At 53.4% G+C, this 57,135-nt stretch carries 55 protein-coding genes (2 of these 55 running past the window's edge); 35 read left to right on the plus strand and 20 right to left on the minus strand.

The genetic code is table 11. The features are described 5' to 3' along the window. On the plus strand, positions 1-1,229 hold the 3' portion of the coding sequence (locus tag EDM60_RS10155; RefSeq protein WP_122963877.1) for a hypothetical protein. It extends 193 nt beyond the left edge of the window; the window shows 1,229 of its 1,422 coding nt (coding positions 194-1,422); its start codon lies off the left edge, out of view; it ends in the stop codon at positions 1,227-1,229. A gap of 61 nt (positions 1,230-1,290) precedes the next feature. Here the strand turns inward: EDM60_RS10155 and EDM60_RS10160 are convergent, their stop codons facing one another. Further along, positions 1,291-1,977 carry a class I SAM-dependent methyltransferase gene (locus EDM60_RS10160; protein WP_122963878.1) on the minus strand — a complete coding sequence of 229 codons (687 nt, stop codon included), beginning with the start codon at positions 1,975-1,977 and terminating at the stop codon, positions 1,291-1,293. 219 nt (positions 1,978-2,196) lie between these two features. On the opposite strand from EDM60_RS10160, the gene hppD reads away from it, so the two are divergent. From hppD to EDM60_RS29410, 4 genes are all read left to right on the plus strand, one after another. Beyond that, positions 2,197-3,288, plus strand: coding sequence for a 4-hydroxyphenylpyruvate dioxygenase (gene hppD / locus EDM60_RS10165; protein ID WP_122963879.1), 1,092 nt, complete (start codon positions 2,197-2,199; stop codon positions 3,286-3,288). 202 nt (positions 3,289-3,490) lie between these two features. After that, positions 3,491-5,218 carry a sensor histidine kinase gene (locus EDM60_RS10170; RefSeq protein ID WP_122963880.1) on the plus strand — a complete coding sequence of 576 codons (1,728 nt, stop codon included), beginning with the start codon at positions 3,491-3,493 and terminating at the stop codon, positions 5,216-5,218. Beyond that, the gene (locus tag EDM60_RS10175) at positions 5,193-5,975 is read left to right on the plus strand and encodes a LytR/AlgR family response regulator transcription factor (protein WP_122963881.1); all 783 of its coding nucleotides are present in this window, start codon (positions 5,193-5,195) and stop codon (positions 5,973-5,975) included. Before EDM60_RS10170 ends, EDM60_RS10175 begins: the two co-directional genes overlap by 26 nt. A 54-nt stretch (positions 5,976-6,029) precedes the next feature. Further along, on the plus strand, positions 6,030-6,164 hold the full coding sequence (locus tag EDM60_RS29410) for a hypothetical protein (protein ID WP_267901853.1): 135 nt from the start codon (positions 6,030-6,032) through the stop codon (positions 6,162-6,164). An 87-nt stretch (positions 6,165-6,251) separates the two neighbouring features. Here the strand turns inward: EDM60_RS29410 and EDM60_RS10180 are convergent, their stop codons facing one another. From EDM60_RS10180 to EDM60_RS10185, 3 genes are all read right to left on the minus strand, one after another. Continuing rightward, positions 6,252-6,737 (minus strand): LPXTG cell wall anchor domain-containing protein, encoded by a 486-nt coding sequence (locus EDM60_RS10180; protein WP_122963882.1) that lies wholly within the window; start codon positions 6,735-6,737, stop codon positions 6,252-6,254. 153 nt (positions 6,738-6,890) lie between these two features. Continuing rightward, positions 6,891-7,013, minus strand: coding sequence for a hypothetical protein (locus tag EDM60_RS29415; protein WP_255679119.1), 123 nt, complete (start codon positions 7,011-7,013; stop codon positions 6,891-6,893). Positions 7,014-7,041: 28 nt separating this feature from the next. Further along, positions 7,042-7,410 (minus strand): hypothetical protein, encoded by a 369-nt coding sequence (locus EDM60_RS10185; RefSeq protein WP_141254201.1) that lies wholly within the window; start codon positions 7,408-7,410, stop codon positions 7,042-7,044. A gap of 231 nt (positions 7,411-7,641) precedes the next feature. Here EDM60_RS10185 and EDM60_RS10190 point away from each other — a divergent pair, with 231 nt between their 5' ends. From EDM60_RS10190 to EDM60_RS10205, 4 genes are all read left to right on the plus strand, one after another. Next, positions 7,642-9,732, plus strand: a complete 2,091-nt coding sequence (locus EDM60_RS10190) for a carbon starvation CstA family protein (RefSeq protein WP_122963884.1) — start codon at positions 7,642-7,644, stop codon at positions 9,730-9,732. After that, the gene (locus EDM60_RS10195; RefSeq protein ID WP_063227988.1) at positions 9,729-9,941 is read left to right on the plus strand and encodes a CstA-like transporter-associated (seleno)protein; all 213 of its coding nucleotides are present in this window, start codon (positions 9,729-9,731) and stop codon (positions 9,939-9,941) included. Before EDM60_RS10190 ends, EDM60_RS10195 begins: the two co-directional genes overlap by 4 nt. A gap of 175 nt (positions 9,942-10,116) precedes the next feature. Continuing rightward, on the plus strand, positions 10,117-10,935 hold the full coding sequence (locus tag EDM60_RS10200; protein ID WP_122963885.1) for an inositol monophosphatase family protein: 819 nt from the start codon (positions 10,117-10,119) through the stop codon (positions 10,933-10,935). A 188-nt stretch (positions 10,936-11,123) separates the two neighbouring features. Then, positions 11,124-12,224 carry a glycoside hydrolase family 15 protein gene (locus tag EDM60_RS10205; protein ID WP_233454147.1) on the plus strand — a complete coding sequence of 367 codons (1,101 nt, stop codon included), beginning with the start codon at positions 11,124-11,126 and terminating at the stop codon, positions 12,222-12,224. A 50-nt stretch (positions 12,225-12,274) separates the two neighbouring features. Here the strand turns inward: EDM60_RS10205 and EDM60_RS10210 are convergent, their stop codons facing one another. Together EDM60_RS10210 and EDM60_RS10215 are read right to left on the minus strand one after the other, a co-directional pair. Further along, the gene (locus EDM60_RS10210) at positions 12,275-13,390 is read right to left on the minus strand and encodes an S-layer homology domain-containing protein (protein ID WP_122963886.1); all 1,116 of its coding nucleotides are present in this window, start codon (positions 13,388-13,390) and stop codon (positions 12,275-12,277) included. Between the two features lie 86 nt (positions 13,391-13,476). After that, a complete protein-coding gene (locus EDM60_RS10215) occupies positions 13,477-14,385 on the minus strand; it encodes a DMT family transporter (protein WP_122963887.1) in 909 nt (302 codons plus the stop codon). A gap of 153 nt (positions 14,386-14,538) precedes the next feature. Between EDM60_RS10215 and EDM60_RS10220 the strand changes: the two genes are divergently transcribed. After that, positions 14,539-15,987, plus strand: coding sequence for an aminotransferase-like domain-containing protein (locus EDM60_RS10220; protein ID WP_233454148.1), 1,449 nt, complete (start codon positions 14,539-14,541; stop codon positions 15,985-15,987). A 714-nt stretch (positions 15,988-16,701) separates the two neighbouring features. On the opposite strand, the gene EDM60_RS10225 is transcribed toward EDM60_RS10220, so the two are convergent. Then, positions 16,702-17,604, minus strand: a complete 903-nt coding sequence (locus EDM60_RS10225; protein WP_229049725.1) for a LysR family transcriptional regulator — start codon at positions 17,602-17,604, stop codon at positions 16,702-16,704. Between the two features lie 134 nt (positions 17,605-17,738). Here EDM60_RS10225 and EDM60_RS10230 point away from each other — a divergent pair, with 134 nt between their 5' ends. From EDM60_RS10230 to EDM60_RS10240, 3 genes are all read left to right on the plus strand, one after another. Then, positions 17,739-18,530, plus strand: coding sequence for a SagB/ThcOx family dehydrogenase (locus tag EDM60_RS10230; protein ID WP_122963890.1), 792 nt, complete (start codon positions 17,739-17,741; stop codon positions 18,528-18,530). 178 nt (positions 18,531-18,708) lie between these two features. Further along, complete coding sequence (locus EDM60_RS10235; RefSeq protein ID WP_122963891.1) at positions 18,709-19,230, plus strand: SMI1/KNR4 family protein; 522 nt, start codon at positions 18,709-18,711, stop codon at positions 19,228-19,230. Between the two features lie 246 nt (positions 19,231-19,476). After that, on the plus strand, positions 19,477-20,019 hold the full coding sequence (locus EDM60_RS10240; protein ID WP_122963892.1) for a nitroreductase family protein: 543 nt from the start codon (positions 19,477-19,479) through the stop codon (positions 20,017-20,019). An 83-nt stretch (positions 20,020-20,102) separates the two neighbouring features. Here EDM60_RS10240 and EDM60_RS10245 read toward each other — a convergent pair whose 3' ends face one another. After that, positions 20,103-21,530, minus strand: coding sequence for a pyridoxal phosphate-dependent decarboxylase family protein (locus tag EDM60_RS10245; protein ID WP_233454149.1), 1,428 nt, complete (start codon positions 21,528-21,530; stop codon positions 20,103-20,105). 91 nt (positions 21,531-21,621) lie between these two features. Here EDM60_RS10245 and EDM60_RS10250 point away from each other — a divergent pair, with 91 nt between their 5' ends. Continuing rightward, positions 21,622-23,088, plus strand: coding sequence for an aminotransferase-like domain-containing protein (locus tag EDM60_RS10250; protein ID WP_122963893.1), 1,467 nt, complete (start codon positions 21,622-21,624; stop codon positions 23,086-23,088). A 36-nt stretch (positions 23,089-23,124) separates the two neighbouring features. Here the strand turns inward: EDM60_RS10250 and EDM60_RS10255 are convergent, their stop codons facing one another. From EDM60_RS10255 to EDM60_RS10275, 5 genes are all read right to left on the minus strand, one after another. Next, positions 23,125-23,496, minus strand: coding sequence for a YybH family protein (locus tag EDM60_RS10255; RefSeq protein ID WP_122963894.1), 372 nt, complete (start codon positions 23,494-23,496; stop codon positions 23,125-23,127). A 576-nt stretch (positions 23,497-24,072) separates the two neighbouring features. Beyond that, the gene (locus tag EDM60_RS10260; protein ID WP_122963895.1) at positions 24,073-24,810 is read right to left on the minus strand and encodes an amino acid ABC transporter ATP-binding protein; all 738 of its coding nucleotides are present in this window, start codon (positions 24,808-24,810) and stop codon (positions 24,073-24,075) included. A 17-nt stretch (positions 24,811-24,827) separates the two neighbouring features. Beyond that, complete coding sequence (locus EDM60_RS10265; RefSeq protein ID WP_122963896.1) at positions 24,828-25,523, minus strand: amino acid ABC transporter permease; 696 nt, start codon at positions 25,521-25,523, stop codon at positions 24,828-24,830. Next, positions 25,510-26,346 carry an amino acid ABC transporter substrate-binding protein gene (locus tag EDM60_RS10270; RefSeq protein ID WP_122963897.1) on the minus strand — a complete coding sequence of 279 codons (837 nt, stop codon included), beginning with the start codon at positions 26,344-26,346 and terminating at the stop codon, positions 25,510-25,512. Before EDM60_RS10270 ends, EDM60_RS10265 begins: the two co-directional genes overlap by 14 nt. Positions 26,347-26,424: 78 nt before the next feature. Further along, positions 26,425-27,243 carry an amino acid ABC transporter substrate-binding protein gene (locus EDM60_RS10275; protein WP_122963898.1) on the minus strand — a complete coding sequence of 273 codons (819 nt, stop codon included), beginning with the start codon at positions 27,241-27,243 and terminating at the stop codon, positions 26,425-26,427. 322 nt (positions 27,244-27,565) lie between these two features. Here EDM60_RS10275 and EDM60_RS10280 point away from each other — a divergent pair, with 322 nt between their 5' ends. The 4 genes from EDM60_RS10280 (at position 27,566) to abc-f (ending at position 32,260) form a co-directional block, all read left to right on the plus strand. After that, entirely contained in the window at positions 27,566-27,967 is a 402-nt protein-coding gene (locus EDM60_RS10280; protein WP_122963899.1) for a hypothetical protein, read from the plus strand. Between the two features lie 15 nt (positions 27,968-27,982). Continuing rightward, positions 27,983-28,921 carry an AEC family transporter gene (locus tag EDM60_RS10285; protein ID WP_122963900.1) on the plus strand — a complete coding sequence of 313 codons (939 nt, stop codon included), beginning with the start codon at positions 27,983-27,985 and terminating at the stop codon, positions 28,919-28,921. Positions 28,922-29,070: 149 nt separating this feature from the next. After that, a complete protein-coding gene (locus EDM60_RS10290) occupies positions 29,071-29,862 on the plus strand; it encodes a stalk domain-containing protein (protein ID WP_122963901.1) in 792 nt (263 codons plus the stop codon). 457 nt (positions 29,863-30,319) lie between these two features. Next, positions 30,320-32,260, plus strand: coding sequence for a ribosomal protection-like ABC-F family protein (abc-f, locus tag EDM60_RS10295; protein ID WP_122963902.1), 1,941 nt, complete (start codon positions 30,320-30,322; stop codon positions 32,258-32,260). Positions 32,261-32,464: 204 nt separating this feature from the next. On the opposite strand, the gene EDM60_RS10300 is transcribed toward abc-f, so the two are convergent. Then, positions 32,465-33,640 carry an MFS transporter gene (locus EDM60_RS10300; RefSeq protein ID WP_122963903.1) on the minus strand — a complete coding sequence of 392 codons (1,176 nt, stop codon included), beginning with the start codon at positions 33,638-33,640 and terminating at the stop codon, positions 32,465-32,467. A 186-nt stretch (positions 33,641-33,826) separates the two neighbouring features. Here EDM60_RS10300 and EDM60_RS10305 point away from each other — a divergent pair, with 186 nt between their 5' ends. From EDM60_RS10305 to EDM60_RS10315, 3 genes are all read left to right on the plus strand, one after another. After that, positions 33,827-34,225, plus strand: coding sequence for a hypothetical protein (locus EDM60_RS10305; RefSeq protein WP_122963904.1), 399 nt, complete (start codon positions 33,827-33,829; stop codon positions 34,223-34,225). Further along, positions 34,222-34,428 (plus strand): YqgQ family protein, encoded by a 207-nt coding sequence (locus EDM60_RS10310; RefSeq protein ID WP_063228008.1) that lies wholly within the window; start codon positions 34,222-34,224, stop codon positions 34,426-34,428. Before EDM60_RS10305 ends, EDM60_RS10310 begins: the two co-directional genes overlap by 4 nt. 226 nt (positions 34,429-34,654) lie before the next feature. Then, a complete protein-coding gene (locus EDM60_RS10315) occupies positions 34,655-35,263 on the plus strand; it encodes a DedA family protein (protein WP_122964068.1) in 609 nt (202 codons plus the stop codon). 33 nt (positions 35,264-35,296) lie between these two features. Here the strand turns inward: EDM60_RS10315 and EDM60_RS10320 are convergent, their stop codons facing one another. After that, complete coding sequence (locus EDM60_RS10320) at positions 35,297-35,755, minus strand: NUDIX hydrolase (protein ID WP_122963905.1); 459 nt, start codon at positions 35,753-35,755, stop codon at positions 35,297-35,299. 15 nt (positions 35,756-35,770) lie between these two features. After that, positions 35,771-35,926, minus strand: a complete 156-nt coding sequence (locus EDM60_RS28535; protein ID WP_167470275.1) for a hypothetical protein — start codon at positions 35,924-35,926, stop codon at positions 35,771-35,773. A gap of 129 nt (positions 35,927-36,055) precedes the next feature. Here EDM60_RS28535 and tkt point away from each other — a divergent pair, with 129 nt between their 5' ends. The 3 genes from tkt to EDM60_RS10335 all read left to right on the plus strand — a co-directional run bounded on the left by tkt (position 36,056) and on the right by EDM60_RS10335 (position 41,264). Next, complete coding sequence (gene tkt, locus EDM60_RS10325) at positions 36,056-38,062, plus strand: transketolase (RefSeq protein WP_122963906.1); 2,007 nt, start codon at positions 36,056-36,058, stop codon at positions 38,060-38,062. A 169-nt stretch (positions 38,063-38,231) separates the two neighbouring features. Continuing rightward, complete coding sequence (locus EDM60_RS10330) at positions 38,232-40,817, plus strand: transglycosylase domain-containing protein (protein ID WP_122963907.1); 2,586 nt, start codon at positions 38,232-38,234, stop codon at positions 40,815-40,817. Between the two features lie 96 nt (positions 40,818-40,913). After that, entirely contained in the window at positions 40,914-41,264 is a 351-nt protein-coding gene (locus EDM60_RS10335) for a hypothetical protein (protein WP_122963908.1), read from the plus strand. Between the two features lie 142 nt (positions 41,265-41,406). On the opposite strand, the gene EDM60_RS10340 is transcribed toward EDM60_RS10335, so the two are convergent. After that, complete coding sequence (locus EDM60_RS10340) at positions 41,407-42,831, minus strand: L,D-transpeptidase family protein (protein ID WP_122963909.1); 1,425 nt, start codon at positions 42,829-42,831, stop codon at positions 41,407-41,409. A 67-nt stretch (positions 42,832-42,898) separates the two neighbouring features. Here EDM60_RS10340 and EDM60_RS10345 point away from each other — a divergent pair, with 67 nt between their 5' ends. From EDM60_RS10345 to EDM60_RS10365, 5 genes are all read left to right on the plus strand, one after another. Further along, entirely contained in the window at positions 42,899-43,600 is a 702-nt protein-coding gene (locus EDM60_RS10345; RefSeq protein WP_122963910.1) for an AAA family ATPase, read from the plus strand. Between the two features lie 108 nt (positions 43,601-43,708). Continuing rightward, entirely contained in the window at positions 43,709-44,257 is a 549-nt protein-coding gene (locus EDM60_RS10350; RefSeq protein ID WP_122963911.1) for an RNA polymerase sigma factor SigX, read from the plus strand. Further along, complete coding sequence (locus EDM60_RS10355; protein WP_122963912.1) at positions 44,254-45,432, plus strand: anti-sigma factor family protein; 1,179 nt, start codon at positions 44,254-44,256, stop codon at positions 45,430-45,432. The genes EDM60_RS10350 and EDM60_RS10355 overlap by 4 nt, the downstream gene beginning before the upstream one ends. Before the next feature lie 109 nt (positions 45,433-45,541). Continuing rightward, positions 45,542-46,504 carry an ABC transporter ATP-binding protein gene (locus EDM60_RS10360; RefSeq protein ID WP_122963913.1) on the plus strand — a complete coding sequence of 321 codons (963 nt, stop codon included), beginning with the start codon at positions 45,542-45,544 and terminating at the stop codon, positions 46,502-46,504. Continuing rightward, on the plus strand, positions 46,476-47,342 hold the full coding sequence (locus tag EDM60_RS10365) for an ABC transporter permease (RefSeq protein ID WP_063228018.1): 867 nt from the start codon (positions 46,476-46,478) through the stop codon (positions 47,340-47,342). The genes EDM60_RS10360 and EDM60_RS10365 overlap by 29 nt, the downstream gene beginning before the upstream one ends. 126 nt (positions 47,343-47,468) lie before the next feature. Here the strand turns inward: EDM60_RS10365 and EDM60_RS10370 are convergent, their stop codons facing one another. Beyond that, positions 47,469-47,690: a hypothetical protein gene (locus EDM60_RS10370; RefSeq protein ID WP_122963914.1), complete on the minus strand. Its 222-nt coding sequence runs from the start codon at positions 47,688-47,690 to the stop codon at positions 47,469-47,471. Between the two features lie 227 nt (positions 47,691-47,917). On the opposite strand from EDM60_RS10370, the gene EDM60_RS10375 reads away from it, so the two are divergent. The 3 genes from EDM60_RS10375 to EDM60_RS10385 all read left to right on the plus strand — a co-directional run bounded on the left by EDM60_RS10375 (position 47,918) and on the right by EDM60_RS10385 (position 51,676). Further along, on the plus strand, positions 47,918-49,228 hold the full coding sequence (locus tag EDM60_RS10375; protein WP_122963915.1) for a CitMHS family transporter: 1,311 nt from the start codon (positions 47,918-47,920) through the stop codon (positions 49,226-49,228). A 103-nt stretch (positions 49,229-49,331) separates the two neighbouring features. Next, positions 49,332-50,918: an ATP-binding protein gene (locus EDM60_RS10380; RefSeq protein WP_122963916.1), complete on the plus strand. Its 1,587-nt coding sequence runs from the start codon at positions 49,332-49,334 to the stop codon at positions 50,916-50,918. 38 nt (positions 50,919-50,956) lie between these two features. Next, positions 50,957-51,676, plus strand: a complete 720-nt coding sequence (locus tag EDM60_RS10385; protein WP_122964069.1) for a response regulator — start codon at positions 50,957-50,959, stop codon at positions 51,674-51,676. Positions 51,677-51,697: 21 nt separating this feature from the next. On the opposite strand, the gene EDM60_RS10390 is transcribed toward EDM60_RS10385, so the two are convergent. Both EDM60_RS10390 and trmB read right to left on the minus strand, forming a co-directional pair. Further along, the gene (locus EDM60_RS10390; RefSeq protein WP_122963917.1) at positions 51,698-53,179 is read right to left on the minus strand and encodes a sensor domain-containing diguanylate cyclase; all 1,482 of its coding nucleotides are present in this window, start codon (positions 53,177-53,179) and stop codon (positions 51,698-51,700) included. Positions 53,180-53,294: 115 nt separating this feature from the next. After that, on the minus strand, positions 53,295-53,939 hold the full coding sequence (gene trmB, locus EDM60_RS10395; protein WP_122963918.1) for a tRNA (guanosine(46)-N7)-methyltransferase TrmB: 645 nt from the start codon (positions 53,937-53,939) through the stop codon (positions 53,295-53,297). Positions 53,940-54,392: 453 nt separating this feature from the next. Here trmB and EDM60_RS10400 point away from each other — a divergent pair, with 453 nt between their 5' ends. From EDM60_RS10400 to EDM60_RS10410, 3 genes are all read left to right on the plus strand, one after another. After that, positions 54,393-54,893, plus strand: a complete 501-nt coding sequence (locus EDM60_RS10400; protein ID WP_122963919.1) for a C40 family peptidase — start codon at positions 54,393-54,395, stop codon at positions 54,891-54,893. Positions 54,894-55,289: 396 nt separating this feature from the next. Then, complete coding sequence (locus tag EDM60_RS10405; RefSeq protein WP_371736944.1) at positions 55,290-56,735, plus strand: polysaccharide deacetylase family protein; 1,446 nt, start codon at positions 55,290-55,292, stop codon at positions 56,733-56,735. 115 nt (positions 56,736-56,850) lie between these two features. Continuing rightward, positions 56,851-57,135 carry the 5' portion of a polysaccharide deacetylase family protein gene (locus tag EDM60_RS10410; protein WP_122963921.1) on the plus strand. 1,173 nt of this gene lie beyond the right edge of the window, so only the first 285 of its 1,458 coding nucleotides appear in the window; its start codon is at positions 56,851-56,853; the stop codon falls past the right edge of the window.

Below are 57,135 nucleotides of genomic sequence, written 5' to 3' on the forward strand. Positions count from 1 at the left end.
TCACAGGCAAGCAAGATAAGCAGCCGCACGTGATTACCGTTCCGATCCAGGGCAACAGCCAGAACATGCTGTTTCGCTATCGAGCCTACACGGAGGATAAACAGCCATATTGGCAATCCGTTTCGCTCGATCAGGTAAAAGAGCTGCCATTGGCTGCCGGATTCGTGGAAACAGAAGGGCGGTATATTTGGCTGGGAATGCCGACAGTATATGCCCACTTAGGCCAAGGCACGATCCAGGAACATATCGAGCTGGCCCTGCCAGTTGAAGTCAAACAGAAGGCAAAAGGGGTCGAGCTGGAAATCAAGCTGCCGATCAGGGCGGGGTATACAAGCGAGATGTGGGCGCTTGACTCCAGGGAACCGCTCGTGCCGTGGGGCGAGAAACATTATGACAAAATTTGGCTCGCACTCGATGTTTCGCAAAATGCGAAATGGTTGCAGGACGGCTATTACTATAAAAGTCCGTCCACCTATGTACCGACTTCGGATACTTCTTATTGGCGGATTCCAGAAAATTATGTATTGCGCTCCTTTTTGTACACGGGCGGTGCCAGAGCGGGAGAAAACATGGCATACGTCATGTTGAAGGCGAGCATGTTGCAGCAGGAGCCGGAGGGAGATTGGAAGACGCTGCCTCTTTCCCAATGGCTGAGCGACGATTACGGGATTCCCGAAGGCTTTTTTGACACGCGGTTTAACACAGGGGCAGCCGAATTGATGCTGCGGGGCTGCCAGAAATACAACGAAGAACAATTTTGCCAGGCGGCGCAAAAATATAGCGCGTATTTCCATAAATACGCGGCTGAACATCATTATTCCGCAGCAGGTGTAACGGAAGGCTGGCTCGTGGCCGATTATGCCCATCCGGCCAAGCCTGGCATTCAGACGCATGTGTCGCTCAACCATCAGCTGGCGGAAATCAATTACTTGTACAGCAGCTACCAGCAATTCGGCAATCCGACAGACAAAGATTTGGCTGATGTTATGCTGACAGGGGTCATTAACCTGGGAAGCAAATGGATTCTTCCCAACGGCGACTTGCACTATGCCTACTTCCCGAACGGAACTTTCGGAAGGCGGGACTATCCGACTTTGACTTACAACGACTTGGTAGAAACCCAGCGCTTGTATCAACAGCTTCACGGCATGGAGGAACCAACCATCGCTCAGCTGATCGCGAGCAAGCAAGTATGGATGCAAAAAAACAACATCGCGTATTCCCAGTAAGACACGGCAAAAAGGCTGTAGGAGAGGTTAGCTCCCGCAGCCTTTTGCTATGGAATCCTGCCTATTGCTTCTGAAGGGCAAACAAAGTCAGAAAACTGACAGCTTCTCGCAGCTCCACGCTCAAGCGCCCGGCGATATCCGGGGTAATGCCTTCCTTGTACACAGGCTCCTCCGCAAGCAGCACAAAGCCGTTTTCAGCCGCAAGCTGCTTGGCTTCCCACGGCATCATCGTATTTTGAATCGTATTTTCTTCATACAGCCGCCGATAGCTATGGGCGCGCGGGCCTGCTGTCGGGCCTAAAATACCGAGGATGAGAATCCCGCCTGGAGCGAGGACGCGATACAGCTCCAGCAAAGCTTGCAAGGGAGCGGGCGCAAATTCGACGACATTGATGGACATGACTGCTGCAAACGTGCCGTCTGCAAAGGGAAGCTTGCTGATATCTGCTGTCTGGAAGCGGACATTTTCCGGGAAAGCGGTTTGCCTGCTTTGGGCGAGACGAATCATTTCCCCGGCAATGTCGACCCCTTGGACCTGATATCCGTACTCGGCCAGCTTGCAGCTTGCGTAGCCATCTCCGCAGCCTGCATCCAGAATCGGCCCTTGTTCTGCCGACACATGGCGCTGTAAAAACGGGAGAATCGTGCTGCGGCTTCCTTTTTCCCACATCTGCTCGCTTCTTTTGTGCCAGTCGGCGGCAAACTCATCCCACTGCCTGGCAGCTTCTTTGCTCCATTGACCTGACAACTCTTCCACCTCCTAATGAAAGTGTGAACTGGCTTTATTGTACCAAGCGGGCGCTCAATTGCGTACTTTAATTGGTGAAAGCGTTTGAGCGTTTTCGCGTTGTTCCGTGTTCTTGCACGAGGAAGCGCTTCCAATGTAATCTCAATATAACGACAAAATAATCCCAATAAACCAAAAAGTAATAATTATTGAAAAAGAAGGAAAGCGGAGGGGTAGGCAATGAGCAATACCGATTTTTTCCCGATTCAGGACTGGGACTATTTGGAATTTTATGTAGGGAACGCTAAGCAGGCCATGCATTATTTTATAAAAGCGTTCGGCTTTGAAGCAGTAGCGTACGCCGGACTGGAAACAGGCTCGCGCGAAAAAGTTTCCTATGTACTCAAGCAAAAGCACATGACTTTTGTCATCAGTGGCGCTCTGACGCCTGACAGCCCCATCGCCGATTTTGCGAAAAAGCATGGAGACGGCGTCAAAGACGTTGCCCTCCGGGTGGACGACTGTGAGCAAGCCTACCGCGAAGCCGTCTCGCGCGGTGCGATCCCGATCATGGAGCCAACCGAGTACACCGATGAATTTGGTACGGTGAAAAAAGCGGTAATCGGAACTTACGGCGAAAACGTGCACTCTTTTATTGAACGGAAAAATTACAACGGTCCATTCCTGCCTGGTTATGTCGCTTATCAGGCTCCGGTCACAGGAGAAAGCACCGGGCTGATCGGAATCGACCACATCGTCGGAAACGTGGAAGTGATGGACGAGTGGGTTGGCTACTATCAGCGGGTCATGGGATTCACCGCTGTGCAAAATTTCAGCGAGGACGACATTTCCACCGAGTATTCGGCTTTGATGTCCAAAGTGATGCAAAGCGGTACGGGACGAATCAAGTTCCCGATCAACGAACCGGCAGAAGGACGCCGCAAATCGCAAATCCAGGAATTTCTTGAGTTCTACCAAGGACCAGGCGTACAGCACATTGCCGTGTTGACCAACGATATCATCGAAACCGTCTCCAAGCTGCGCGATAACGGCGTAGACTTCCTCACCGTGCCAGACACGTACTACGAGGATTTGAAGGAGCGTGTAGGCGAGATCGACGAAGATATCGAGGCGCTGAAAAAACTGGGCGTCCTGGTGGACAGAGACGATGAAGGCTACCTGCTGCAACTGTTCAGCAAGCCAATCGTCGACCGCCCGACTTTGTTTATCGAAGTGATTCAGCGCAAAGGAGCGCGCGGCTTCGGCAACGGCAACTTCAAGGCGCTGTTCGAGGCATTGGAGCGCGAGCAAGAGCGCAGGGGCAACCTGTAATACGTTCCATCGCCCAAGAAAAGCCATCTGTTGTGCACAAAAGCACGATGGATGGCTTTGTTTGTGTCTCGTTCTTTTATTCTGCTTAATCAGCCTACTCTGACAATTGTCTTGACCGCATCTTTGCCCGCTGTAGATAATGGAGCAAAGGCGGACGAGCCGGGGGTGGCCCCGCCCTGACGCAAGCGAAGAGGGTGAGCAGATGGATGTATTTTTGATGATTCCACTGGCGGAGCGTACAGCAGTTCTGATCGTAGTCGCTTTGTTGTTTACGCGCGTGCGGGCTTTCCGCAGCATTTTGAACCAGCAGGCGACCTGGCGGGAAAAAGCCGTGATGGTCGTGATTTTTTCCGCGATCTCGATTCTCGGGACGTACAACGGGATCTGGTATCAGGACGCGATCGCCAATTCCCGCGTGATCGGCACGGTGGTAGCCGGACTGCTGGCAGGGCCAGGGGTAGGGCTGATGACAGGGCTGGTTGCCGGCATTCACCGCTACTCGCTGGGAGGCTTTACGGATTTGGCCTGCACGATTTCGACGATCAGCGAAGGCGTAATGGCCGGATGGATTTATCAGTTTCGGCGCAACCGCAATCAGGAGATCGGCTGGACAACGGCGCTCGTCGTCGGGTTTTTGGCGGAGTGGATGCAGATGGGCATCATTTTGCTCGTCGCCAAGCCGTACGGGGATGCGCTTGCCCTCGTGCAGTCGATCAGTGTTCCGATGTCTGTGGTCAACTCGTTCGGCATCGCCATTTTGATCATCATTATTGACCTGGCGAAAAAAGAAGAAGACCGGATCGGGGCGCTTCAAGCGCAAAGAACGATGCGGGTAGCGGACAAGACGCTTTCCTATTTGCGGGAAGGATTGACCTACGAATCCGCGCGAAAAGTAGCAGAGGAAATTTTGCGCACGACGAGAGTGGCCGCTGTCGCGATCACCGATACACGCTGCGTGCTTGCCCATGTAGGGGCAGGCTCATCGCATCATGTGGTGGGAGAAGGCATCACGACGAAGGCGACCAAGGAAGTGCTGGAAAGAAAAATGCTGATGATCGCCCGGACAAAAGAAGAGATCGGCTGCAAGGAGTCGAACTGTTCGCTGCGCTATGCGATTATCGTCCCGTTGATGCGCAGACAGGAGGTTGCGGGCGTGCTCAAGCTGTACCAGGATCGCTCTCGCATGCTGTCGGCAGTCGATTTGGAGCTAGTGCGCGGACTGGGCAACCTGATTTCTACCCAGCTGGAGCTGGCCGAGCTGGAAAAGCAGTCGCGGCTGCTGGCAGACGCCGAGATCAAAGCGCTGCACGCGCAAATCAACCCGCACTTTTTGTTCAATGCGCTCAACACGATTGTCTCGTTTATCCGCTTCCGGCCCGAGCAGGCTCGCGAGCTGCTGATCCATCTCGGCGAGTATTTTCGCCGCAACCTGCACGATTCTAGCGGCTATGTCAGCCTTGCGGGGGAGCTGGAGCATATTGAAGCGTACTTGGCGATTGAACGGGCGCGCTTTGGCGAAAAGCTGCACGTCGAATACGACATCGAGGACGGGGTGGAACGCTATACAGTGCCCGGACTGATTTTGCAGCCGCTGGTGGAAAATGCGGTCAAGCACGGGCTGCTGCCCAAGCGCGAGGGCGGCACCGTTCAAATCCGGGCGCGAAAAATTCAGCCGGATACGCTCGAACTGACGGTGGCGGATGACGGAGTAGGGATGGATACCGACCCGTTTTTACAGGCGAAGACGCCAAACAGGGAGCGGCGGCGTCTGTCGGGAATCGGTTTGGCGAATGTGAAAAGCCGGCTTGCCTCCATATACGGCGAGCCATACGGAATCGTCATCCAGAGCAGTGCAGGGAGCGGGACGACGTGTACGATACAATTGCCAATAGGAGTGAGTAGTAGTGCTAAAAGTGTTCATCGTGGATGACGAGGCACCTGCGCGAGAAGAGTTGCGCTATTTGCTGGAGCAATTTTTTGAGGTGTCGGTGATTGGCGAGGCTGCCAGCGGCGAGGAAGCGATCGAGTCAGTCATGCAGCTGGAACCGGATGCCGTCTTTTTGGACATTCACTTGCAGGATCGCGATGGCGTCGACGTAGGACAGGAGCTGTTGGAGTCGATGGTGAGGCCGCCCGTGATCATTTTTGCCAGTGCGTACGAGATTCATGCCGTTCGCGCGTTTGAAACAGAAGCGGTCGATTACATCGTCAAGCCGTTCAGCGAGGCGAGATTGGAAAAGACGGTGAACCGCGTCCGGAAAATGCTGCGGACGATGGAAGCGCCTGCCGAGGCGGTCCGCTTTTCCGAGGAGCAATTGCAAAGCCTGCTGCAAACCGTGCTGGCTGATCAGCAGCCCCGCCGTGTTCCCGTCGAGAAGAACGGGAAAATCATGCTGATCGATCCGAACGAGATCGTCTTTGCCACACTGGAAGGCAGGTATGCGAGCATTTACACCCATTGCGAGCAATACGCCACCAGCTTTACTTTGCAAGAATTGGAGAGCAGGCTGTCGCGCCAGCAGTTTTTTCGGACGCATCGGGCGTTCATCGTCAATTTGGCCAAGACGGCGGAGCTGGTTCCGTGGTTCAAAGGCTCGATTCATCTGGTCATGCAGGACAGCCGCAAAACAGAGGTGCCCGTCAGCCGCAATGTCGTGAAGGAGTTGAAGAAGCGGTTGGGGTTTTGACGCGGCGAGCAGAGGGCGTAGCGATTATGCGCCATACAATCGGGTGAGCGCATGATGAGTGCGGCTATCTACCTGTCGCCCAAGTACGTGCCAACAAAGCATTCCATCGCAAGACGCGAGGAACTGGCGTCAATCGTCCGTATACTGCTCAAGTCGGCTGGCGCCTGGACTGTCGTTCGGGCGAAGTGACAGCCGGAGCTTGCAAAAAAAGCCCCCTCTCCCGCACGGAAAAACGTGTCGGGCAGAAGGGGCTTTTTGGCAAGCGGAAATGCTTGTTTAGAACGGTTGTTGATCCTGCTTCTTTTTCGTCAGCAGGAAGCCGCCGACGAGAATCAGCAAAAGTCCGATAGTTCCTCCGATTTGCGTCGACAGGAAGTTGGCCATCAAAAACACGATCGCAACAATCGTCAGGATGGCGATGGGAATGAGCAGCGCTGCCCTGCGGCCGCCAAACACGTACAGCTCGAACAGTCCCAGCGCCGGCCCGAGCAAGAAGAAAGGCCACGTATGGCTCATGTCTCCGTCCGCAAACACCGCGCTGAAAAAGAACAGCGGGGCATAGACGAGCAAAATGCCGCCGGGAACGAGCAGCCCGGCACGATGAGGCTTGGGGTCCATGAAGAAAAACAGATGAAAGCCGATAGCAGGGATGAGCAGAAAGGCAGGCCACAGCTTGTCAATGGCCAGGGGGATGCCGAGGTAGGTCGTCAGTACAAAAATGGCGCCGATTCCAATCAGCAAATAGCCTCCGATTTGTCGCATGAACGTGTTCTCCTTTTGGGTGGGAATGGCAATTATGTCTAAGTGTAACACGATTGGCGGGAGCGTGGATCGGCCTTGCGACGGAGGGTGTCTCAGACTGCAGCAGCCTCTTTCGCCGGAGATTGCGAGAGAGGCTGCCAGTTCTGAATCGATTTATCCGATATAATACTTCAACGCAAACAGACCGATCACGACAAAAATCAGGCTGACGGCAAAAATCTTGATGCTCTTGACCGTGCCCTGAATCATTTCCATTTCTTTTTTGCTATATTTCATAGTTAGACGACGCTCCTTTTCCGGATAGTTACATGGTCCGAAAAAGAGCGTTGTCCAAAAAACGCGACCCGAATTTGAGCGGCATCAGCTTGAGCCAGTGCAGTCTTTTTTGCACGAGGAACAGCAACAGTTCGAGCAGGAAAACTAGCAAAAACAGAACCGTCGCTGGCGGTTCAACCAGGATCGCCCGAGAGAGTCTGAGGTCGCAGGAAGCGATCGGTGCAGGCGGACGGTAGCCAGCCCAATGAAAAATCCCCTGATGGGCGGGGGTATATGTAGCAGAGTCATCTGCGGATGTCCATTCCGTTGTCAGCGAGCCCGTGGGCAACAGGCACACGCAGGCAAGCAAAAGAGCTGCCAGCCATGTGCGGACCAGAGCGGAAGAATGCGCCAGCATGGGGTACCTCCGTTTTTGCATCATCCAATTCCTTACGTTTACGAACGAGGCGGGAAAAGGTTTCGGATTGGGAAAGAAAATGTATGCGTTTTCGCTCAAACGGATATGTTGCATCTCGTGCATGGTTTTGTACGGTTCAGCCATTTTTTGTTCTGTGAGGAAACCCCTTCGTGATACCTTGTACCAAGGTGAATTGCCTGAATTTTGGATAAATGGAAAGGGGCGACTCGAATGAAAAAATGGCTTCTCTCTCTCCTGATTTGGGGCGGGATTGCCGCTTTGGGTGCGGTTGGCTTCGGGATTATCGCGCTCAGCCGTGGAGAATCAGTCAATTCCTTCTGGTTGCTGACCGCTGCATTTTGTACGTATGCGGTTGCTTATCGCTTTTACAGCCGATTTATTGCGCGAAAAATCATGGGGCTGGATGACAAGCGGGCGACACCTGCCGAGGTGAACAACGACGGCAAAGATTTTGTGCCGACGAACAAGTGGATCTTGTTTGGGCACCACTTCGCCGCGATTGCCGGAGCCGGGCCGCTGGTAGGTCCGACTTTGGCGGCACAGATGGGGTATTTGCCAGGGACGATCTGGATCATTGTCGGGGTCGTCATCGGCGGGGCAGTACAAGACTTTGTCATTTTATTCGGTTCCATGCGTCGCAACGGGAAAACGTTGGGGCAGATTGCCAAGGAGGAGATCGGTCCGGTCGGCGGCGTCCTCGCCTTGGTAGGAATTATTGCAATTATGGTCATTTTGATTGCCGTTTTGGCGATGGTTGTTGTAAACGCTCTCGCGGAATCTCCGTGGGCTACTTTCACGATTTTCATGACATTGCCTATCGCGATTTTGATGGGCCTGTACATGCGCTACATTCGCCCCGGACGAGTCATGGAAGGCTCGCTCATCGGTTTGGCGCTGCTGTTTTTCTCCCTCTGGCTGGGCCAGCTTGTCGCTGCATCGCCAACGTGGGGGCCAGCTTTTACGTTCAGCAAAGTCCAGCTCGCCTGGATGATCATCATTTACGGCTTTATCGCTTCCGTCTTGCCAGTCTGGCTGCTGTTGGCGCCGCGTGATTACCTCAGCTCGTTTTTGAAGGTCGGCACCATCGCTGTGCTCGCGGTAGGCATCGTGTTGACGCTGCCGCCGCTGCACATGCCAGCTCTCACCAAGTTTATTGATGGAACGGGCCCGGTTTTTGCAGGCAATCTGTTCCCGTTCTTGTTCATTACGATTGCGTGCGGGGCGGTGTCCGGGTTCCACGCCTTGGTCTCATCCGGTACGACACCGAAGATGATCGCCAAAGAATCGCATGCTCCGCTGATTGGCTACGGCGGCATGCTGATGGAATCCGGCGTGGCGATCATGGCGATGATTGCCGCGTGCGTCTTGACTCCCGGCGTTTACTTCGCCATCAACTCGCCTGCTGCCGTCATCGGCGTCGATGCTGCGGCCGCCGCGCAGACGATTACAGGCTGGGGCTTTACCGTGTCGCCCGATCATTTGACGACGCTTGCCAACGACATTCAGGAAAAAACCATTTTGTCCCGGACAGGCGGAGCACCGTCTCTGGCTATCGGCATGGCGACGATCTTCTCCGGCATTTTGGGCGGAAAAGCACTGATGGCGTTTTGGTACCACTTCGCGATTTTGTTTGAAGCGGTGTTCATTTTGACGACGATTGATGCGGGAACCCGGGTGGGCCGCTTCATGGTTCAGGATATGCTCGGCAACGTGATCCCGAAAATGAAGCAAGTCAACTGGCTGCCGGGGAACCTGATCGGCTCGGCGATCATTACATTCGGCTGGGGTTACTTCCTGCTCCAGGGCGTCATGGACCCGCTCGGTGGCATCTACACGCTGTGGCCGCTGTTCGGTATCGCCAACCAGATGCTCGCCGCGATCGCCTTTACAGTCGGCACGACGCTGATTTTCAAAATGGGCAAGGCCGCTTATTCGTGGGTCACGCTTGTGCCTATGGCGTGGTTGACGACTGCTACCTTGACCGCAGGCTGGCAAAAGCTGTTCCATGCCGATCCGAAAATCGGCTTTCTCGCTCACGCAGACGCTTTCCAGAAGGCGTTGGATTCCGGAACGCTGCCAAACGGGGTAAAGACGATCGAGGCCGCGCAAAAAATGATCATGAACGACCATATCGACGCAGCGGTGTGCGCGATTTTCATGGTCATCACCGCGGGGATTATTCTCGATGGAGCGCGGGTGTGGATCAACATCCTGCGCGGCAAGAAGTATCCGCTGCACGAGTCGCCGTACATCGAGTCCAAAGGCGTTGTGATTGACGGCAAAGGACATCATGTCGCATGAGGCGAAAGTGGAGGGAGATGCGCAAGGCATTGCGGCGGGTCAGCTCTGCGATCAAAACGATTTTCGGCATGCCGGACTACGACCGCTACCTCAAGCATTGGTACGAGACACACGGCGCGCCGGGCATTTTCCCGATGACCGAGCGAGAATACTACATGTACGCCCTGCAAGAGCGCTTTGAAAAAGGCGGGGTAACGCGCTGCTGCTAGTTTGCAACGTCTGTAACAAAAGGTGCCCCTGTCATCAGCAGATGGCGGGTGGGCACCTTTTGTACGCGGTGAACAAGACGCAAATTCAAGTGTGAGCGCAGATTTTGCGTGTGGTGTATCAACAGGTAAAGTATGGTACACTAAAAAGAAAGTCAAGTTTTAGGTGGCGATATGCGTGCAAGCATCAACTCTGGCGGCGCTAAAAGAGCTGGCTCTGCAATGCGCCCGTTCAGCGGGTGAGCTGAGTCTGAAGCGAATGAAAGAGCCTTTTACCGTCGAATATAAGACGTCTGCCTCCGATCTTGTCACAGCAGTAGATAAAGAAGTGGAGAAGCATGTCATCAGCATGATTTTGAAACGCTTTCCCGATCACGGGATTTTGGGGGAAGAGAGCACTTTTGCGCAAGACCCCGCACAGTTCGAGACACTTTGGGTCATCGATCCCATTGATGGAACGACCAATTACGTGCACCAGCAAATCAATTTTTCCGTTTCCATTGCCGTTTATCATAAGGGAGAGGGCCTGGTTGGAGTGGTTTACGATCCTTCCCGCGACGAGCTGTTTTACGCGGTGAAGGGCGAAGGGGCGTACTTGAACGACCGTCCGCTTCATTTGGACCGCATCGTCAGTCTGGAAGAGGCGCTTTTGTGCACGAGCGTGTTCTGGAACAAGCGCGCCGAACAGATGGGCATTGACTTGATCGTCAAAAAGCTCGCGGGAAAAGTGCGCGGGATGCGCCTGCTCGGCAGCGCGGCCCTGGAGATGGCTTACGTGGCGGCAGGCAGGCTGGACGGCTATGTGAGCCTTTCGCTCAATGCCTGGGATTTTGGCGCGGGGCGAATCCTGGTGGAAGAGGCAGGAGGCCGGGTCACGACCATGACGGGCACGCCGCTTCCTTACAACGAAAAAAGCAGCGTAATGGCCTGCAACCCGACTTTTTACGAAGAATTGCAGCAATACCTGCATGTGGCGGAAAATACGCAAACCGATTAGGGGAGCAACACATCGGACAAAACCCACTGGACACAGGCTGCCAGTGGGTTTTGTCTAGGCGAGCGCCGCAAAAGGTGCCTTTCGCGGGGCTTGATGCATATGCTACAAAAAAGCGAGCAGAGCACAAGAGAGCACAAATCGTCAGGCTTTCCATGGAGAAGGCTTGTCTCATAAAAGGGGGAAAGAGTGTGGCTGCCAAAACCTTGATGGCTGACAGTGTACGGTTGATCTTGCAGCACCAGGCGGCGAGTGGAGCGTATCTCGCGTCACCTGGCTTTCTCCACTATCAATACGCCTGGCTGCGCGACGGGACGTTCACGGCGTATGCGATGAATCGCGCAGGGCAACATGACAGCGCTTCCCGCTTTTATGAATGGTGCGGAGATGTCATCGTCAGGCATGAACAAAAGGCCAGAGCAGCCATTTTGGCCGTACAGTCAGGCAAGTGGGATGGCAAAGCAGGCAACGAGCTGTTTTTGCACACGCGCTACACCGTGGATGGCAAAGAAGTGGCGGGCGAGTGGGGCAGCTTTCAACTCGATGGCTATGGGACATGGCTGTGGGGGGTGTCCGAGCATGTCCGGATGAGCGGGGAGCAAGCGATCATCGACAGGCTCGCCCCGGCGATTGAGCTGACTTTGGACTACTTGTCTGCCTGCTGGCTACTGCCCAATTTCGACTGCTGGGAGGAATGGGGCGAACGGATTCACCCTGTCACGCTCGCAGCCGTTTTTGCCGGAGTCAAAGCGATGGAGCGGCATCTGCTCGAGCGCGCATCCGAGCTTGCGCTTTTGGCGGACCGGATTCGTCAGTACGTGCTTGAGCATGGGACGGCAAACGGAAAATTCCTCAAATCTGTCGGCAATCACGCGGTAGACGCCAGTCTTTTGTGGTTGGCATTGCCGTACGGCCTGGTCGAGGTGACAGACCCGCTCATGGTGAAAACGGTAGAGGCGATCGAGCAAGAGTTGCTGTTCGGCTGCGGCGTGCATCGGTATGCGGCGGATACGTACTACGGAGGAGGACAGTGGCCGCTTTTGTCTGCCTGGCTTGGCTGGTACTATGTGCGTGCAGGCAAAACGGACAGGGCACAAGAGATTTTGGACTGGATTGTCGCCAAGCAAGCAGCGGCGGGACTGCCTGAACAGGTGCAGGAGCATTTGCTGGCGCCTGAGCAGTATGCGGCATGGATAGAGAGGGCTGGTCAGCCTGCGGTTCCCCTGTTGTGGTCGCACGCGATGTTTCTCGTTCTTGCTGCTGAGCTTGGCCTGCTTGAGTCTGGAACGTAAAACGCGGCACTCCTGGGCGGGAGGCCGCGTTTTGTTTGCGGAGGCTTGCTTTATTCTTTTTGCCAGGCAATCGACAGCGAGTTGTGTTGTCTGTACGTGATGACAAAGCGCACCTTGTTGTGAGAAAGCACCTTGTCCTCCGGGCCTTGCTTCATCTCGCTGATGGTAGCCGGAAGCTGGGGAGGAGGCTCGATTCCGAACTGGCGGAGCACATCCATGGCGATTTGCACCGCAGTCTGGTTTTGGATGTCGTTAATGTCAATTTTGGTCAGCCCGGCCAGACGCTGGTCTTGTTCGTTTTTGAAGCCGTGGAAATCGGGGCCCAATTCGGAAGTATCGTCAAAATGAACATAGAGGACGGCCTGCGTGTCGTCTCCATCCTGTTCGGTTGGCGTGATTTCGCGTTGAATGGTTCGGAACATGCTGTTTACTCCCGGCTGGTATCGTTCCACAAAATAGCCCGGGTATTGAAAAAGCACCGTGTACAGTTTCTCTTCTTTTGGATCGGCGAATTGCTGGCCAGAGAGCGTCGGCAATTTTTGCGGATCGCTAGGTTGTTGGGGACGAACCTTTAATTGTTTCAAGCCATTGCTTTTGAGCTTCTCCAAAAAGGCGACGGCTTCTGCCCGTGTCAAATAGCTTTGGCCTTGGTAAGACTGGATGCTGGCCTGCCCCGCTGCTTTTCCGCTGGCATAGCCTTTGGCAAGCAGGTAGTGAACGGCAAAATCGCCATGATAGTTCTCGCCATCGGCACCCGCGATGATTTCGGCTACCTCGTATCGGGTAATCGGTCGATCCCGGTACAAATACTTGTTGCGCTCGAAGCGGGACAAGTATTGTTGCTGCAAAGTTGAGTAAGGGTAGTGATAAGGCGCCAAAGCGTCATAAATGGGATCGGCCCAGTGTAGGGCTTGCTTTTGGCTTGGCGGAATCTGGATGCGATAAGTCCGGGCCAGCATGGTGAAAAAAGCGGCGACGGTAACGTGCTCCTCCGGGGCAAAGCGATTTCCCGGATAGCCTTGCACAATGCCTTGCTCGACGGCGCGTGCAATCGTATCTTTGGCCCAGTGTTGTTCAGGCACGTCGGTGAAAGTTGCCGCCCTGGCAGGCAAAACGGACAGCGTGGCAAACAAGACAGCCATGATTGCCAGCAAATAAGGTTTCATTTTTCAGTCACTTCCTTTGCTGTTTGCAAGCGTTAGTGGAAAAGGCGACAAGCCCGTTCATTTATACGCACTTGACTGGTAGAAAGTTACAATGGAGCATCCGCTTTTATTTGCTGTTGAGGAAGCTTTTTGTTCACGGCAAGCAGCACGCCTGCAAGTGTCACAACACCGCCCGCGATGGACAGCCAGGAAGGAACCTCGCCCAACCAGCCCCAGGCGATCAAAAAGGACAGGGCAGGCGTCAAGTAAAGGGAGCTGGTCGCTTCCTTCGTGCCGACAGCCGAAGTGACGTAAGCCAGAGCCAAATAGGCGACGACGCTCGGAAAGATGCCCAAGTACAGGACACTTTGCGTGACAGCCCACGGGGCGGACAAAATAGCGCTCCCAAGCCCCGGCAAAAAAACGAGCATGAACAGCGTGCCTGCCCAGAGCGTATAGGCAGTAAACGCGAAGACGCCGTATTTTTCTACATAGTTTCGCTGAAAGGCAAAGTAGATGCTCTCACTCACTGCTGCCAACAAAATCAAGAATATTCCGTTATTAAAAGACAAGGAGCTGTCGGTTCCTAGCGAACAAACAACGACTCCCGTGAAAGCGATCAGCGCCCCAATCCAGCCTCGCACCCCACAGCGTTCCCGGAAGAACAGAAAGGCAAACAGGGCAGAAAAAATCGGGGTAGTCGTCACAAACAGGCTGGCAACTCCGGCGCTGACCGTCAACTCGCCGATATTGAGTGCCGTATGGTAAACGGAAAAGCCAAGCCCTCCGAGCAGAAAGAGAGCGGGAATGTCTTTTTTCGCGGGAAGCGGCAGGCGAAGGAAAGGAGCAAGCACCAGCAAAAACGCAGAACCGATCAAAAACCGCAGCAACGACAGATGCTCCGGCGAATACCCTTGCAATCCGACGCGAATGCCTGCAAAAGCAGATGCCCACAGCACCAGGCTGACGCCGTGAGCGGCCAACACTCGTCCTTTGGAATTGGAATAAGCCGACACGTGTACAACATCCCCTCGCTATAAAATGAACCCAACCAGTTGAGTTGCTTTTTCCATGGTAATCAAGAAGTGGTAAAATAGCTGCAACCACTCGGGCAACAAAAAAACCAACCACTTTTGCTCAAAAAGAAAAAGGCGAGGGGAGCGGGACAAGTGAGCAGCGAAGGGCCAAACGGCGCCAAGGCAACGCCAAAATACAAGCAGATTATCGCTTACATCAAAAGCAAAATCTCGTCAGGGGAATGGCCCATCGGCAGCAAAATTCCCAGCCAGCGCGTCCTGGCAGCTACTTTTGGGGTCAATCGCAGCACGGTCATCACGGCGCTGGAGGAGCTTGCTGCGGACGGCTTGATCGAGGGCAGGCTGGGGATGGGAACGGTGGTCGTCAACAATACGTGGACACTGCTCGCCACGACGCCTCCGCCGGATTGGGATCAGTACGTCAAGGCGGGCTTGCACAAGCCGAGCCAGACCGCTGTGCATCAGATCAACGAGGATGAATTTAACAGCGAACTGATTCAACTCAGCAAAGGGGAGCTGTCGCCGGAGATTTTCCCACTGGAAGGGATGAAGCAGGTGATGGAGCGGGTGACGCAGCGGCTGTCACGCTTTGGCTACGAGGAGCCGAGAGGGTATTTGCCGCTGCGCGAAGCGGTGAGCGAATACGTGAAAAGGTTGGGCATCCAGGCGTCCGCCTCGTCTATTTTGATCGTCTCGGGAGCTTTGCAGGCGCTCCAGTTAATATCTGTCGGGTTGTTGCATCGCGGCTCGACGGTCTATCTGGAGCAGCCTTCCTATTTGAACTCTTTGCACGTGTTTCAATCGGCGGGCATGAAGCTGTCCGGTCTGCGGATGGATCAGGAAGGGCTTGTCCCGGACGGGCTTGCACCGGGGAACAGGCAAGGGAGCGGGGCGATTCTCTACACGAATCCGTGCTTTCACAACCCGACAGGCATCCTGATGACAGAACGCCGCCGCCGCGAGTTGCTGCGGGTGTGCGAGCAAGAACGGTTGCCAGTCATCGAGGATGATATATACCGCGAGCTGTGGACGACAGAACCGCCACCACCGCCGCTCAAGGCCAGAGATCGCCACGGACACGTCCTGTACCTCGGCAGCCTGTCCAAGTCGCTGACGCCTGGTTTGCGCATTGGCTGGGTAGTTGGCCCGGAGCCTGTCATTGCCAGGCTCGCCGATCTGAAAATGCAGACAGATTACGGGGCAAGCTCGCTGTCGCAGCGGGTGGCAGCGGAGTGGCTGGCAAGCGGCATGTACGAGCAGCAGATGAACGAGGTTCGCTGGCAGCTGCTCATGCGCCAGGAGGCAGCCGTCCACGCGCTGAACATGTACATGAACGGGCTGGCAAGCTGGGAAGTGCCCGCGGGCGGCTTTTTTATCTGGCTGAAAATCAATGGCAAGCTGTCCATGACGGAGCTGTTTACCGCGGCGCAGCGCCAAGGGTTGCTGATTAATCCGGGCTATATATACGGCGAGACGCAAGGAGGGTACGTGCGCCTGTCCCATGCCTACGCTTCGGTGGCAGAGCTGCACACCGGGATCGAGCGTCTCGGCAAGATTGTCGCTGCGCTTTTGCAGAAATAAAGGAGGGCGAGCGGGGCGGGGGAGTAGAGTAGCTCCTGTTCCGGTAACGGCGGCAACGGGTTCGCTCGCTTGGCTTGGTGACAACGGGCTGTGTCTCGTTGGCAGGTTTGTGGTCAGGCCGAAGCGGCTTCATTGCCTGTATCACGGCTGCCAACTGGTTCGCCCGCCTGCCAGCGGCTGTAATGTCCCGCCAGCAGGTTTGTGGTCAAGGAGAAGCGGCTTCATTGCTTGTATAACGGCTGCCAACTGGTTCGCCAGCCTGCCAGCGGCTGTAATGTCTTGCCAGCAGGTTTGTGGTCAGGCCGAAGCGGCTTCATTGCTTGTAACAGCGGCGCTGGTTTGCTCGCCTGCCAGTGGCTATAATGTCGCGCCAGCAGCTTTTTGTTCAGGGAGAAAAGGTTCCATTGCTTGTCATTAATCTGCTAACCTGCCCACGTCACTAAACCTCCACAACAGCTTTTCGATCAGGGAAAAGCGGCTCCATTGCTTGTAACGCTGGCAATTAATTCGCAAGCCTGCCCACGTTCCCATGCCTCGCCAGCAGCTTTGCGGTCAGGCAGTAACAGCTCGATTGCCTGTAACGTCGGCAATCAATTTTGCTGTCGCAAGCCTGCCCACGCCTCTAAGCCCCGCCAGCAGCTTTGCAGTCAAACAGAAGCCGCTCTTGTTCCTGTAATGGCGGCACCAGATTCGCCGCCCCCTGACGACAACGAACTAAACCTCCCCAACAGCTTTGCGATCAGGCAAAAACGGCTCCATTGCCTGCACGTACTTTTGACTGTGCACGGCAAATTCGGCGGTCAAGGGGGAGATCGTCTGCCAGTCGCGCACCGCGAGAACGACCTCGCGCCGGATCGGCGGGTCGAGCGGAATGGCGACGACCTTGGGCAGAACAGCGGGCATATACAGCTCCGGCATGATCGTGACGCCGATGTACTCCTGAACCATGGTCAAAATCGTGTACACTTCCCGGACTTCAAACGTAATCGCGGGCGTAATCGCGTTTTCCTGCAACATCTTTTTGATACACCCGTCTTTTGGCATGATAAAACAGCGATCGGCAATCTCGTCGAAGCGCAAAGTCGCCCGATCTTTCAGCGGATGCGTATCAGGCAAAATCACCATCATTTCGTCCAACAGCAGCGGCATCGTTTGCAGCTCGCGGCCCGGAATCGCGGTAAAAGCGATGTCCACCACCGAGCTGCTCATCCATTTGTCGATCTCGTCGCTGTCGCCTTCGAGCAGCATGATCTCCACCGCCGGGAACCGTTTGCGAAAGCTCCCGAGAAGTCCCGGCAAAAAGCGCGAAGCGACGCTCGGAATCGAGGCGATGCGCAAAGTACCGGACGCAAGCCCCCTCGCCAGATTGGCCTCTTCCGTCATGCAAGCGGTAATCGTCAAAATGTCGCGGGCATGCTGCAGCATCCGTTCGCCGATGCTCGTCGGAGTGATGCCGCTGCGACTGCGCAGAAACAGGCAGACGCCGAGTTCTTTTTCCAACGCCTGAATCATTTGCGACACAGCCGATTGCGTAAAACCGATTTCTTCCGCAGCGCGAGTAAAGCTGCCTGCCTTAGCTGCGGCGACCAGTACCTGAAGCTGAGTGAGCGTCATCATGGCTCATTCCTTTTCCATTAGTAAAATCTTATGGAATGTATTATAAAGCATTGTTTTACTGATAGAAAACCTCCCCGTATAGTAAAAGACGTAGCAAGACCAACAACGATTTGAAAAACGGGGAGGATTTTGGCATGCATCCTGAATGGCAACGAATTGCGAATGAATTTATCCAGGCTACATCGTATCGGCTGGGTGATCTGGAAAAGGGCTGGGCCGCCCGCTACGACTTTTCCAAACGGCCGCCGACCTATTTACAGTATGAAGAGGCGTTTGTGCGCATTCCTTTGGGCGAGCCCGACTTTCCAAGCTCCGGTGATTCGGCTGATTTGTGGGAGCTTCTGCAAAATCGCCGCTCCAAACGCAACTTTTTGCCCCAGCCGCTCAGCCTGAACGAGCTGAACTTGCTGCTCTGGGGCACGCAAGGCATCACGGCAGACATGGGAGACTACCAGCTGCGCACGACTCCTTCGGCAGGCGCTTTGTATCTGATCGAGACGTTTTTGCTGATCAACCATGTCGAAGGTTTGGAAAAAGGCTTGTATCATCTCGACGTGAAAAATTGGTGCCTGGAAGGCTTGAAAAAACAAGACGTGTCTGAAGTAGCCTATCAGCTTACAGAGGAGCAGGAGATGACGCGGCGCGCAGCCGTCAATTTTGTCTGGACGGCCAAAGTGGATCGGGTGCGGCATAAATACAACGAACGGGCTTACCGCTACATTTGGTGGGACTCCGGCCACACCGCGCAGAACCTGCATCTGGCAGCAAACGCTTTGGGACTTGGGGTCAGCACGGTCGGCCACTGGATGGATCACGACATGAACGAATTTTTGGGAATCGATGGCACGGAGCATTTGTCCGTATTGATGGCGTCCGTCGGCAAAATCGCCGGAGGGCATTGGCTGGAGGAGCGGCGGCCGAAGTGATGGCGGAAAGCGGGATGGCTGAGGAGGCCATCCTTTTTTATTTACCGGGGAAACAAAAGAGAAAGACTGATTGAAGATAGATTCCGAATTATGGTATGTTTGATAAAAGATTGAATTTGGAAAAACATTTCTTGTTAGTCTATTTTTTTATATTGCTGAAGTTTTGGAGGCTATGAAAATGAACAAGTGGAACCATGTGATCTTTGAAAATTGCAGTGAAAAAATCACAATGGATGATATAAAAAAAGTTGAAGCTGCGCTAGGAGTAACTTTCCCCAAGGATTTTACAGAATGCATGCTGGAAAATAATGATGGTTCCCCAGTTCCTTGCGCGTTTGATTATGGCGAAGTGGAAGGGAAAGTGTTTCATACATTTTATAGCTTGAGTGATGCAGTTGGTCATTACTATATACTTGATGCATATAATGCCACCAAGAATTACTTGCCAGAAGGGGTCATTCCGATTGGTTACGATGCTGGCGGTGGTGATATCTGCTTTGACTATACGAATGGAACGCTTTCTGACCCGGTGGTCGTGTACGCTGACCATGAATTTTTGATCTCTGAATCAGATTTAGATGAATCGGATCTGCAAGAGAAAACATTAAATGAATGGCAAAGACAAGCGATCAGCCCACTGGCAGCGAGCTTCAGTGAATTTTTAGCTAAACTCTATAACTATACGATGAAGAATAGTTAACAGGCTGTGTAAGTTTCTTTATTTGCTCGCATACGTCAAACAGATAGAAAAAGCTTCATCCCAGACGCGAAACAAGAGGTGGTCAGGGTGAAGCTTTTTTCTCCTGCCCTACCAACCTTGCTTCCCGAAAAGCAAAGTGCAGCCAACATGCTTTTCCCCTTGCTTTTCTCCCAGCCAAACGATAACATATGATACTGATAACCATTATCAGGATATAATTATGTCCGTCCAAAGAAGGTGAACGATGTGTCCATTGCCAAAGTCATTCGCGAGCGCCGCTCGATTAAAAAGGCTTATAAACCGGATGCCGTACCCGAACAACTCGTACTGGAACTGTTGAATGATGCTGTATACGCACCGAATCACGGTTTGCGCGAGCCATGGCGCTTCTTGTTTGTGCCGACGGAGAACAAGGCCGCTTTTGTAGAGAAACTGATTACAGCCTATCCGGCCGAATCGCACGAGGCGCGCAGAGAAATGTACAACCAGCCGGCTGCTTACCTGATCGTCATTATGAAGGAAGACCCGCGCCAAAAACAGTGGGAGGAAGATTTCAGCGCCGTTTGCGCGTTGATTCAAAACTTTCAGCTGTTGGCCTGGGAGCGCGATTTGGGCGTTGTCTGGAAAACGAACGCGCACAACTGGGACCCGAAGGCTCACCAGCTGCTGGGCGTTGCGCCAGGCGAGAAAATCGTCGGCTTTTTGCACCTGGGCTTTTTCGACCAGGAAGACGTGCCGGAAGCTCGTCCGCGGACGAGAGCAGAAGAAAAGTTTACAAGATTTGAATAGCAGCAGCTATCTTCCTGTTCAGCAAAAGACGTGCAAAGCGAGGCCCACACAGGGTCTCGCTTTTTTGCATGCTGACGAAGCAGTCACCCTTCCCGCGAATATTCGGCAAAACTATCGCACAACGCTTGCCAGATCACGTCTACATCTTGGCCGACTGTTCGCCAGTTGCTGAAGGCGGCTCGAATTGCCGGGCTTCCTTGATAGTTCGTCGGGGTCATGAACACACGCCCATCCCGACTGAGCTGGCCGAGAAACCGAGTGATGTCATTCATAGTCAGTGATTCTTCCGCACGCGTTTTCCTTTTCAGCGAAAAGCACACGACATTCAGCCTGACGGGCGCGAGCAGTTCGAAGCTGTCGCTGCCCGCGATTTTTTCGCCCAACAGCCGGGCTACCTCGGCGTTTGACTCCACGATTTCTTTGTACCCAGCGCGTCCGTAAGCCTGCAAGCTGAACCAGGCGGGGAGGGCGCGGAAACGCCGGGAGTTTTCTGGAGTGAGATGAGCAAATTCGGGTTGGGCGATTGCGCTGCCCAAATACGCGGCGTTATTTTGGAAAACGTCTACCTGGAGCGACTTGTGCCGCGTGAACTGCATGGCGGAGTCGTACGGGACATTGAGCCATTTGTGCGCGTCGATGGTGATGGAGTCAGCGTGCTCCAAGCCGTTTACGAGGTGGCTGAAGCGAGGGGAGCATGCCGCGAACCCGCCAAAAGCAGCGTCGACATGCAGCCAGAAAGCATAGTCGCTTTTCAGCCGGGCGATGGCCGCAAGATCGTCGTAGTCGACCGTGTTGACGGTTCCGGCATTGGCTACGACCACGCACGGCTCGTTGCGATGTTCCTCCAAAAAAGCGCGCAGCGCAGCGATGTCGATTGCTTCCCGGTTCGGCTGGCACGGGATCAAGTGCATGCTTTTTCTGCCGATGCCGAGCATGGAGAGAGATTTATAGATGCTGGAATGCGGAGCGCCACTGGCGATTTTGAGCGGAGGCAACTGGTACAGGCCATCGTTTGCCACGTCCACCCCTTGCTTGCGGGCAGCCCACTGTCTGGCTTGGGCCAGACCAACGAAATTCGCCATCGTCGCGCCGCTGACAAATGCGCCGCTGAAATCGTCCGGGAGCAGGAACAGCTCTCTGAGCATGGCGATCGTCTCCAGCTCCACGTAACCTGCGATCGAATCGGAAATCCCGGACAGATTCTGGTCGTAGACGCTGACGAGCCAGTCGCCCGCGATGGAAGCCGGGGTCGCCCCGCCTGTGACGAATCCGAGGTAACGCGGCCCGGCACTTGCGCTCAACTTTTTCGCATACAGCTGCTGAAACCGTTCCAATGCCTGCAAGCCCCCGCGGCCATCTGACGGCAACGACTCCACCGCTTCCGTTTTCGCTTGCGCAGCGACTGGCCGCTCTTCCAGTCCGGCAAAAAACTGGAGCGATTCCTGCACCACCCGATTCAAAAGGGCCGCCAAATCCTGCTGATCTGCTTGCATTTTGCTGACCATTGCCATCCACTCCCTCATCTTTTCTTCCAGTAAAGCAAACCGTTGTTATAACAGTACAGCTTGTGGTAAAACAGTTGGTAAGAAAGAGGGGGAACGGATGCATATTTCATTGGACAAAACCGGGAAAGAATCGTTGACCGTCCAAATCGCCCAAGCCGTGATCGAACGGATCAGCTCTGGGATGTACGAGGCGGGCGAGCTGTTGCCGTCTGTGCGCAAGCTGGCAAAAGAAATCGGGGTCAGCGTGTTGACGGTCATTCGCGCCTATAAAATCGTCGAGGAAAAAGGCTATGCCGTGACGCTGCATGGCAAGGGAACATACGTCAGGCGGCTGGAAAAAGCGGCTCCACCCGCTGCCAGTCACGACTACGAGTGGCAAGAGTCGTATTACGATTACGTGGGAAGGTCGATTTTCGGGCAGCAGACGCCGCGCGGGAGCCGTCTGCTTTTTCCTTTTCACTCTGCGACCTTGTCAAAAGAAGAGCACCTTCCGCTCGAAGCGCTGCAAAAGGCAACCGCTTTGGCAGCGCGTGATCCGCATACTTTTGCCGAATATTCCTCTCCACTCGGCGATCTGCCGCTGCGCGAGCATTTGGCGCATGCTTTTCAGCAAAGAGGCATACGCGTTACGGAAAGCGAGCTGATGGTGACGACGGGCTGCCAGCAAGGGATTGACCTCGTGGCTCGCACCTTCGCAGGGCCGGGCGACATCGTCATGGTGGAATCTCCGACGTACCCTGCTGCTTTGGATGCGTTTCGCTCGCGCGGGGCGACGATTTTGCCGATTCCTTGCGACAGCAGCGGAATCCGCATCGATCTGCTGACACGGATGTTCGACCAGCGCCCGCCCAAGCTGATCTACGTGATTCCGACCGGGCAAAATCCAACCGGAAAAATCATGAGCGAGCAGACGCGGAGAAGTTTGCTTGCGCTGGCTGAAAGTTTTCACTGCCTGATCGTCGAGGATGATCCGTGGTCAGAGCTGCATTACACGGCAACCATACCGCCAAGCATTTGCAGCATGGATCAAAACGGGCATGTCATCTATTTGAAAGGCTACAGCAAAGTGATTGCGCCTGGCTTGCGCATCGGCTGTCTGGTTGCCAGAGGGTCTGTCTTTTTGCGGCTGGCCAATGTCAAAGCGATCGCCGATTTGGCGACGCCGCTGTTCAATCAGCGCAGCTTCTATCATTTGTTGCAAAACGTCTCAGACGAGCGTTACTTCGAGTCGGTTCGCGCCAAGATGAAGCGAAAAAAAGAGCGGGTGGACAAGCTTTTGCGGCAGCATGGCGGAGCTGCGCTGACATGGGAAGCGCCGCAGGCTGGCCCTAATTTTTGGCTGCAAACGAGTGCGAATACAGAGGCGCTGTCGCTTCTCGCCAAGCCGCACGGTCTGTCTTTTTTGCCGGGGGCAGCCTGTTTTACCGATTTGTCAGGAGGCGGGCACATCCGGATCGGCTTCGGCTCGGTCCCGGACGACAAGCTGGAGGAAGGCATTGCGCTTTTGTGCAGACTGATCGAAAAACAAGGAAAGGAACTGTACGAACCGGATGTGTTGTCATAAACCATCCTGCTCCTGGCAGTTCCTCTCTCCGGTCTTTTATTTAGGCTGATTGCTCAGATGCTCGTGAATCAGCTTCCAGTCGCCGTCTGCCGTCTTCGTAAACACGTTGGTGGCGCGGCCGCTTCCGGTGACGAACTGGCCGTTGTAGTAGCCCTCGTACTGGTACGTGTACAGACAGGTCGCACAATGCTGGTCTACCGCGATCCATTGCACATCGACAGCGGAATACACTTCTTCCTTGATCACATTCCAGGCATTCTCGAAGTAACGGCCGATTTCTTCAAGCGATGTGCAGGTCTTGTCCGAGAACCAGTAGACGGCATGTGGGTGCAAGACCTTTTCGACCTGGGAAAAGTCGTGTGTGTTCGTAGCAGCGATGTACTGTTCAAGCGCTTTTTGATAACCCATGGCGAAAATGACCTCCACAACAAAATTCAGGGAATTGTTCAACTATTATGTATTGTAGCGGATTTGGGAAAGGGGCACCAGCCCGCGAAAAAGCCACGAAAAAAAGCCCGCCCGATCTAGAAGGGGGCTATTCGGGCGGTAATGGAGGACGTAATGTCCATCGTAGGGTCTGACAATACCATCATAGATCGGACATGTTAAGGGAGAGTAGAGCCAGCATGAAGCATTTGTTAATTTTAGGCGAAAAGCGGGCGAGAAGGGCAAGCACCCGTTTTTTTTATTTTGCGAGTCAACTAGACAGGCATCCATGCGGACAGAGTTAGGTTGTCATAAGCTGAAAGGAAGCGCTGGCTTCTTTGCGAGTTTACGAGGCCAGTTTTGCTTGATGACGTGAGAAGAGAGGAGAGAAAAGCCATGGGATGCAGGCGCGGTGGTGGTTTCGGCTTCGGAGGTGGCGGGTTTTTTTGGATCATCCTCATCATTCTTCTGGTCACTTCTTTCTGGGATGACTAAGCACGGATAGACGTTAGCAAAAAAGACTCTGCCCGCTTTACTGCGCTGGCAGAGTCTTTTGCTTTACGCTTTCAGGTGCTGCAAAAACTGGCGAGTGCGCTCCTCGCGCGGCTGGGCGAACAGCTTGGCAGGAGTGTCGCGCTCCACGATTACGCCCTGATCCATGAAAATGACTTCGTCCGCCACCTCGCGGGCAAATCCCATCTCATGCGTGACGACGACCATCGTCATGCCTTCCTGGGCCAGCTCCTTCATGACCTTCAATACTTCGCCGACCAGCTCGGGATCGAGGGCGGAAGTCGGCTCGTCGAACAGCATGACTTGCGGGTCCATCGCCAGGGCGCGGGCGATTCCCACGCGCTGCTGCTGGCCGCCGGAGAGCTGCGCCGGGTAATGATCCAGCTTGTCTCCGAGACCTACTTTGGACAACAGCTTGGCTGCTTTCGCCCGCGCGCTGTCCTTGTCTGCCTTTTTGACAGTCACGGGGCCTTCCATGACGTTTTCCAGCGCGGTCATATGCGGGAATAGATTGTAGCTTTGAAACACCATGCCTGTCTGTTTGCGCAGTCGGGGGATGCTTGAACGATCAACCTTTTGCGAAAAGTCGAGCTTGACTTCGCCGATCTGCACGCTGCCGCTGGTCGGTACTTCCAGTGCGTTCAGGCAGCGCAGCAGCGTCGTTTTCCCGGAGCCGGAAGGGCCGATGATGACGACGACCTTGCCTTTTTCCACCGTCAGCGAAATTCCTTTTAACACTTGCAAGTTGTGAAACTGTTTATGCAAATCCGTGATGGTAATCATCTGCGTTCACCTGCTTTTTAGACGTAGCGGTCCAGCTTGTTTTCGATCCGGTCTTGAATAAAGGAAAGGACAAAGCAAATCATCCAGTAGATGAGCGCGGCTTCCGAGTAGACAAGCAACGGCTCATAGGTCGAGGCGACGATTTCCTGTGCTTTGCGAAACATCTCGGGAACGAGAATGGCCGCGGCGAGCGACGTATCCTTGACCAGACTGATAAACGAGTTGGACAGAGGGGGAACCGAAACGCGCGCTGCCTGCGGCAACACGACCCGGCGCAACGCTTGCCAGTACGTCATCCCGAGAGAGTAGGCGGCTTCCCACTGTCCTTTGTGAATGGACAGAATCGCGGCGCGCACGACCTCGGAGGAATAGGCGCCGACGCTGAGCGAGAAGCCGATGACGGCCGAAGGAAACGGATCGATCATGATTCCTACGCTCGGCAAACCGAAGAAAATGATGAAAAGCTGCACCAACAGCGGCGTTCCACGGATGAGCGATACATAAAAACGGGCAAGGCCAACCAGCGGCTTGATGCCGGACAGGCGGGCCAATGCGGTCAAAACAGCGAGAATCAGGCCAAAGAAAAAGGAAACGATGGCAAGCGTCAAAGAATAGAGCAAGGCTCCTTTCAGCAGAGGCAGAAAGGAGCTTTGCGCGATATCGATCCATCGGTTCAGGCGTTCCGGGTTGTCAAAGAAGTTACTTAGAAACATCTGCACCAAACCATTTCTCGGAAATTTTTGCGAGCGTACCGTCTTTCGTCATGTCATCCAGCGCTTTGTTGAACGCTTCAACCAGCTCTGCGCTGCCTTTGCGGAAGAGGAACCCGTTTGTCGCTACATTCGGATCTTTGGCGACGATTTTGATTGGCGTATCAGGCTTTTGCTTCAGGAAGTCCAGCAAGGAAAGACCGTCGTTGATCGTAATGTCGACGCGCTTGGAAGTCAAAAGGTCGATCGCCTGGTTGAAGCCCTCTACTCCGACGATTTCCGCTCCGTTTTTCTTCGCGATGTCGGTGAGGTTGCTCGTCAGCGTTTGCGCTGCTTTCAAGCCTTTAATATCTTCAAAGCCTTTTACCGTCGTGTTGTCCTTGTGAGTGACGAGCACTGCTGTCGATACGGTATACGGATTGGAGAAGTCGTATTTTTCCTGGCGGTCAGGGCGGATTCCGACCTGATTCGCTACGACATCAAAGCGCTTGGAATCCAGTCCCGCGAACATGGCGTCCCACTGTGTCTCCTGGAACACTGGCTCAACGCCAAGGCGCTTGGCGACTTCGGTTACGACTTCGACGTCATATCCGGTCAGCTTGCCGGATTGATCGTGAAAGGTGAAGGGGGAGTACGTGCCCTCGGTACCAATCAAAATTTTTCCGTCCGCTTTGACTTTTTCCAGCAAGTTTTGCTCTTTTTTCTCTTCGCTGGCAGCTGGAGCAGGCGAAGCGTTGTTTTGTGGCGCCTGAGAGGAAGAGGAGCCGCAACCGGCCAAGGCGACCAGCAAAGCAGAAGTGAGAACGGAAAACAATAGTTTTTTCATAAATGAAACCCCCACTAAACCGATATGATTTTTGTTAGGAACATACTAAAAGGGACAGACAATTTTGTCAATGAATGTTTACTTCGTGATATCTTCGCTGAACCATTTTTCCGAAATCGCCTTCAACGTGCCGTCTTTTTTCATCTCATCCAGCACCTTGTCAATCTCGGCGACCAGTTCTGTGCTGCCTTTGCGGAACAGGAAGGCGGTTGGCTGGCCTTTGTCGTTTTTAGTGACGATTTGGATTGGCGTATCCGGTTTTTGCTTCAAAAAGTCGAGCACGGACAAGTTGTCGTTGATAGCGACATCGACGCGTTTTTGCGCGATCAGGTCAATCGCCTGGTTGAAGTTGTCGACAGCGACGATCTCTGCCCCGTTCGAGCGGGCGAGGTCTGCGTAGTTGCTGGTCATGGACTGCCCGGCTTTCAAGCCTTTGATGTCTGCAAAACTTTTTAGCGTCGTATTGTCTTTGTGCGCGACGAGAACAGCGCGCGAGATCGTGTACGGCTGGGAAAAATCGTATTTTTCCTGACGGTCAGGGCGTATCCCTACCTGGTTGGCAACCACGTCAAAGCGCTTGGAATCCAGACCCGCAAACATGGCGTCCCATTGCGTTTCCTGGAAAACAGGCTCTACACCGAGCCGTTTGGCAACCTCGCTTACGACCTCCACGTCGTATCCGGTCAGTTTGCCGGACTGATCGTGGTATGTAAACGGCGAGTAAGTGCCTTCTGTCCCGATGACGAGCTTTTTCTCCGCTTTTACTTTTTCCAGCAAGCTTTGCGAAGCAGCTGGCGGTGTAGCGCTATCGGTTTGGGAAGGGGCGCCAGAGCTGCTGCAACCAACGATTCCTACCAACAGACAAGAGAGCAAAGTAGAGAAAACGACTTTTTTCATGATGATTAAATCCCCTTTATGCTGATCGAATTTCATGGATTCATAGTAGTAGCCTCATCGGTCTTTGTCAATCATAAAAATATTTATTCCGATTTGTTTACTATGAATTTCTTGGTCTGCAAACGGTTCCTTTCTCAGGATTCTCCAATTGCCCTATCGCTATGTGCAGGAGCGTCAGAGGGCTTGCAAGTAGTGGTTGAGGTTGTGGGGGCAGATAGCGTACAATAAGTACGACCTTGGGCGTTTGCCCATTTTTTCGGACGAAACATCTTGATGCTTTGGGACAAAGACAACCATGAATGGATAAAAGGAGTCAATCAGCATGTTAAACGACTGGCGTATGTATACGGATGGCAGTGGAACGGAGCAGAAGCATGTAGCCTGGCACGAAGTATTGAAGGAAATCGCGCAGTTGAATGGCGAGAATCGCACGCTGGTGCATGCCGCATACGGTGACCACGTGGATTTGGTGGTGGCTGGCGGCAACAACGGCAAAGTGCTTGTCCAGTGGAAAGAGCACGAGCCAGGCGAGCAGCATTTTGTGCTGACGAATGGCGAGCAGAACGCGGTGATGGCATCGCTCGTGATTGAAGGCAGCGAAGCGGTGTTCCCGCTCTCCTGGTGCGTTCCGCTCGAACAAGCTGTTCCGCTTTGCGGGGATGTTTTGCGGACATGCGATAAAGGCGAGCCGGCAAATTTGCAATGGCTCCCGATCGAAATGTAAGCGGGGGACGGTGCGATGGAATTTCAGACGTTGCAGCAATCCGTACTCATCATGGCCGTCATCATCGGCATTGGTAGCCTGATCGGTTACCGACAGCCGTTGACGGCCGATTCGCGGCAGCTCGTCATTACGATCATTATCAACGTGGCGATGCCGTGCATCATTTTGGACGGGATTTTTCAAACCCAGATCGATAACCAGCTTTTGGTGCAAATTTTTGCAATATTCGTCATTTCGATTGTGTTGAACTGTTTGGGCATCCTGCTCGGCTGGGCAGGAGCGAGGACATTGCCGTTGCCTGCCAAAAAGCGCAGGGAAATCGCGATCTTGTCTGGCCTCGGCAACACGGGCTTTATCGGTCTGCCGCTGTGCGCAGCGCTGTTCGGGCCAAAAGGTGCGCTCCTGGCTGCCATTTTTGACGCTGGCGTCGACGTCGTGCTGTGGACAGTCGGGGTCATGATGCTCCAGGAAAAAGGCTCGTTTTCGCTCAAAGGGCTGAAAACGCTGATCAACATCCCGATGATTGCCATCGTGTTCGGGCTTGGTTCCGCGCTGATCGGCTTTGCCCCGCCTGAGCCAGTCAAGCACCTGTTTGGCACGCTGGCCAAACTGGCTTCGCCGCTCGCCATGATGTATATCGGGATGTTGCTCCCGCTGTTTTTGCGCAGCAAGCCGCAAGTATCATTGCCGCTGCTTGGCATGCCGCTTGCTTTCAAGCTGTTTGTCTTTCCGCTTTTGACGGCGCTGCTGCTCTCCGTGTTTTCGCTGGACAGCGATATCGTCAGTGTGACATTGGTACAGGTGGCCATGCCGACTTTGACGCTCGCCTCGATTTTGTTTGGACGCTACAAGGCAGATGAGGAAATGGGCGCGATGACGACCGTCTTTTCGACGTTGCTGGCGCTTTTGACGATTCCGGCTGTTGTGCTGATGAGCAACTGGCTGTTGCACTAATTTGTTTTTTCCATGGACAACCGGTCTGCTTTCTGGTCAGGCCGGTTGTTCTTTTTGTGGCAAGAGCACTGAAACGAATAAGACCTGAGGTAAGTCTAACAAGATAGAAGATAGAATGAATCCCGGCAAAAAGGAATGGAGGAACGAAGATGAACAAAAAAGCATGGCTGATTGCAGCCCTCAGCCTCCAGCTTGTGTCCGTCTACTCGGTGGCGGCAGCGACAAGCGGGAGCCAAGTACAGACAGCAACGATTTCCGTAGATGGAAAAGCGGCGGCTTTGCAAAAACAGGCCGTTTTGCATCAGCAAAAAACGTACGTCCTTGCCCAAGATGCAGCGAGCATCCTGAAAGCAAAGTGGACGCTGCAAGGACAAACAGGGCAGATGAAAGTCGGCAACCATACGATCGCCTACCAGCTGGATTCCGGAGCGGTGACGGTTGACGGCAAGGCGGTTCAAGGTGGCGAAGCAGCGCTGCTTCGCGGCAAAGACGTGTATGTGCCGCTGAGGTGGCTAGTGGAGCAGGCAGGCCAAAAGATTGCTTGGAATCCCGAGAAAAGGGCGGTGGAAATTGTGTCATCCGGACAAAATGATTCGTTCGTCCTCGTGGATGAAAAGCAGTTGACCGAAGCAGAGCAGGAGTTCGTCGAGTCCGTCAAAGGCAAGCAAGGCATTCACCAACAGGGAGACTTGTACGTGATCGCGCGCGGCCAATCTCCTCACCCCGGTTACGGCCTGCAAGTCACGAAGGTGCAGCAGAGCTGGGAGCAGCTTTTGGTCTACGTGAAATTGACAGAGCCAGTTCCAGGGATGATGTATCCGCAAGTGATCACCTATCCGTACTTGACGGCAAAAGTGAAGCTCCCGCCGTACAACACGATTGTGTTCATCGATGCCGATACGAACAAACCATTGTTTGAAGGGACGCAAAGCAACCAATAAGCAGCCGTTTCTTTTGCTGACTGCCCCTTGTTTTTCGCTCGCAGCTGTACTATGATGGTGGATAAGATTTACCTAATCCTTGGGAATGGAGGTGTGTGTACGTGTTCGGAACCGTTCAGGCGTGGTTTGTGGTGGAAACTTCCAGTATGACGCATGATTTTTCTTTCAACGGGATCAGTCTGCCCATTTTTGCGCATACAACTGAACGAAGTTTCCATAGGCGTACCATGCATCGACCAGGGACGGTTTGTTCTTGTCAATAATGGGTGACTGATTCGGGCAGCATTTTTGGCTGACGATATCTTCCCCTCGCGATGCCGCAGGTAATGGCCTGCGGCTTTTTTGCGTCCATTTTTGCCTTTTGGCAGACAGATGGCATATGGGGGCAAAAATCGCCGGGGCCGGCCAGGAAAGACCATTATGTTGAACCGTACCACATACCAGGGAGGAAAAAATCATGATTATCGTCGCAACTACTCAATTACAAAAATCGTACGGAGCCGATCCGGTTTTGCAAAATATTACGTTGGAAATAAAAGCGGGCGAGCGGGTAGGAATCGTCGGCCCAAACGGTGCGGGCAAGACGACCTTGTTCAAACTGCTGGCAGGCATCGAAAGTCCGGACTCAGGCGAGCTGTACCGGGCAAAAGGAACGGTGTGGGCGTATTTGCCGCAATCCCCGCAGTATCCGCAGGAGTGGACGGGGCGAGATGTGGTGGCGAGCGCTTTTGCTGAAGTTCGCCACATTCAGGAGCAGATGCGCGAGTTGGAAAGCCAGATGGCGCTGCTCTACGAGGACGAAGCGGCGTTGAATCGGCTGATGCAGCGTTACCAGAAGTTGCAAGACGAATTTGAGCAGCAGGATGGCTACCAGTGGGAGACGCGTATGACTCAGGTCGTGCAAGGATTGGGAGTCAGCGAAGAGCTGCTCGCTACGCCGTTTGCCCAACTGAGCGGAGGGGAGAAAACGAAGGCGGGGCTTGCCAAGCTTTTGTGCCAAAAGAGCGATGTCCTGCTGCTGGATGAGCCGACGAACCATCTGGACGTGGAGTCGATGGAGTGGCTGGAGCAATTTTTGCAGAGCTATTCGGGAACGGTGCTGATTATTTCCCACGACCGTTATTTCCTGGATGCAGTCGTTACTTCTGTCTACCATGTGGACGGCGGGGAAGCGGAGTTTTACATCGGAAACTACAGCGCCTTTGCCACCGAGCGGGAGGAGCGTTTGCTGCGGCAGTTTGCCGCCTACCAGGAGCAGCAGAAAAAGATTAAAAAAATGAAAGAGACGATCAAGCGGCTAAAAGAGTGGGGCAATCGCTCCAACCCGCCAAACGAGGCGTTTCACCGTCGGGCGAAAAGCATGGAAAAAGCGCTGGCCCGGATCGAACGCATCGAGCGGCCAAAAATGGAAGCGGACCGGATGGGGCTGCAATTCAAAAAGACAGACCGCAGCGGCCAGGACGTGCTGATCGTAACAGACGTGCACAAGACGTACGGCGGAAAGCAGCTGTTTGCAGACGCCAGCTTGCTGCTTCGTTTCGGGGAGCGCAAAGCACTGCTCGGGCCAAACGGCTGCGGGAAGTCCACGTTGATCCGCATGCTTTTGGGAGAGACAGAGCCGGATGCAGGCAGGCTCGCAATCGGCAGCAGCGTCAAAGTCGGATATCTCTCGCAGCAAGCGTTGGAAGGAGATCAAAACCAGCGGCTGATCGAAGCGTTCCGCGATGTCGCGAAAGTGACGGAAGCAGAGGCGAGACATTTGCTGGCGAAGTTTCTGTTTTACGGCGAGCATGTGTTCAAAAAGGTCAGCCAGCTGAGCGGTGGCGAGCGAATGCGTTTGCGCCTGGCCCAGTTGATGCATCAGGACATCAACCTGCTCATTCTCGACGAACCGACGAACCATCTCGATATTGAAGCGCGGGAAACGCTGGAGGAAGCGCTCGCCGATTTCCACGGCTCGCTGTTCATTGTTTCCCACGACCGCTATTTCCTGCAAAAAATGGTAGACGGCGTTTTCTGGGTGGAAGACAAGCGGATCGTGCATGACGTAGGCACGTATGAAGAGGCGAGAACCAAGCAAAAGGAACGTTCGCAGAAGAGGGCGGACAGACTTGCGGGGGAAGCAAAAGCCAAGCCAGCAGCAAAGCCAAAGCCGCCAGAGCCTAAGCGGGAAGTGGTAGCCACAGAAGCAGCGCCAAAACGCCCGAACACTTACAAGCTGTCTGAGCTGGAACAGCGAATTGCCAAGCTGGAAGAGAAAAAGGCGAGCTTGACCGGGCTGCTTTCCCAAGCAGAGACGGACTATCAGCAACTGGCTGCTTGGCAAACAGAAATCGAGCACGTCCAGCAAGAAATCGATGACTGCTACGTCGCCTGGGTGAGCATGCAGGAAGTGTAAGGCAGGCGGCAAGTGCGTCGATTTGGAAAAGGTTAGAGACTATGTTCATAAAAAAGGCAGCAACAGTCGTCAATAAGACTGTTGCTGCCTCGCTTTTTGCCTGGCGATGTGACTAGGCTTGAATGATTGGCTCCGGGTTCAGCAGTCCTCACCGACGCCTCAAGATCGAACTTTCGGCTGCTGTTCCAGCTCTCGCCTATGGCTCTAAGCTTGCACCGTCGGCTCCGGGTCCGGCAACCGCCGATGGCTCAACTGGAACCAGAGCAGAATCAGCACCATCAGGACGCCGCCGAGGAAAAACGGGCCGCTGTGCGAAAAGGTGTAGACGGCGCCGCCAGCCAACGGGCCGAGAATGCGACCGAGGCTGTCCATCGAGCTGATCGCTCCGCTTGTGATCCCCTGGCCTTCCGTTGTTCGCTGCGTAATCATCGCGGTGGCAGTTGCGCGAATCATGCCTTGGCCCGCGCCGAACAAAGACAGAATCAAAGCGAGTACCCAAAAGTTTCCCGACAGCGGAATGGCGAAAAAGCCGATTCCGTAAAAAATCATCCCCACGGTGAGAATGGCCGCTTCCCCGAACTGCTTGACCAGGCGGCCGATCAAGCCGCCCTGCACACAGGCTGCAATGATGCCCATGACGAGGAACATGTAGCCGAGGTCTTTGGATGTGAAGCCGTACAAGTCATGGATGTACAGGGCAAAAGTCGTTTCCAGACCGGAAAAGGCAAACGACACGACGAACAAAATGCCGTACAAAAGAGACAGGGAGCCAAAGAGCGAGACCAGCGGGTTTTGACTGGCTTCTTTTCGCAGGCTCGTCCGCTTTTCCTTCGGCAAGCTTTCCGGCAACGCATAAAGAATGAAGAAAAACGTCAGCAGCGCGACAAGCCCCGAAGCGTAAAACGGAACGGCAAAGCCGTAGCCGCTGAGCAGGCCGCCTATGACAGGGCCGAATACAAAGCTGAGCCCGATGCCCGCGCCGACGACCCCCATCCCTTTTGCTCGCTCTTCGGTTGGGAGCAAATCGGCAACCATCGCCGTTACAGTCGGCAACGCGGCAGCAGAGACGATTCCGCCCAGAATGCGGTAAACGAGCATTTCCGTATAGCTTTCCGCCATTCCGAACAGGATAAACGTCACGGCAAAGCCGAGTAGCCCGAAAGAAACGAGCGGCTTGCGCCCGATCCGGTCCGAGAGAGTTCCCCAAACGGGTGCAAACAACAGCTGCATAATATTGTAGCTGGCGAACAGAACGCCGATCTGAAAAGAGGTCGCACCCAGTTTTTCTGCAAAAAAGGGAAGGATGGGAATGATAATACCGAATCCGAGCATGGTCAAAAATGCGACGAAGAACAAGAGGGCAAGATGCTTCTTCTTCACAACAAATTACCTCGTTTCACACAAAAATCATCACTATCAGTTGCTTGCATTTTCCACCTTACGTGAACGAACTGTCGAAGTCAAGCGAGCGGCGTGGGCAGCCGTGCACTTCTCGTGCTATAATGGAAAAGAAAGAAGAATCGTTTGGCAAGTTGTCTAGTATATATCCATGAGGTGTTTGTGATCATGTCTACTGCAATGCTGTACTACCTGGCCTGGCATGAAGATGATTGGCTGGATGAGGTTCTCGACCGTTTTCCGGAAGTGAACGCGATGGTGCCTACTGCAAAAACGTTTGAACTGATTGCCGGACAACGGGAGTCAAAGGAAGTGGAACGCGCGGTACTCGTTCTGAATGCGGCACAGGAGCAGGACAGATGCCGCGAGTTTTTGCGTCTGTGCCAGGAGCACCCGGAGCTTTCCAAAGATCCGCTCTATCTTGTCGGATTGAAACCGGTTGAGGAGGAGGCGTGGAAAGAGGCGTATCCGTATGCGAAGATCATCGTTATTACCGGCTTTGCTGTCGAGTTTGACTACGATGCCGTCCTCGCGAGGATGGAAATCGATCTGGAGGGAGCCTATTGAAAGCCAACCCCAATGATTTCGATTTAAAGGCGTTTCTGCACCGCTTCGGCTTGTTCATCTACACGGGGGACCCGGTGGGGGATCTGTTGCTGATAGAAGATGAAATTCGCGAGTTGTACGAACTGAATGTGATTGAAAAAGAAGAGTTTATGGAGGCCATGTCAGCTGTGCACAGCAAGCGCAAAGCGATGGAAGCCCGATAAACCAGGGACAGGCGTGTTTATCTGCCGTTTTGCGACGCGGCGATGATAAGCGCGTTTTTTGTTTTGTGTGCCTGTTCACACCCATGCCGCCCTCTTAAGAAATTCTTCAGAATTCCTTTTAGAAAACTTAAGGCATTCTCTCTCTTTTAGAAAGGTTTACCCGCTACGATAGAAGCAAGGAATCGGAGAGGGGGGAGCGCCTGTGGAGCAGGAGAGTTTTGCAATCATGTTTCATTCGTTTTGGAAACAATTTTTTTGGCAGCTTTCACCCGATGAGATGTCAGTGATCGGTTTTGGCGCACGAATGGCGCATGTGGACACCGGGTTTTTGGTTGTGTATGCAGCGGTGTTTGCGGCTGTGAGCGTGGGAGTGGGGGCGGGCTATCTGGTGAGTGCCTGGCTGGGAGCGTCAGTATTGGCAAAATGGGCGGGCAAGCGTTGGCACAAACACGTAAGGCTCATGGACTGGGAGCAAGAATACATGGGCTGGGTGCTTGTGATCAGCATGTTTATTCCGGTGATCCGCCATATCGTGCCGATCGTTGCTGGCTTGTATCGGATGCCGCTCGGACAGTTTCTGGTCTTCTTTTTACCGAGCACGTTTGTCTGGACGCTGCATTATTTTCTCATGGGCTACTGGTTTGCTGCTGAGTTGGATGTGATGCTTGCAGGCGTGTATTCCTACAGCAAAATTACGTTGACGACGGTAGCGCTGGCAGCCGCTGTATACATGGTGATTCGCCAGTACATACGACTGCGCTGCTTTATGATTCCTGCCGACTCGCAGGAAAGCGGGGATTGCCCTCAACAATTGGAAAAGGAGCCGACTGCCTGAGCGAAGAGTGTGCAGGTACAGTTGGCTCCTTTTTCAATTGGCGGCGTGTGCAGAGGAAGCTTCCCAGCCGAAGCTGTCAAACCACTCGTTCCTTCTGTAATTGGAGATGGCTTGTCTCACATAGGGAATCATATTGTCGGGCAGCTTGTCGAGATCGACCCAGATCAGTTCGTCGCATTTGTCAGGCTCGGCGTTGACGATCTCTCCCTGCCAGTTACGCGCGACGACGAAAAAGTCGATGCGCTCGTCAAAAGACCGTCTGTGCATGACGCCTGCAAGCGAAAGGTCCGATGGTGCGAGGTCGATCCCGCACTCTTCCTTGGCCTCGCGAATGGCTGCTGCCTTGACTTCTTCATTGCCGTCCAGATGTCCGGCCGGAACGCTGTAGTTTCCGTCTTCATATCCGGTATTGTAACGGCGAAGCAATAAAATTTCCTGTCCGCGCAGCAAAAACAGGTGCACGGCAACTGGCATCGTAAAGTAGTTTCGCATGACGAGGTTCCTTTCTCAATGCTCTTCGGGACGATGATTTTCGGCCGCTTTTCTGCGCAGTTTTTCCCGGTTTTTCTTCAGGGCAGGGGAACTGCTCATCGCTGCGAACAGCATGCCGAAACCGGCGATGGCCAAAACAATTCCAATGATGAGGTAGAGCGTAGAAGACATTCGAAAAAGACCTCCTTATTCTATGAAAGCAAGCATGAATCTGACTTTGAACTGTGCTATAATGGCACAGTGTGTTTTACCCGATACTAGGTATGATTTTATAGAAAAGCACAGGGAGGATTTCGCGAGATGACTCAGCATACGTCTGTCGATCAGCTATCCATTAACACCATCCGCACGCTGGCTATTGATGCCATCGAAAAAGCAAATTCCGGCCACCCGGGAATGCCGATGGGCGCTGCCCCAATGGCTCATGTTCTGTGGAGCCGTTTCATGAAAGTAAATCCAAGCAATCCGCAATGGATCGACCGCGACCGTTTTGTCTTGTCTGCGGGACATGGCTCTATGCTATTATACTCGATGTTGCATTTGATGAAATACGATGTTTCTCTAGAAGACCTACATAACTTCCGCCAGTGGGGCAGCAAAACGCCTGGCCATCCGGAGTTCGGACATACGGCTGGTGTTGACGCAACGACTGGACCGCTGGGACAAGGGATCGCGATGGCGGTCGGTATGGCCATGGCGGAAAAACATATGGCAGCTGTCTACAACCGCGACAAGTTTGACATCGTGAACCACTACACGTATGTCATCTGCGGTGACGGCGACCTGATGGAGGGCGTATCCAGCGAGGCTTCTTCCCTGGCTGCTCACCTGAAACTGGGCAAAATGATCGTGCTGTACGATTCGAACGATATCTCGCTGGACGGCGAACTGTCCCGCTCGTTCTCGGAAAATGTGGCAGGACGCTACCAAGCGTACGGCTGGCAATATTTGCGCGTAGAAGACGGAAACGATCTGGCAGCGATTGATGCCGCTATCGCTGAAGCGAAAAAAGATCTGGATCGTCCTACGCTGATCGAAGTCAAAACTGTCATCGGCTACGGCAGCCCGAACAAAGGCGGCTCCAGCGCTTCCCACGGCGCACCGCTCGGCAAAGATGAAGTGAAGCTGACAAAAGCAAACTACGAGTGGTCGCATGACCAAGAGTTCCACGTTCCTGCGGAAGTGGCTGACTTCTACGCAGGACTGGCAGAAGCGGGCGAAAAAGCGGAAGCGGCATGGCGTGACCTGTTTGCCGAGTACGCCAAAGCATATCCGGACCTGGCTGCGCAATTCACGACAGCACAGGAAGGCCACCTGCCAGCAGGCTGGGATGCCAACATGCCGGTATACGAAGCAGGGGCGAAGCTGGCAACCCGCGTCGCTTCCGGAAACGCAATCAATGCATTGGCAACATCCGTGCCGTTTTTCCTCGGCGGTTCCGCAGACCTGGCTCACTCCAACAACACGGTGATCAAAGAAGCGGGCAACTTCCTGCCAGGCTCCTACGATGGCCGCAACATCTGGTTTGGTGTTCGCGAGTTCGCCATGGGGGCAGCACTCAACGGTATGGCTCTGCACGGTGGGGTAAAAGTATACGGCGGTACGTTCTTCGTCTTCTCTGACTACGTGCGTCCGGCTATCCGCCTGTCTGCTCTGATGAAACAGCCGGTTGTGTACGTGTTCACTCACGACTCCATCGCTGTAGGGGAAGACGGCCCGACTCACGAGCCGATCGAACAATTGGCGTCCTTGCGCGCGATGCCAGGACTGACCATTATGCGTCCGGCTGATGCCGTAGAGACAAACGAAGCTTGGAAATACGCTGTTTCCCGCACAGACGAGCCAGTCGTACTTGTTTTGACTCGCCAAAACTTGCCAGTCTTGCCAGAGACCATCGAGAAAGCGGAAGCAGGCGTGAGCAAAGGGGCATATGTGCTCGCAGACGCTCCAAGCGGCAATCCGCAACTGATCTTGCTCGCTACCGGCTCCGAAGTATCCTTGGTAATGCAAGCGCGTGAAGAGCTGCTCTCCCGCGGAATCGAGGCACGAGTCGTGTCCATGCCAAGCTGGAACCTGTTCGAGCGTCAGCCGCAAGAGTACCGCGATGCGGTCATTCCTCCGACAGTAAAAGCGCGTGTAGCAGTAGAGATGGGCTCTCCTATGGGCTGGGAACGTTATGCTGGAGATGGCGGAAAAGTGATCGCGATCAACCAGTTCGGCGCCTCCGCACCTGGCGACCGCATCATGCGCGAATACGGCTTCACCGTAGAAAATGTAGTGGCTACAGCAGAAGGGCTGCTCAAATAAATTGCCTTTGCTTCATAAGAAAAGCCTATCTCTCACAAGGAGATAGGCTTTTCCAGTGACAAAACCGAAACAGTGTGGAATGATAGACACGTGCCAAAAGGGAGAAACTTTTTTCAAAAGCATCCGTCTATATAAGATGCGGGGGAGAGAGAAAACCAGGAGGTAAGAAATGGCAACAAAGGCCAAGAAGAAAGTCAGGAAGAAAAAGAACAACTTGCTGATGATTGCCGTAGGATTCGCCGTCTTTCTCATCTTGAGCGTCATCGGGGGATACTTTTCCCTGTTGTACGCGGGAGACCGGATGATTGCGGAAAACGAACAGAAGCTGAAAGACTTGAAAGCAGAACCAACGGTCATATATGACAAAAACGGTGAAGAGATGACGAGTCTGATACGTCAAAAAAACCGTGAATACAAACCGATCAACGAAGTGCCCAAAGTGTTGATTGACGCATTCCTTGCTGTCGAGGACAAACGGTTTTACGAGCACAAAGGCGTCGATATGGTACGGATCGGCGGAGCTATCATCAATGACATTAAAAAAGGTTCATTGGCTGAAGGGGGAAGCACGATCACCCAGCAGCTTGCCAGAAACGTTTTCCTCAACCTGGACCAAACGTTTTGGCGCAAGACCAAAGAGATGAGCATTGCGATCGGACTGGAGCGCCGCTATTCCAAGGATCAGATTTTGGAAATGTATCTCAACCGCGTGTACTTGGGTGAAGGGGAGTTCGGGATCGAGGACGCTTCGAACTACTACTTCGGAATGTCCGTCAGCTCTGATAAATTTACGGTTGCCAAAGCAGCGATGCTCGCAGCAATTCCGAAAGCGCCGACGACGTACTCGCCGTTCAACAACCCAGAGAAGGCGAAGCTGCGGCGCGATACGGTCATTCGCCTGATGTACGAGCAAGGCATTATTACCGAGGCACAAAAAAATGAAGCGCAGGCGGAGGCATTGCCTACCGAGCCGACAGAGACGGCTGGAGCGAGCCTGAAAAAAGGCTACCGCGCTTTCTTCGACCATATGGTGGACGAAGCGGAAGCAAATTACGGCGTGACGGAGGAAGAGTTGTACCGTGGCGGCTGGCACGTCTATACGACCTTCGATCCGAAAGTACAGGATGCGATGATCGCGGAGTACGCCAACGCGAAAAACTTCCCGAAAGACGGCGCAAAACGCGGCGTCGAGTCCGCGATGATTGTCGTGGATGCGAAAAACGGCGGGATCGCCGGAATGATGGGCGGCCGCAATTACGCCGCAAAAGGCTTTAACTACGCGACCGATATGAAGCGTCAGCCAGGTTCCAGCTTCAAGCCGCTGGCGGTGTACGCGCCTGCGGTTGATATGGACGGCAGAAAATGGGGGCCGAACTCTTCCCTCAGCAACAAAAAGCAAAGCTTCAACGGCTATGAGCCGCGCAACTACAACAACAAATACAGCGAAACGGTGAGCATGAACCGCGCCCTGATCGACTCGCTCAACGTGCCTGCTGTTTGGCTGTTAAATGAAATCGGAGTCAATAACGGGCTGGATTACCTGAAAAAATTCGGCGTCGACCTGGCGCCGGAGGACCGCAACCTGGCCATCGCCCTCGGCGGTCTTAGCCAAGGGACGTCTCCGTTGAAAATGGCGCAGGCGTACACGACTTTTGTCAACGGCGGGGTTATGTCGGAAGCGCACACGATTGCCAAAATCGAAAACAAGAGCGAAGGCGTCGTTCGTGAATACGAAGACAAGCAAACGCAAGTGCTCAAGCCGCAGGCGGCGTGGACGGTTCACACGATGCTGGAGCGGGCGGTTCAGGAAGGGACGGGGAAAGCTGCCCGAATCTCTGGCCGTCATGTAGCCGGAAAAACCGGGACGACCCAATCGATTGCCGGAGACAGCGGTGTGAACAAAGACGCCTGGTTTGTCGGCTATACGCCAGAATACGTCGGAGCGGTCTGGATGGGCTTCGATCCCGAGGACAAACAGCATCTGATGCGTCAGGGAAGCAGCTTGACGGCGCAAATGTTTTCCAAAGTGCTCGCAGCAGGTCTGAAGGGCGTGAAGGCGACAGATTTCCAACCGCCAGCAGGTGCCGTCGAAGAACAGCCGGAAGAAGAGACAGTGCAGCCGCTGCAACTGGCAGCAGACCTGACTATGGAAAACAACCAGATGAAAGTAGTCTTGAGCTGGATTGGCGGTTCTCCTGATTACACGTATGACGTCTACCGCGTCAAGCAAAATGACGAGCGCGTGCTGATCGCTTCCGGCTTGAAGGATACGACTTATGTCGATGTGCTGGATGATCCGAACCAGTATCGCTATGTGGTGGTTCCGCGCAACGCCCAGGGCGAGGAGCAGACTCCTTCCCCGATCACCAAGATTAACATGCAAAATCTGGAAAACCTGATTAACGACGGAGAAGAGCACCACGAGGACGGCAACAATCAGGGACAAAATCCGGATGAAAACAATAACGGCAATAGCGACGGCGATGGCTCTGTGACGATTCCGCCGAATTTCGGCGGCGACAACCAGGGCAACAACAGCAACAACGGCGGCCAGCCGAACGGTCAGAATCCGAATCCGGGCCAGGGCAATACGGGCAACCCGGGAAACCCGGGAAATCCTGGAGAGATTCCGCCTGATATCGCCAATCCGGGAGCCAACCAGCCGGGGGGAGTTTCTGACGGCAGCCAGCAGCCAGTACAGCCTGTAGACGGCGGCCAACAGCAGCCGCCAGCAAATGGAACAACCGGCGGCTGAGCGGCATAGGATAGACAACTCGACAGATTCAGCTATTTGCACATCTTCTTTCGCGTGGTACAATACCAGTAAATCGGGAGACAGGGGGGACAGTCCATGTCTGACTTCGCACAAAGAGATTTGCCCACTTTTTTCAAGGAACAACTTAGCCGAGCCAAAGTGAATTTTGAGCGAGCTCTCGACTGTAAACATACCGATTTTGACGACCTGTACCCATATATGAACGAGCAGCCACAGTTTTTCTGGTACAAACGCTACGTCGCTTGGTCAGAGCTGTTGACTGTCGTGCGGTTGGCGGAGGAATTAGGCGTCGAATGGACAGAAGATTTCAGTGAGCAGCAGGTGGAGTTTATCAAAGGCAAGGTTCTGCAAGGCAAAGTGCTCGACTACTGGAATCCGGAAGAAGAACAGGAAGAAACGATCAGTCAGTTGGAAGAAGAAAAATAAGACCAAATACAAGTAGCGCGTTCCCGCTTGGGGAGCGCGCTTTTTTCGTCAGCGGATGCGGGTGCGGCGACTGGCTTGGATGGAATCTCCACGTAACCAGACGAAGGGCTGATTCGTCTTTTCAAAGGAAAAAGGCTGCACATTAATGCAGCCAGGTGTAAATGACTTGTGGCGTTTCTTCTTCCGGTCCCGCCGGAAGGACGAACAAAGGCGGATTGCTCCACGGGCTTGCGGGAGCAGGGGCATCCGAGATGATAAATTCGGTGCCCAGTGAGACGAAGGAGTACAGTTCCTCCACAGCGGCATTGAGCAAGCGCACACAGCCGAGAGACACGGAGGTTCCGATGCTCTCCGGATGGTTGGTGCCGTGGATCGCATAGCCGTTTCCTTGAAAAACCATCCCTCGTGTGCCGTATATGTTGTCATGGCCGCGCGGTTTGTTGATTTTTTGCAAGATCGTATAGTACCCCTCTGGCGTCGAGTCGTTTTTGCCGATGCCCGCCGGATAGCTGCGCACGAGATGCGTGCCGCTCAAAAGCTGGAGCGTGTGCGACTTTTGTGCAAGGCGAACTTGCAGCGGTTCCAAAGGCGACAGCGGCTCAGGATAGCCGGGAAGCGGCAGGACATCGCGCAAGCTTGCCCATGCCGCTCCGCTCTGAAAAGCAGCGGGGTGATACGGATAGCTTTCCAGCAAGAGACGTTTTGGCGGAACAGGGATTTGCGGCAAATAGTTGCCGGGGTAGCTTGCTGCCAAATCCGCCAGCCTGGTTGGAAGGGTCCCTTTTTGCTGATAGTAGCGATAGAGGGCATTGCGCAATGTCAGCACGTGCTGGAGTGTTTGCTGCTCGGTTGCGAGGTCTGTGCGCGCTGTTGCAAGCGCCGCCTCCTGAGCGAAGCTGGCTGGTGCTGCAAACCAGCGCTTGCTGATGACACTCCGGCTGGCGGGATTGTATTGCACAATCCCTTTTACCTGTTTGGGCTGATAAAACAACAGTGGCGTAAACAGCGGCGATCCGGGCACTTCCGGAACGACGATGACTGTATACGGCTGTGTCAGCGCCGGACGACGCCCCTCTACATAACGGCGAACCTGGCTCTGCAATTGTTTCGGGTCAAGTGCCGCAGGAACCGCAATCACCTCGACATGAGGCTGCGATCCAGCAGGAGTGCCGACAGGCTTTTCCGCTGTCTGTGTGCGGGCAGCAGGAGCGGCATCTTGCAAAGGCCCGGGTGAGAACACAAACTGGGCGTACAAAAAGGCGAGTGCCGCCAGAAGCAAGCGTGCCTGGTTGCGCCAGTTCTGGCGTTTTTGCTCGCGAAGCAATTTTTGATAGGCGTCTCGCGCCTCGTTAAAATAAGGGCCTTGTTTGGCAAAAAGACTTTGTCTGTAAGCGGCGAGCGCCTGCTGCGTGTCGCCTTGCGCTTCTTTTGCTTGGCCAAGATGGTACCAGCCAATCGCTTCATCCGGGTGTTGCTGGGTAAACCACCGGTAGAAGGAGAGGTCGCTTTGCTCTGGATATTTCATATGAAAGGCGCTTTTTTCCTGAAGAAAGGAAACCTTGTCCACCGATACTCCCCCCTATATGGTTGTATCGGCGTGGCTCGGCAAAAAAGTGAGTGTGGAGGGGAAAATAATGGTTTATTTACGGACGATCAAGCTGTTACGCGAGAAGTTTCCCGAGGCGGGGCGGTATCCGTTTGACCTGCCGTCGCTGCGAAATTTGGAGGCGATCGAGCTGGACACGAGCGTGACTTTTTTGGTCGGGGAAAACGGTTCGGGCAAGTCGACGATGCTCGAAGCCGTCGCGTATCAGTGCGGCTTTCACACGGCTGGCGGATCGCGCAACAATTATTATGACGTCCACAAGTCCGAAGCGAGTCTGGGCGACTATATCCGGCTTTCCTGGCTTCCGAAGCAGACGAACGGTTTTTTCTTGCGGGCCGAGAGCTTTTACCAGTTTGCCAGCCACATCGACTCGATCGGCGGCAGCGGCAGTTACGGCGGGAGGTCGCTGCACGCGCAATCGCACGGGGAAGCGTTCATGTCGCTGTTCACCAACCGCTTCAACAGCAAAGGCATTTACTTGCTGGACGAACCTGAGGCGGCCCTGTCGCCCAAACGTCAACTGGCCTTCTTGTTTTTGATGCGCGAACTGGTGGCAGAGGGCGCGCAGTTTGTGATCGCGACTCATTCCCCGATTTTGATGGGCTTTCCCGGAGCGAAAATCTTCAGCTTTGACGAATCGCCTGTGCAGGAAGTGCGGTATCAGGAGACGGAGCACTACCAACTGACCCGGCGGTTTTTGGAGAAGCCGGCTGCTTTTTTAGACGAATAACGATTTTTTTAAAAATATCCTGTCACAAAAAAGGTCCCGGCGGTTTCTATAAGGTGTAGAACGCGATAGAAGCTGAGTCAGCGGCCTTTGCAGGAAGGAGGAGACGTGATGGAGGTGCAGGCAAAACTGGCGATGAACCAGACGCGGGTGCAAGACGATGCAGACTCGTTTCACGATCTGTTTACCGCTTACTACCCGTTCGTTGTCCGGCAGGCGATGCGGATTGTCCGCGAGCAGCAAGCAGCAGAAGATGTCGCTCAGGAAGTGTTTCTCTCCTTTTACGATACAGATCGCTCCACTGTAGAGAATATCCCGGCTTGGCTATCCAAAGCGGCACTCTATGCAGCCTGCAACTATTTGCGATCAGAGAAGCGCAGGCAGGACAGGCAGGAGCGCACTACTGCGGATCAGGCGCACACCACGCCGTCATCCGAGGAAGCATGGCTGGAAAAAGAAGCGATCAGCCACGTGCAAGAGGTGCTGGACGAGCTGGATGAGCGTGAGCGTACTTTGCTGGTCATGAAATACTCCGGCTTTCCCTACGCCGAGCTGGCAAAAGCGACTGGAACTCCGGTTCAATCTGTCGGAACGATTTTGGCGCGAGCGAAAAACAAATTTCGCAGGCTATACGAGCGGATCAGGGGGGAAGAGGGATGAAATGTGCAGATACGGGCTTTATCCAGGCTTTTCTGGATGGAGAGTGCGAAGCCCGGGAGAGCGAGCAGTTCCGCAGTCACCTGACGGAGTGCGAGCAATGCCGCGCTCGCCTGGATGAGCTGATGGCTTTGGACGTTTGGTCGCGGGAACAGATCGAAGCAGACGTATTCGCCCGTGCCGATCAGGTGAAAGTGAACACGGACGCAGCTTGGCAGCGGTTTTCGCAAACAGTAGGAAAGGCAAACAAGAGCAATCAGTTGCGTGAGTGGAATCACCACAAAGAGCGCAAAGCAAAAAGGAGCTGGAACGAAATGAACAAATCGACGAAACGCTGGGTAACAGCGGCATCGGCAGCAGCTGTGGTCGCCGTGTCTCTGTCTTTTCCGCAAGTACAGGCGGCGGCTAATGACTTTTTGTCCATGTTTCGCATGAGCAAAGTCGAATTTGTCAAAGTGACGCAAGAAGACTTGCAAGAAGTGGAAAACTGGATGGCAAGCGGCAAAGCCGGGGAGATCGATCTGAAAGGAATCGGAAAGATCGAAATCGACGGAATGGATGACAACAAACAGGAAAGCCGTAACCACTACTACAACAACCGGGAAGCTGCGGAAAAAGCGGGAGTCAAGCTGCCGTCAGTGCCTGCCGACATGGCTGTGGAAGGGGTAGAAGTTACCTCGCCGTATCGCATGCATCTCGAAATCGACACCGAGCGGGCAAACAAGCTGCTTGCCCAACTGCAAATTGATGCTCGCTTCGACGACGAGCTGAATGGCAAGCGCATCTCGCTGGAAGTGCCGAAAATGCAAACAACATATATCGGCACCGGAAAAGAGAGCTATTCCTACACGATTGTGGACGCGCCTGAGCTGAAAGCTCCCGATGGCGTAGATCTGGAAAAGCTGCGCGAGACGATGCTGGCTCTGCCGTTTATCCCGGAGCAAGTGAAAAAGCAAATGCTTGACATCAAAGACTGGAAACATACGATTCCTGTTCCGTACATGGCGGACGGCAAAAGCGACATGAAAGAAGTCAAAGTGAACGGCGAAGAGGGCATGCTGCTCACAAGCGAGTACAATACGCATCTCGTTTGGCAAAAAGACGGGAAAATCCACATTTTGGATGGCAGCGAAAAGCGTGGAGAAGAACTTCTGGCTTTGGCAAAACAGCTGAACTAAAGAAGCAGCATAAAGCGAAATATAAAGCGGAATGGCAGAGTTTTCCTGTAGGGGGAGGCTCTGCTTTGTCCCGTTTTCCGCTAAAGTTTCAAGTTTTAGGAGGCATGAGATGTCCAATTACGTAATCGAGACCTGGGATTTGTCCAAGCAGTACAACGGCAAGGCGGGCTGCAAAAACATCACTTTGCAAGTGCCGCGTGGCAGTGTGTTTGGATTTCTCGGGCAAAATGGCGCAGGGAAAAGCACGTTTGTCAGGACGATGCTCGGTCTGCTGCACCCGACAGCGGGCAAGGCCGTCATGCTTGGGCATCCGATCGGCACGGTGGAATCGCGGCAAAAGGTCGGGTATTTGCCGGAGCTGTTTCGCTACCCCGATTGGCTGACGGGCCAACAGCTTCTGGAGCACCACGCCCAGCTGTGCGGATTGTCCCGTTCCCAGGGCAGAGCGGTCATCCGGGATGTACTGGAGCAGGTAGGGCTGGCAGGGCGTGAGCGCGAGCGCATTCGCGGCTATTCCAAAGGCATGCAGCAGCGCATCGGAATCGCTTGTGCGCTCTTGTCCGATCCCGAGCTGATTTTTTTGGATGAGCCGACCTCGGCGCTGGACCCGATTGGGCGAAAAGAAGTGCGCGAGTTGATTACCAGGCTCCGCGATCAAGGAAAAACGATTTTTCTCAACAGCCATTTGCTGAGCGAGATGGAGAGCGTCTGCAACTATGTAGGGATTATTCACCGCAGCGAGCTGGTCGTGCATGGAGATTGGCGCAAGCTGAGCAGCGTTGCCCCGCAGGTGGAGCTTACGGTGGAAGCGGCGAGTTTTTCGGCGGGTGAGGAGCTTCCGGCATTCGTGACAGAGAGCAGATTGCTCAGGGAAGCTGCTTCTCGCGCCACGTGGCTTTTGACTCTGGATCAGGACAACCGGGTTCCGGCTCTTTTGCAGGCACTGGTTGGCCGAGGCGCTGCAGTACATGAGGTTGTGCAAAAGCAGCAATCGCTGGAGGAAGTATTTTTGTACTGGGTGCAAAAGAAGGAGGGGGAAGCACATGTGGCCGATCATGAAAATCACGTATAGGGAGATGATCTCCAAGCGGATTTTTACGATTACGATATTGATGTCGCTGGCTTTCCTGTTGCTGTTTGGCGTAGCGACCTGGTATGCGGCGCGGGAAATGAACGAGTCATGGGGTGGCAGGGCAAGTGACATGCTGCTGCAAAAAAACTTTTTCTCCACGCAACTGCTCGGCATGGGCCTGTACTTTGGTTCGTTCATTACGGCGCTGCTCGCGATCCTGAGCAGTGTCGGCAGTATTGCCCACGAAGTCGAGAGTCATCAGATTGATACGTGGTTGGCCCGGGCGTTGCCGCGCCACCGATACGTCCTGGGGAAGTTCGGCGGATTGACGAGCATGCTTGTCCTCTATGCGCTCCTGATGTTTCTCGGCATTCTCGGGATCAATCAATGGGTTGGCGGAGGCATGCTGGCGGTTGACGTGAGTGCGCAGCAAATAGGGACGTCGCTCGGGTATTTTATCCTGATGCCAGTGATTCTCGTCTGCGTCTCCTTGCTGCTCAGCAGCATCACGACGACGGTAACAGGCGGCATCATCCTGATCATTTTGTACGGAATCAGCTTCATCGGCGGGTTTGTCGAGCAGATCGGGTCGATTTTGGGGGAGAACGCACTGATCAACATCGGGATTATATCCAGCTTGTTGTTTCCTACCGATTCGCTGTTCAGACAATCGACGGTCGCGCTTTTCGAGGCAGCGGAGGACCCGATTTCGTTTGCTTCCCAGGGGATATTTGGCACCACGTCTCCGCCAAGCCAGTTGATGTTTTTCTACACGCTGTTTTACGGCGCGGCGACGCTGGCGCTGGCTGTCCGGTTGTTTGGAAAGCGGGATGTGTAGATCGCACAAAGATGAAAATGATAGCAGCCCGAGCCGTGAAGAGACGGACTCGGGCTTTTTTCTGGGAAAAACGTCGAGACGTTTTTCATGAAATGGGATGTGAGTGCTTGCGGTCAACAGGACGGTCTAGCGTGTGTCAAGGTGGTCGGATTGCGGGGGAGCGGCTGGTTCTTTTTGTTCGCCTTTTTGTAGAAGCTGGATCAATTGGTCCAGCTTTTCATTTCGTTCTTGGTCGAGGGCAATTTTGTTGTTCATGAACCGGATCAGGCTAATGAGCAAATAAATGATCAGGCCGTAAAACAAAAGCATGATGAACAGTGGGATGGATGCGATTCCGAAATCGAGCATGCAAACCTCCGTTTGGAAAAATATAGGTTGTCACTATTGTACCATTTAAACGAATAAGCAGACAGGCGTATCGTGAATTTTATGACGTTTATGACAAAAATGCGGGTAAAACTGTTTATGCGCAAATTGTATTCGGATTTTTACGAACATTGCTATAATGACAGCAGCAAATGAAAGCGCATTCGTACACGTTGTTGTAAGCGCATTCTCCCAAGGAGGAAAAAGGTATGCTGTCATGGCTTGGCTTTTTAATGGTAGCCGTTTTCATGTATTTGATCATGTCGAAGCGACTTTCGGCTTTGGTTGCACTTATTGTGGTTCCTGTTGTGTTTGCTTTGCTCGGCGGCTTTGCGGATCAGCTTGGCACGATGATGCTTGCCGGTATCAAGCAGATTGCGCCTACGGGAATCATGCTGCTGTTTGCCATCCTGTACTTCGGAATCATGATGGATGCTGGCTTGTTTGATCCGTTGATTGCGAAAATATTGCAGATCGTCAAGGGCGATCCGCTGAAAATCGTCGTCGGTACGGCGATTCTCGCCAGTCTGGTCGCATTGGACGGAGACGGTACGACGACTTACATGATTACGGTCACGGCCATGTTGCCGCTGTATCAACGAATGGGGATCAAACCGATGATTTTGGCGGTCATTCCGATGCTTGCGCTGGGCGTCATGAACATGGCGCCGTGGGGCGGTCCGACTGCGAGAGCGATGAGTGTGTTGGGACTGGACGCATCCGAGCTGTTTACCCCGCTCATTCCTGCCATGGCTGCCGGGATCGCTTGGGTCATTTTCGTCGCCTGTATATTGGGCAAAGCAGAACGGAAACGGCTGGGGATTATCGAGCTTGGCGGTGCATCTCGCGCATCGTCGCCAGCACAAGCCGAGTTGGCGGCGGCTCATGAAGCAACTGCGAGCAAGCGTCCACAGCTGCTCTGGTTTAATCTGCTGCTGACCGTTGCGCTGATGCTCGGACTTATCACCAGCTTTTTGCCTTTGCCCATCTTGTTCATGATCGCGTTTGCCATCGCGCTGTTGATCAACTATCCCAAAATGGAAGACCAGAAGGAGCGGATCGCAGCGCACGCGGGCAACGCTCTCGCGACTGTCTCGATGGTCTTCGCTGCCGGAATTTTTACAGGCATTTTGACCGAGACAAAAATGATTGACGCCATGTCGAATACGGTTGTCTCCTGGCTGCCGGACTCGCTTGGCTCGCACATGCCTGTATTGGTCGCTTTGACCAGCATGCCTTTTACGTATTTCATGTCCAACGACGCCTATTATTTCGGCGTGGTGCCGATTTTGGCAAATGCGGCAGCAGCGTATGGGGTCGATCCGGCAGAGATCGGGCGGGCGTCGATTCTCGGCCAGCCCTTGCACGTTTTGAGTCCGCTGTTTGCCGCTCAATATTTGCTGCTGGGGATGGTTGGCGTGGACTACGCGCAGACGCAGCGCTTTATCATGAAATGGGCATTCGGCACTTCGCTTGTCATGATCGTTGTCGCGTTGCTTACGGGAGTGCTCACGTTGTAGCAGAGAACTTGCGAACTTGCGGGAAAAAGAGGCCGGGCGAAGGGCCTCTTTTTCAGTTGGACGCAAAATTGGGTTACAATGAGAAGAAGGGGGGGAGAGGAACGTGCGTTTTCACAGCAAGCTGATGTTGATCATCTGTTCGCTCCTGCTAGGTGTCATCGTGATTTTGGGGATTACGTTTGAGCTGATGCTCGCGGATGCCCTGGAAAAAGAGATTGGCAGACGGGCGTTGGACACGGCGAAAACCGTGGCGCAAATGGAGGAAATCAAGCAGGCGTTTTACACAGAGGACCCGGCCAAAATCATCAATCCGATTGCGGAAAAAATCCGGGTAAGCACGAACGCCGCTTTTATTACAGTTGGCAATTTGCAAGGGATTCGCTACTCCCATCCAGACCCGGATGAAATCGGCAAGCCGATGGTCGGGGGCGATAACGAAACGGTGTTCGAAGGAAACTCGATCATCTCGGAAACGGTCGGATCGCTGGGGCCTGGCCTCAGGGGAAAAACGCCGATCTATAATGAAGCAGGGCAAGTGATAGGAGTCGTATCTGTCGGATTTTTGTTTGCCGATATTAATGAGACGATTGAATCGTACCGCGACCGGATTGTGCTTGTCGGGATCATCACGCTGCTTTTGGGCGTCGTGTGTACGATGCTGCTTGCCCGGAATGTCAAAAAAGCGATTTTCGGCTTGGAACCAGCGAGCATCGGACGGTTGTATCAGGAGAACCAGGCTGTGCTTGAATCGATTCGCGAAGGCATTGTGGCGGTCAACGAGACAGGGGCGATCACGCTTGCCAATCAGACGGCGCAACGACTGCTCGGCCAAAAGCAGGAAAAGGAGCGCGATTGTTTGACAGAGAAGCAGGACGACCTGGTGCACGCGCTTGGCCTCACGGAAGTAATCGAGACGGGGGAAGCCGAGTTTGACCGCGAAGCGCTGGTGAACGAGCAGGTGCTGATTGTCAACCGCGTGCCGATCAAGGATGCGAACAACCAGATCACGGGCGCTGTCGCCAGCTTCCGCAACCGTTCGGAATTGTTCGAGGTGACGCAGGAGCTGTCCAGGGTAAAGGAATATGCTGAAGTGCTCCGCTCGCAAACGCACGAGTATTCCAACAAGCTGCACCTGATCTCCGGTTTGATCCAGCTGGAGTCGTATCAGGAAGCAATCCAGTTTATCTCGTCCGAGCTGGATGCACACGTCAGCCACACGCGATTCATTTTGCAAGAGGTGCCAGATCCGCTGATCGCCGGACTTTTGCTCGGCAAGCTGAATCAGGCCAATGAGCGCAAAATTGAGCTGAAAATCGATCCGGAAAGCAACTTCCGCGAAATTCCAGCGGCTATTGATCGCGCCCAACTGATTGTCATTTTGGGAAATTTGCTCGATAATGCGATGGATGCCGTCTGGGCACCGGGCGCCTTTGCCCAGGAGATCACGATCTTTTTGCTCGATATGGAAGAGGTGCTGTTGATCGAAGTAGAAGATCGCGGCCCAGGCATCTCGCGGGAACATGCCGAGCGGGTATTCGAGCTTGGCTTTTCTACCAAGCAGCAGCCGAATCACGGGTACGGCCTGCATCTGGTGCAACAAGCGGTTTCCCAGCTGCATGGCAATATTACGCATACAGGTAATCCGGCGGGCGGAACTATTTTTACGGTGACGCTGCCGAAAGAGGTTTGAACGTCGCAGATGAAGGAGGGAGAGCTGTATTGAAGAGCATGGCGGGAAAAAGCGCAATACGGGTTTTGATTGTAGAGGACGATTTGAGGATTGCCGAAGTAAATCGTCGCTTTGTGGAAAAGGTGGAAGGGTACGAGGTTGTCGGCATTGCAACCAATGCCCAGGAAGCCAGGGATCAGCTGGAGCTGCTTCAGCCCGATTTGGTGCTGTTGGACATTTATTTTCCGGACATGGACGGACTGGATTTCTTGTCTGTGATCAAGGAGCAGTTTCCCGCGTGCGACTGCATCATGCTGACAGCAGCCAAAGAGGTGGATACCGTCGTAGAAGCGATACGCTACGGCGTCTTTGATTTCATCACCAAGCCGCTGATTTTTGCCCGCCTGCAACAGACTTTGCAGAGCTACCAGGAGTTCAGGCAAAAAGTGCGGGAGTGGAAACAGGACAGGGAGCAAATCAGCCAGGCCCAGATTGATGAGCTAATTTCCCGGACAAGCAGCAAAAAACCAGCGGAAGGAAGAGCCGTCAAAGGGATTGATCAGATTACACTGGACAAAATATCCGGTTATCTGATGCAAACACAAGAAGCTACTACCGAGCTGGTCAGCAAAGAAACGGGCATCAGCCGTTCAACGGCCCGTCGCTATTTGGAGTATCTGGTTGCTATTGGCGAAGCCGTCGCTGACCTTTCCTACGGCGTGGTTGGACGGCCAGAACGTGTGTACAGAATGGTGAGCGGGCGAAAAGACGGCAACTGAACAACTAGCGGCTTTTCAGGATTAAACCAGCGGATGAGCGCCGCCGACCATGTCGGACAGCTCCTTTTTCCGTCTGGTTTTTTCTTTGTACATGGCTGCATCAGCTTGCTCGATCATGTCCTCGATCGTTACATCCATACCAGAGCAGAAATAAAACAGTCCGTGGCTCGCCGTAATGAGGTACGGCTTTTTCTGGGCGGCATTGATCGCCAAAAACTGCTGCCAGATGACGTCCCAAAGCGCATCGACTGCTTCTTGCGACTTGCCGGTAAAGAGGATGATGAACTCGTCACCGCCGTAGCGAAACAAAATGTCGTCAGCGCAGATGACGCCTCTGATCACATCGCACACCGTCGTGATCAGCGCGTCGCCCTCCCGGTGTCCGTACTGGTCGTTTACTTGCTTGAGATTGTTGATGTCGACGAAGCAAATCGTGCATGAAATCCAGGAGCTGCGGGATTCAGCGACGATCTGTTGCAGGGCTTCGATCCCGCTCCGGCGATTCAACTGACCAGTCAGCAAGTCGATCGAGGCGTGCTTTGCCAGCTCGCTTTCTACTTTTTTCAACTCGGTGATGTCTGTCATCCCGGATAAAATGCACGGGATGTTGTCGTACTCAATCACTTCATAGTGAACCATGGCCCAACGGGTAAAGCCCGGCGCGCTTTTTTGCTGGAGCACGTGGTTTTTGATGCTGCCTGTTTTGCGCAGTTGCTCGACGACTTCCTGGCGATCTGCTGCGTCTTGAAAAACATAGCTCGTGTCGTAACGTTCTTCGTCACCTGCTGTGCAGGGCCATTCTTTTTGGGCGCGCTCGTTCATCAGCAAAATGCGCCCGTCAGAGAGGCGGGAGAGAAGCAGCGGGTACGGATTGATGTCAAACAATTTGCGCAAATTTTCCGCTGATTCCTTTTGCTCACGCTTGTAGTTGAACTCTTTTTTTCTATAAGAATGGAAAGCAAGCACGATGAAAAAGGAGATGCACACCGTCATGCTCGTATTGATCTGTTTGGCGTGAAGCGAGAAATCATCCTGGGGAATTTGCGCCAACACATACAGAAACAGCAAGTGACAAGGCACAAGAATATAGGCGAAGTACCGCGGGCGCAGCGGAAAGACGGCTGCAACCCCGATGAGCACGACGACGTAGGCGTCAATATTTCCCGAGAGTCTGTGGCTGTTCAAAGACGACAGAGCGCTTGCTAGGACGTAGCCCGCCACGAACAAAATGATCAGAGAGTGCGGCCAGGAGGAGCGCATGAAGCTTTCGCTCTTCTGAAATTTTTGATAGATGAAGACGAGAATCAAGGAGGCGATAAAGCCTGATGTATGTATAGAAGTAAGCGTGTAAAGAAACAGCGGATTGCCGACGTCTTTAAGCAGGACGAGATCGACGTACAGAAAGACGGGATAGCACAAAAGCAAGAATATCGAGGTCATCCGTAACCGCGCGAACAAAAGGCTGTTATTCCATTCGTGAAAGGCATCATCGTAGCGATTCATATGCTTTTCTCCCAATCCTTTGCTTGAAAGATCGAAAAAACCCCACGCAAGCACGAGCTGTATCCATAGCGTGTTCGCGTGGGAGTCATTTACTTGTAAAAGCGTTGCGCTTCGCTTACTTTATCAAGCAGCTGGCTTCTACCCGGTAGATCCGCTGTCCTCTGGAAGAAAAGCGCTCTTCGTACTCGGTCATCACGTTTTCTTCTGCGAGTTTCGATTGGTGAAGATCAAAGGTGATGTTCTTCATCTGAAAGCGCTCGGCAGCGAATTGATTGAGGGAGAACTCAAACAGCTTTTCGTTGTCGGTCTTCATATGAATTTCGCCGTCTTGGGTGAGCACCTGGCGATAGTTGTTCAGGAAGCTGGCGTAGGTGAGGCGGCGCTTGGCATGGCGCGCTTTTGGCCACGGATCGCTGAAATTCAAATAAATCCGGGCAATTTCATGATCGGCGAACAGTTCACTGATCTTGGAGGCGTCGAACTGGATAAATGCCAGATTCGGAATCGTCTCGTACTCGGTTCGCTGCAAGGCCCGCAAAACAACCTCTGCTTTCAGTTCAACCGCAATGAAATTCGTATCAGGGTGACGCTTTGCCAGTGTATTAATGAAGCGTCCCTTTCCACAGCCGATCTCCACGTGGATCGGATGGTCATTTCCGAAGCGTTCCTTCCATCTTCCTTTATAGGAAAGCGGGCTGTCTACAAATGTCGGATATTCACGCAGGGCCGCTTCGGCGCCTGGGATGTTACGCAGTCGCATATGTTCCTCCTTCAAAACGAACTCCTATCTACTTTACGATGACTCTCAACAGGTTGCAAGCATAGAGAAGAGAGAGAAGGAAGAAACCATTTTTGCCCGCGTGAAAATAGCGCGAAAAGGGATTTTTTGCAAGTGGGTATAGGTCATAAGTCGCATATGATGCGGACAATCGGCGAATCGCACTGGATACAATTGGACAAAACCGGAGGAACATTTTGGCATGAAAATAAACTGAAAATTTAAGGAATGCCTGTTACAGCGGGCTTGAGGGCGTCAAGCGGAAATCACATCCATTTGTTCAATCGGTTTCTGCCAAGTTTTTGGTAATTTCACAGCGCGACAGCTTTGGTAAAGTAGAGAACAAGTGAGAGGTCACCCAAACTTTGCATAAATAAAGCTTCTACCGAAACCATCTCGTAGAAGCGCGTTCTGTCAAAAGGGAGGATGAACAACATGAAATTGCGAAAAACCCTCATCGGAATCGTAATGGGATTGACTTTAGGAGTAACAGCGATTGCACTGCCAATGCCAGGAGAGCAAAATGTAGCTCACGCAGCCTGGACGCAAGCGAAGGCAGACAAAGTCATCAGCACAGGTAAAAAATATCTGGGGACCCCCTATAAATTTGGTGCAAAGAGCTCGACAACAGCTGTTTTTGACTGCTCTTCTTTCACGCAGCGCGTATTCCGTGTAGCAGTAGGCAAAAGCTTGCCACGTACCTCGCGTGACCAGGCGAAAAAAGGCGTGAGTGTGTCCAAGGCCAACCTGAAAAAAGGGGATTTGGTATTTTTCAAGGCGAGCACGACGACGAAGTCCAAGCGGATTACTCACGTTGCTATTTATGCGGGAAACAACAAGATTCTACATACCTACGGGCAACCGGGTGTGACCTTTACCGCATTTAAAGGAACGTCCTGGGAGAAGCGCTTCGTTTCTGCGCGACGTGTTCTGTAGCTGATTCTTTGTTCTCTTACTTAGTAATACGTCTCGCAGCGCAGATTGTTGCGAGAAAAGCGCAAGCAAATTTTGGAAAAGAACAAGCCGCAATGCTTCTCGGAACGATCCTTTGTGGATCGTTCTTTTTGTATACGTGCGAAAATGGTAGAAAAGTGACTGATAATGTTTATGGTAAACTACAATATGTATGTTGTTCATTCATAAGCCGTTTATGTAAAATGAACACAGGCATACGCAGGGAAAGTGTGGAATTTAGGGCTTTACTACCTCTTTAAAAGTAGTGTATAGTGCGAAATTAGAAAGAAAACTGCTTTTCTGGAATTTTTTTCATAGGTAAAATTACCTATATTGTCATTCTTGTACATATTTTATGACAAGGGGAAAGGAAACTTGATGGTTACTACGCGTACGCCACGCAAACGGCGGGTTCTGCCGTGGAGTGCATGGATGATTGCAAGCTCTTTGCTTGTCGGCTGCCAGTTTGGGGTTGAAGAAGCAAACAACGTTCCGAAAGCGAATACGACTCAAACGATTCCCGCGAGCAACGGTGAGAAGAGCAAAGTCATTCCTTTTGTATATACAGCAAAGAAAGAACTGACCCTGACCTTCAACGGGATGGGGGATGACGCAACCATGAAGAAGCTGCTGGACGAGCTGGACAAGTACCAGATCAAAGCGACCTTTTTTCTCCCGGGCATGCGGGTTGCGGAAGAGCCGGAGATCGCCAAGGAAATCCTCAAGCGAGGGCATGAAATCGAGAACAACACGCTGAATCACTTGGACGATGCCCAACTCAGCTATGAGCAAATCTACAAAGAGATTCAGCTTGGCAACGACGTAATCAAAAAGCAGACCGGAGTTACTCCAAGCTATGTGCGCACCAAATCGGGGGATGTTACCGATAATGTCCGTCTGGCTGCGGCTGCGTTGGGAATGAAAGGCGTAGTCAGCTACAGCATCAATCCGAAAGACCGGGACATGAAAAAGGATGCAAAGGCGATTGGCGAGTACGTGGAGAGGTTCATGACCAGGGGCGGGATTATTACGATGAATACAGACATCAATCCCGAAGTGATTCCCGCCATCTCCTATATTGCGAAAGCGGCCAATGACATCGGCTACAAGCTCGTTCCGCTGGGGGAGCTTGTGAAAAACGGAGGAGAGCGCAAGCCGCTGGAACAAATTCCTGGCTATGATGCGGCAAAAATCAATCCCGACACGAAAAATGCCACCTATCACCTCATCTATCAGATGGAGACGAACGAACCGAAAATTGCCCTGACTTTTGACGACTGGGGCAGCGACAAGACGGTTACGAAGATTCTCGATATTTTGGAAGAGCACGATGTCGTCGCGACCTTTTTCCTGCGGGCAAAAGGGGTAGAGGACAACCCCAACCTGGCGCGGGCGATGGTGGAAGGCGGGCACGACGTGGCGAACCACAGTTACAGCCATCCGGTCGTCACGACGATTTCGCCGCAGCAGTTGCAAGAAGACTTGGTGAAAGCGCACCGTGTCATTACAGATGCGATTCAGCAGCAGCCTGTGATGCTGTTTCGTCCACCGACAGGAGTCGTTAACGACGAGACAGCCCGATTGATCTCGGCAGTCGGATACAAAAACATCGCGATGTACGACGTGACGATGCTGGACTGGGATGCCAGACACAGCGCCGATGATATCGTCAACGGAATCATGACCAAGACGAAAAACGGCAGCGTCATTTTGCTTCATATGCTCGACAACATACATACAGTTGAAGCGCTGCCTGTTGCCTTGGAAAAGCTGAAACAGAAAGGCTTCAAATTCGTCAAAATGGCTGACATGGTTCCAAAGTAAAACGCGGGAAAACTGCCTGGAATTGACTATAGCTGTTTTCTTTCATAAGGAGTAGTATGAAGGACTGTAGTCGAGGAATTTTCTTTGCGTATATCGGGAGAAAAGGAGAAAAGACATGCCCAAAAAGATAGGAAGAAACCAAAAATCATTCTTGTTTTCCATAGCCATGGCGATGCTTGCGATTGCCGTGTTAGCAGGATGCGCTCCGCTGCACGATCGGGGCCAGCCATTTGGCTACGCTGCGCAAAAAACCAAAACGACTCAAAAGATCATTCGCTATACAGGAGAAAAAAGCAAGGGCATTCCTTTCGTCTATACGACCAAGCGAGAACTGGCTCTTACCTTTAACGGGATGGCTGACAGCAAGAAGATGAAACAGCTGCTCGATGCACTGGACAAG

This window comes from Brevibacillus parabrevis (assembly GCF_003710905.1).
Classification (GTDB): Bacteria; Bacillota; Bacilli; order Brevibacillales; family Brevibacillaceae; genus Brevibacillus; species Brevibacillus parabrevis.

Excerpts from the sequence above, each read along its gene's own strand:
- EDM60_RS10210 (WP_122963886.1), bottom strand. The coding sequence starts at position 13,390 with ATGAAACCTTATTTGCTGGCAATCATGGCTGTCTTGTTTGCCACGCTG.
- EDM60_RS10335 (WP_122963908.1), top strand. The coding sequence starts at position 40,914 with ATGTCTGACTTCGCACAAAGAGATTTGCCCACTTTTTTCAAGGAACAA.
- EDM60_RS10315 (WP_122964068.1), top strand. The coding sequence starts at position 34,655 with ATGTTTCATTCGTTTTGGAAACAATTTTTTTGGCAGCTTTCACCCGAT.
- EDM60_RS10245 (WP_233454149.1), bottom strand. The coding sequence starts at position 21,530 with ATGGCAATGGTCAGCAAAATGCAAGCAGATCAGCAGGATTTGGCGGCC.
- EDM60_RS10290 (WP_122963901.1), top strand. The coding sequence starts at position 29,071 with ATGAACAAAAAAGCATGGCTGATTGCAGCCCTCAGCCTCCAGCTTGTG.
- EDM60_RS10400 (WP_122963919.1), top strand. The coding sequence starts at position 54,393 with ATGAAATTGCGAAAAACCCTCATCGGAATCGTAATGGGATTGACTTTA.
- EDM60_RS10375 (WP_122963915.1), top strand. The coding sequence starts at position 47,918 with ATGCTGTCATGGCTTGGCTTTTTAATGGTAGCCGTTTTCATGTATTTG.
- EDM60_RS10320 (WP_122963905.1), bottom strand. The coding sequence starts at position 35,755 with ATGCGAAACTACTTTACGATGCCAGTTGCCGTGCACCTGTTTTTGCTG.
- EDM60_RS10365 (WP_063228018.1), top strand. The coding sequence starts at position 46,476 with ATGTGGCCGATCATGAAAATCACGTATAGGGAGATGATCTCCAAGCGG.
- EDM60_RS10250 (WP_122963893.1), top strand. The coding sequence starts at position 21,622 with ATGCATATTTCATTGGACAAAACCGGGAAAGAATCGTTGACCGTCCAA.
- EDM60_RS10180 (WP_122963882.1), bottom strand. The coding sequence starts at position 6,737 with ATGCGACAAATCGGAGGCTATTTGCTGATTGGAATCGGCGCCATTTTT.
- EDM60_RS10345 (WP_122963910.1), top strand. The coding sequence starts at position 42,899 with ATGGTTTATTTACGGACGATCAAGCTGTTACGCGAGAAGTTTCCCGAG.
- EDM60_RS10385 (WP_122964069.1), top strand. The coding sequence starts at position 50,957 with ATGGCGGGAAAAAGCGCAATACGGGTTTTGATTGTAGAGGACGATTTG.
- EDM60_RS10265 (WP_122963896.1), bottom strand. The coding sequence starts at position 25,523 with ATGTTTCTAAGTAACTTCTTTGACAACCCGGAACGCCTGAACCGATGG.
- EDM60_RS10285 (WP_122963900.1), top strand. The coding sequence starts at position 27,983 with ATGGAATTTCAGACGTTGCAGCAATCCGTACTCATCATGGCCGTCATC.
- EDM60_RS10185 (WP_141254201.1), bottom strand. The coding sequence starts at position 7,410 with ATGCTGGCGCATTCTTCCGCTCTGGTCCGCACATGGCTGGCAGCTCTT.
- EDM60_RS10350 (WP_122963911.1), top strand. The coding sequence starts at position 43,709 with ATGGAGGTGCAGGCAAAACTGGCGATGAACCAGACGCGGGTGCAAGAC.
- EDM60_RS10260 (WP_122963895.1), bottom strand. The coding sequence starts at position 24,810 with ATGATTACCATCACGGATTTGCATAAACAGTTTCACAACTTGCAAGTG.
- EDM60_RS28535 (WP_167470275.1), bottom strand. The coding sequence starts at position 35,926 with ATGTCTTCTACGCTCTACCTCATCATTGGAATTGTTTTGGCCATCGCC.
- EDM60_RS10225 (WP_229049725.1), bottom strand. The coding sequence starts at position 17,604 with ATGATGACGCTCACTCAGCTTCAGGTACTGGTCGCCGCAGCTAAGGCA.
- EDM60_RS10360 (WP_122963913.1), top strand. The coding sequence starts at position 45,542 with ATGTCCAATTACGTAATCGAGACCTGGGATTTGTCCAAGCAGTACAAC.
- EDM60_RS10255 (WP_122963894.1), bottom strand. The coding sequence starts at position 23,496 with ATGGGTTATCAAAAAGCGCTTGAACAGTACATCGCTGCTACGAACACA.
- tkt (WP_122963906.1), top strand. The coding sequence starts at position 36,056 with ATGACTCAGCATACGTCTGTCGATCAGCTATCCATTAACACCATCCGC.
- EDM60_RS10275 (WP_122963898.1), bottom strand. The coding sequence starts at position 27,243 with ATGAAAAAAGTCGTTTTCTCTACTTTGCTCTCTTGTCTGTTGGTAGGA.
- hppD (WP_122963879.1), top strand. The coding sequence starts at position 2,197 with ATGAGCAATACCGATTTTTTCCCGATTCAGGACTGGGACTATTTGGAA.
- EDM60_RS10195 (WP_063227988.1), top strand. The coding sequence starts at position 9,729 with ATGAGGCGAAAGTGGAGGGAGATGCGCAAGGCATTGCGGCGGGTCAGC.
- EDM60_RS10190 (WP_122963884.1), top strand. The coding sequence starts at position 7,642 with ATGAAAAAATGGCTTCTCTCTCTCCTGATTTGGGGCGGGATTGCCGCT.
- EDM60_RS10305 (WP_122963904.1), top strand. The coding sequence starts at position 33,827 with ATGTCTACTGCAATGCTGTACTACCTGGCCTGGCATGAAGATGATTGG.
- EDM60_RS10230 (WP_122963890.1), top strand. The coding sequence starts at position 17,739 with ATGCATCCTGAATGGCAACGAATTGCGAATGAATTTATCCAGGCTACA.
- EDM60_RS10370 (WP_122963914.1), bottom strand. The coding sequence starts at position 47,690 with ATGCTCGATTTCGGAATCGCATCCATCCCACTGTTCATCATGCTTTTG.
- EDM60_RS10270 (WP_122963897.1), bottom strand. The coding sequence starts at position 26,346 with ATGAAAAAACTATTGTTTTCCGTTCTCACTTCTGCTTTGCTGGTCGCC.
- EDM60_RS10330 (WP_122963907.1), top strand. The coding sequence starts at position 38,232 with ATGGCAACAAAGGCCAAGAAGAAAGTCAGGAAGAAAAAGAACAACTTG.
- EDM60_RS10405 (WP_371736944.1), top strand. The coding sequence starts at position 55,290 with ATGGTTACTACGCGTACGCCACGCAAACGGCGGGTTCTGCCGTGGAGT.
- EDM60_RS10235 (WP_122963891.1), top strand. The coding sequence starts at position 18,709 with ATGAACAAGTGGAACCATGTGATCTTTGAAAATTGCAGTGAAAAAATC.
- trmB (WP_122963918.1), bottom strand. The coding sequence starts at position 53,939 with ATGCGACTGCGTAACATCCCAGGCGCCGAAGCGGCCCTGCGTGAATAT.
- EDM60_RS10390 (WP_122963917.1), bottom strand. The coding sequence starts at position 53,179 with ATGAATCGCTACGATGATGCCTTTCACGAATGGAATAACAGCCTTTTG.
- abc-f (WP_122963902.1), top strand. The coding sequence starts at position 30,320 with ATGATTATCGTCGCAACTACTCAATTACAAAAATCGTACGGAGCCGAT.
- EDM60_RS10355 (WP_122963912.1), top strand. The coding sequence starts at position 44,254 with ATGAAATGTGCAGATACGGGCTTTATCCAGGCTTTTCTGGATGGAGAG.
- EDM60_RS10170 (WP_122963880.1), top strand. The coding sequence starts at position 3,491 with ATGGATGTATTTTTGATGATTCCACTGGCGGAGCGTACAGCAGTTCTG.
- EDM60_RS29410 (WP_267901853.1), top strand. The coding sequence starts at position 6,030 with ATGAGTGCGGCTATCTACCTGTCGCCCAAGTACGTGCCAACAAAGCAT.
- EDM60_RS10280 (WP_122963899.1), top strand. The coding sequence starts at position 27,566 with ATGTTAAACGACTGGCGTATGTATACGGATGGCAGTGGAACGGAGCAG.
- EDM60_RS29415 (WP_255679119.1), bottom strand. The coding sequence starts at position 7,013 with ATGAAATATAGCAAAAAAGAAATGGAAATGATTCAGGGCACGGTCAAG.